We start from the raw sequence: 56,882 nt of genomic DNA, 5'->3' as shown, positions 1-56,882 counted from the left end.
GCGGGGGAAAAGACGATGTCGAACTCATCACCGGAGCCGTTGCGCATCGAGGCAACCTCCTCCGTCTCCGACCATGTCGCGCTGAACGAGTAGTACCGCTCACCGTCCGGGTTCAGCACTGCCTCCACCATGGCCATCGACCGGCAAAGCTCCCGGAGCGCCGGGACATCAGGGAGACATCGAGCAACATTGTGAACAGTCATGCGGCCATCCAATCGGACGCTACTGACAGCCTCCCCCTCGCCCACTGCTGGCCAGCAGTCACGCTCACTGGCCAACTGGACTGGTCTGACTGCGCTTTTGTGATGGCTGCGGCCGGATGAGGACGCTGTCTCTCAGGCAACGAACTCGATATCGGGGTATCGCGAGGACGGCTTGGACAAGAGGTGGTTGTCGTGGTGACGCAGATGAAGATCGAAGAAGGCGCCCAGGTAGGCGCGTTCGGCGGCAATGGCCCGGTCGGCGCTGATCGTGCCGATGAGGGTGGTCATGTTGGCGACCACCTCCGGCGGGATCGGAAGCGCCTTTTCCAACTGCTGTACCAGTGGGGACACGTCGGTGTAGGTCTGATGTCCGGAGGCGCGCAGGCGCAGGTCGAGGCGCCAGCCGCGCAGGTGTGACCAGAACTCTGCCCAGGAAGGGTCGTTGGCGCGTCCGTGGTCGGCATTGCTCATCAGCAGGAAGGGGCGGTCCAGGCCGGTGGTGGCGACGGCCCCGTTGAAGCTGCCGTCCAGGTTGACACCGGCGAGGATGCGGCGATCCTCCGCCATGGTCTCCCCAGCCGTGTCACCGCCGAGCGAGTGCCCGAACATGCCGACCTTGGACAGATCGAGAGAGCCTCGAAGGCCGCGGGGCAACCGTCGGCGCTCGGCGTCGGGATTTCGCCCGGCGTTCAGCATGGCAAGCTCATTCAGTACGAACCGCGTGTCGTCCTGGCGGACTTGCAACGCCATTGCGATGTCGTCATCAGTCGGCCGCGCCGGTTGCCGGCCCAACTCCAGCCGGCCGCCGGGGAACTCCACGATCTGACTGTCGTAGGTGTGGTCGATGGTGACGACCACGTAGCCTCGGCTGGTCAAGTCCTCGACCAGCGCAGTGCACAGCTCGCGCTCCGCGCGGTATCCCGGGGAGAAGAGTACGACCGGATGGCCATGGAGGCGTGCCTCGACCGAAGCGCCTTCGTAGGCGTGGGTCGCCGGGAAGTCGACGTCGTCCAGCGACGTCTGCAGTTGTTGGCTGACCTGCCGCCGATACAGTGCCTTCGCCGCCGGCGGGAGCCAGGGCGCGTGTTGGTGGCCGTGTGTATGCCGGGCCGGATACCAGAGGCTGATCATGAGTTCGCGTGGCGATCGGGGCGAAGTCCACGGGTCCCGACGTGAAGGGTCGATCAGATGCAGTGACGTCGTGCCGATGCGCCGCCGGCCGGTCGGCGCCGGGAGGGTCAGCTGCACCCGGCCCTTCCGATGCCCGGCGGTCGTCCGCGTGGCCTGCGCCGCCGGAGCGCCTCCGAGAGTGCGGCCGTCAGCCTCAGCCGTTCCCCCGGGGGCGAGTAGGAGTCCCGCCGTCACCGCCGCTGTCAGCACCGAGCGGCGTGTTGGGCGGCACGTCATTGCACTCATACGGGTCCCTCGCCGACAGCCGATGGTTGGAAGATCGCCAACCGAGACTGGCATTACGACAGCGGCAGCGACAGGCCGCGGACACGACCTCAGGGTATGGCCGGGGGTATCCCCTACCCGTTCTCCGGGTTGCCATGGCGTGCGGTGGACGCCGGAAGTCGGATGCGCGCCGCCGGGGCCAGGAACCGGCGGCGAGGCTTGCCGCGCCGCAAGGTGGTCCTCCGCCTCGGCCAGCCGCCATGGACGAAGTCTGCAGGGGGAGCCACCCGGCGGCATCGCCGTCGAGCCGGCCGGCCACGGGCTCGGACGTTCCCGGGGCGGACTGACCAGCAAGATTCATCTTGCCGTTGAGCAGGGCCAAAAACCTCTCTCCGTCGTGGTCACAGCCGGACAGCGCGGCGATCCCCGCAGTTCGAGCCGGCCCTGGAGGCGATCCGGGTGCCCCGGCTCGGGGTGCCGCGGCCCCGCACGCGCCCGGACCGGGTCCGGGCGGAGAAGGCGTACGACTCCCGCAAGAACCGCGCCTGCCTGCGCCGACGCGGCATCAAGGCGACGATCCCGGTCCCCGCGGACCAGGTCCGCAACCGCAAGAAACGCGGTTCCCGGGGTCGCCGGCCGCCGAAATTCGACCCGGTCGACTACCGCAAGCGCCCTGCGGTCGAGTGTGGGATCAATCGCCTCAAGCGCCACCGGGCCGTGACCACGAGATACGACAGGCTTGCTGTCCGCTACGAGGCGACCGTGCAGGTCGACGACATCATGTCCGACCTGCACGACGTCGGCCCCGTACCTCCACGAGCACGGCGACGTCACCGTCGATCTCACTCTCGATCCGGCACGAAGTCTGCTTATCAGCGGTACGGCCCAGGTCGGCGGCCACGCGGAACCAATCGATATTCAGGTGGGCCTGCCGCTGCTCTCGATGTAGTTGAAGGCAGCTGCCTCGTCGATTCGCTGGGCCACGTACGCGTGGCAGACCTGCCCGGCGAGGACATCACGGTCGACGTGCGGGGGGGGCGGCGAGGGCCGGGCGTCGCAGCTCGGCCGACTCCAGGGCTTCGTCCCCCACTGCACGGGGCGTCCGATATCGAAGCCGTAGCAGCGGACGGAGGCCGGTCATCTCGGGTCGCCTTGCTCGTCCTCGGCCGCGGGCAACTCGTACTGGTGGCCGAGGCCGCCGTTCTGGGGGCGCGAGGGCGAGGACGCTGTCCGGCTGCAGCTGTTCGTCACCGCCCCGTCGGCCGGGATGACACCTCGTAGCCCGCACCCGGCACCACGGCGCGTGATCATTCATGAACATGATTCACTTTCGCAACAAACCTGAAGCGTGTTGCAGAAGGCTGCGTTCCGGCAGGTCAGTGCCTGGTTCGGTGGTTCTGGTCACGTGGTCGGGGCGAGATTGCGCATGTGGGCGACAGCCTGGACCGCGTGATGGAGGCCGGCCCCACGAGCGGACGAGCTGCTGTGCCTGAACGCGGAGGACCTACTCACCTGGGTTCCTCACTCACAGCGCGCTGCCCTGCAGTGGAACGCCTCACCCCCGGATTCGCCCGACAACCGGCCCGTACTTGGGCAGGCATGAGCTGTCCGGGCTGGACGAAGCCCAGCGCCCAGCGCCGTCGAAGGCGCCCTTGACGGGCAGGAGCGGCCCGAATCCTCAATTGGGGCCCAAAGTCGCGAAGCAGTCCTTTCGGGGCTCTGCCTTTGCCGGCCAGTTGCTGGTGACAGTGGTGTGGGGACCGTGTCGGCCTCGGGCCCGGGCGGCGACCGCGCTCCGACTTCCCGACCGGTCACCGTGCTCGCCGACCGCGTGCCTTGCACAGTGAACCCGACGACGGCGGTGCCGGCACCACGTGTCCGTTCCGGTGTCCGTTCAGGCCCATACATGCCCGAGTCTGTTTACATCGCCGAACCATGGGCGTAACCTGACCGCGAAACCACACAGTCGGGCATGGAACGGATCCAAAACAACATGTATGCACCGGAGCGGCAGCAAGCAATCCTCCGCCTCGCCCGTGAGAGCGGCCGGGTCGATGTGCTGTCCCTGGCCGAGGAGTTCCAGGTCACCGCCGAGACCGTGCGGCGCGATCTGAAGACCCTGGACCGGGCCGGGCTGCTGCGGCGCGTCCATGGCGGTGCGATTCCGGCCGGGCGGCTCGACTTCGAGCCCGAGCTCGCCGAGCGCGATGCGGTGGCCATCGATGAGAAGGAGCGCATCGCGGCCGCCGCGCTCGGCGAGCTCCCCACCGACGGCAGCGTAATCATCGACGCGGGCAGCACAGCGGCCCGGCTGGCTGCGGCCATCCCGCTCGACGCCCACCTCACCGTGGTCACCCATGCGCTGCCGGTCGCCGCCCGGCTCGCCGACCACCCCGGCATCGCGTTGCATCTCGTCGGCGGCCGGGTCCGGCACCGTACCCGCGCCGCCGTCGATGCCTGGGCGTTGAACGCCTACAGCGAGATCAACGCCGATGTCGTCTTCCTCGCCACCAACGGCTTCTCGCCGAAGGGCGGTCTGACCACGCCGGACCTGGCCGAGGCCGCCGTCAAGCGCGCAATGATCTCTGCCGCCCGGCGGGTCGTGCTCCTGGCCGACTCCGCCAAGTTCGGCCAGGAACACTTCGCCCGCTTCGGCGATCTCGCGCAGGTCGATCTGCTCATCACGGACACCGGACTCGGCTCCGACGACGCCCTCGCCATCGAGGGCCAGGGCACGGAAGTAGTACGCGCATGATCCTCACCGTCACCCCCAATCCAAGCCTGGACCGTACGTACGAGCTGCCCGGGCTGACCCGCGGAGCCGTACTGCGGGCCACGGACGACCGAGTCGACCCCGGCGGCAAAGGCATCAACGTCTCGCGTGCGGTCGCGGCAGCCGGCCACTGTACGATCGCTGTCGCACCGCTCGGCGGGCCTGAGGGCGCACTGCTCGCCCGGCTGCTCGGCGAGCACGGCATCGAGGCGGCCGGAGTGCCGATCGCCGGCAGCACCCGTATCAACGTCACGCTCGTCGAACCCGACGGCACGCTCACCAAGGTCAACGCGGTGGGCCCGGAGATCACCGTGGCCGAGGCAGAGGCCCTGCTGGATGCCGTACAGACCCGGTCTGCGGCCACGGACTGGATCGCCTGCTGCGGCAGTCTGCCGCGCGGGCTGCCCCCGCAGTGGTACGCCGAGCTGGTGGCCCGGAGCCACCGCGCCGGGGCCCGGATCGCCCTCGACACCTCCGGCGCGGCGCTGACCGCGGCGCTGCGGGAGCGCCCCGATGTGATCAAGCCGAACGCGGAGGAGCTCGCCGAGGCCGTCGGTCGCCCGCTGGCGACGGTGGGCGATGCCGTGAAGGCGGCGGAGGAGCTGCGCGAGCGCGGTGCCCGGTCCGTTCTGGCCAGCCTCGGGGCCGACGGGCAGCTGCTGGTGGACGGTACGGGTACGCACTTCGGCAGCGCCCGGGTGGACGCAGTCCGCAGCAATGTCGGAGCGGGCGACGCCTCCCTCGCGGGATTCCTCGCCGCGGGTGGGAGAGGCCCGGCCGCGCTCGCCGCGGCGGTCGCCCACGGCGCGGCGGCCGTGCAGCTGCCGGGCAGCGTCATGCCGACCCCCGAGGAACTCGACCTGTCGGCGGTCACCACGACCACCGGCATCCCCCTGGACCGACCCCTGACGGAGCCGACTTCATGACTGCCGTGCATCCGCGGCCCAGCCCGCACCGCCCCGAGTCCCCCCGAGCCGCCCACAGGACGGTCCACGAGCAAGGAGCCCCGCGATGAATGAACTGATCACCGCGGAACTGGTCGATCTCGATCTGTCCGCCGAGACGAAGTACGACGCCGCCCGGTCGCTCGCCGAGCGGATGGTCGCCGAGGGCCGCGTCACCGACCTCGACGGCTTCCTCGCCGATGTCGCCGCCCGTGAGGCACAGATGCCGACCGGTCTGGACGGCGGCATCGGCATCCCGCACTGCCGCAGCGAGCATGTCACCGCGCCCACGCTCGCGTTCGGCCGCAGCGAGCGGGGCATCGACTTCGGTGCGGCGGACGGCCCCGCCGATCTGATCTTCCTGATAGCGGCGCCGGCCGGGGCCGACGACGACCACCTCACCATCCTTTCCGCCCTGGCACGACGGCTGATGGACCCGGACTTCACGGGCGCACTGCGCGCGGAGCGCGCCCCGGGCGCGGCCGCGGCCCTGATCCGCGGCGAGGAGGCCGTTCCGGCCGGCTCGGCTCCGGACGCCTCGCCCTCGGCCGGTGCGGCAGCGGACGGCCCTGCCGCGGACAGCCCTGCACCGGCCGACGAACCCTTCCGGATCGTCGCCGTCACGTCATGTCCGACCGGCATCGCACACACCTACATGGCCGCCGAGTCGCTGGCCGCCGCGGCCCGCGCCGAAGGCGTGGTGCTCGACGTCGAGACGCAGGGATCGGCCGGGTTCGAGAGGCTCGATCCAGGGCTCATCGCCGCCGCCGACGCGGTCATCTGGGCGCATGACGTCGAGGTGCGCGAGAAGGCACGGTTCGACGGCAAGCCCATCGTCGACACCGGGGTCAAGGCAGGGATCAACCGGCCTGCCGCGCTGATCGCCGAAGCCAGGCGGAAGGCGGAGCACGGCGAGACCAGCACCCTCGCGGGCGGCGCCGCTCAGCAGGACGGCGGAGCCGCGACCGGCGGTGACCACGCACACTTCGGGATCCGGTTGCGGACCTACCTGATGTCCGGCGTCAGTTACATGGTGCCGTTCGTCGCCGCAGGCGGCCTCCTCATCGCGCTGTCGTTCGCCATCGGCGGCTACGAAATCGCCAGTGCCAAGTCCGTCGCGGACCACTTCGTCTGGGGAGAGGCCGACAGCTGGGCCGCTCTGCTCAACCAGATCGGCACCGCCGCATTCGCCTTCCTGGTGCCGGTGCTGGCCGGGTACATCGCGTACGGCATGGCGGACCGGCCCGCGCTCGTCCCCGGGTTCGTCGGCGGCGCCATCGCACTCACCATCAACGCGGGCTTCCTCGGCGGCCTCGCGGCGGGTCTGCTGGCCGGTGCGGTGGTGATGGCGATCCAACGGGTGAAGGTCCATCCCACGCTGCGCGGCATCATGCCGGTGCTGGTGATTCCCCTGATCGCCTCGGTGGTCGTCGGATTCCTGATGTTCATCGTTGTCGGCAAGCCGATCGCCTCGCTCCAACGAGCCCTGACCGACGGCCTCAACGGGCTCTCCGGTTCGAACGCAATCATTCTCGGCATCGTCCTCGGCCTGATGATGTGCTTCGACATGGGCGGGCCGCTCAACAAGGTGGCGTACGCCTTCGCGGTCGGCGGCCTGGCCGACCCGACGCCCGGCAGCCTCAAGGTGATGGCTGCGGTGATGGCGGCCGGCATGGTGCCGCCGCTGGCCATGGCGCTCGCAACCACCGTGCGCGGCAGGCTGTTCAGCAAGACCGAGCGGGAGAACGGCAGGGCGGCCTGGGTCCTGGGCGCGTCCTTCATCAGCGAGGGTGCGATCCCGTTCGCGGCGGCCGACCCCCTCCGGGTGATCCCGTCGGTGATGGCCGGCGGCGCGGTGACCGGTGCGCTGTCGATGGCCTTCGGCTGCACATTGCGCGCCCCGCACGGTGGCATCTTCGTGGTGCCGCTCATCGGCGATCCGTTCCTCTACCTGCTGGCCATCGCCGCCGGTACGGCGGTCGCGACGGCCCTGGTTGTCCTCCTCAAGGGGATGCGCAGGACGACGGAGGCGCCGGCCCCGACGACCGAAGACCCCAAGATCTCCGTCGCCGCCTGACGGACTTCCCCGTAACCCCGCTCCCCCACCACCACACAGGAGAGTTCACCATGCATCAGCGCACCGTCGCCGTAGGTTCCCTCAGCGGTCTGCACGCCCGCCCGGCATCGTTGCTCGTCCAGGCAGCATCCCGGCAGCCGGTCAAGGTGACCATCGGCCGGGACGGTCAGAGCGCGGTCGACGCCCGGAGTCTGCTCTCCGTGCTCGCCCTCGCGGCCCAGCACGGCGATTCGGTGGTGCTGGCCGCGGAGGGCGACGGCGCGGAAGCCGCGGTCGAGGAGCTGGCCGCGCTCCTCGCCCGCGACCTCGATGCCACGCCGTAACATCAGCGGTCCCTGCCGTCCCCCGAGCGCGCAACGGCTCCGGGGACGGCGGGCGTTGTCGGGAAGTCAGGTCTGGACGCCGTGATGGTTGTTCCCGGCAGCTTCATCACCCGGGGCCTTTGCCCGCGGAGGCCACCGCTCGTGCGGCCCGGCGTCGTTCTTGTTGCTCACGCTCCGGATCCGGGCAGGTCGGCTCGGCGGGAGCGCGCATCGGCGGTTCGCCACGCCTTGCTCAGTACGAATACGGATGTCTTGTAGGCGACGTGGTCACCGCTGCGGCGGGCGTCGTCCGCATCGGCCAGGGCGTCGAGGAACACCGCGGTCTCGTGAACGCTGCCGTCGCTGAACAGTGGACGCTCGCCAACCGCCGGCCTGTCGGTCAGGTAGTGCCCTATGCCTCACTCACCGTGTCGTGCTCGGCCTCGACCACCTGCCGCTGGACGGCTTCGGGCGCGGTCGCCTCGGCGCGCCTGGCGTGACGGGTGCGGCGGCGCTGCCAGGACGTTTCCGACAGGGCGGCCCCGATCGCGTGGAGCGGGCAGATCCGGCGTGCATGACATCCGCTCCGTCGGTACTCATGAGGCCGAACGTCAGTTGCTTCATGCCGGGATCTCGGCATCGGCGAGACGAGGGTCACTGCACCCCCTGCGGCCGGAACTGGATGCTGATGCGTCCTCCCGCGGCCCGCGCGGTCTTGGGGATGGCGTGCTCCCAGGTCCGCTGGCAGGAGCCGCCCATCACGATCAGGTCGCCGTGTCCGAGCGGCCGCCGCACGACATCGCCGCCGCGGCGCGGGCGCAGCAGCAGGTCGCGGGGCGCTCCCACGGAGAGGATGGCGACCATCGTGTCCTCGCGGGCCCCCCGGCCGATGCGGTCGCCGTGCCAGGCCACGCTGTCGCGCCCGTCGCGGTAGTGGCACAGGCCTGCTGTGGTGAAGGGTTCGCCGAGCTCGGCGGCGTAGTGCGCGGAGAGTGCCTGCCGCGCCTCGTCGAGGACGGGGTGCGGCAGCGGTTCGCCGACGCGGTAGAAGGCGAGCAGGCGCGGGACGTCCACGACCCGCTCGTACATCTGGCGTCGCTCGGCCTTCCAGGGAACGTCCGTGGCCAGCTGTTCGAACAGAGCGTCGGCGCCACTCAGCCAGCCCGGCAGGAGGTCGATCCAGGCGCCGTCGCCGAGCCCTGTTCTGCGGAGCCCGTCCAGTGGGCGTAGACGCACGTCGTCGCTCTGATCGAACAGAGACCCCTGGAGCTGGTGCGATGCCATGCATGCAGCATACCTCGCATTCGAACATGTGCACTATTTAACAAGATGGCGTGCCTCTGCCTTCCGTGGGCGCCCAGGTGTCGCTGATGGGTGCTTCGAGACTGGGACGGGTGGAGGAGACGAGGCGCTTCGCCTGGTGGCCCTCGCGTGGGCAGCCGGCGGAGTGGGCGGCGGACCTGCCTGCGATGCGCCCGTGAGCCGGCCGCCGACGCCGGGGTGCGCAAGGTCGTCCTGGTGGAGGGTGACGGCGACCTGGCCGCGCTCGAAGCACTGGCCGATCGCCGAGGGCCCAGGCTCGACGCGAAGGGCGTCTCGGTCCTGCCGCTGGGTGGCGCGATGAGCATCAGGAGATTCCTCGCCCTGCGCGGCCCCGGCGGGCTCGATGTCACGGTCCCTGGCCACCAGCGGTCTCGATTTCGAGGGTGGTGGTTGCGGGGTGGTGCGGGGAAGCTGCATCGCCGGTCATGAAGGGACGGGCACCACAGCGGTAAGAAGGAGAACAGGCACCGGCGGCGCCCGAGTCGGGGCGTTCACCCGTGCCATTTGCGCTGTAGCGCCTGCCGCATGCGATCCATGCCGGGAAGGGCGCAGCGGGTGGTGGCTGCATGGCAGCCACCACCCGCTGCGTACGTGTCCCGCTTGATCCGGTCAGCCTCCGAGCGCATGCACCTCGCTCAGGATGGCGCGCATCTGCGGTCCCGACTTCTGGGCGTAGTCGCTGCCCGTGTACCCCCACCAGTCCCAGCAGCCCTGCGGGTTGCCGCGCAGGAGGCTGATGTCGGTCTGCGGGTAGAGGATCACCAGGTTGTTGGTGTCGGCGTACTCGTTGAGATGGGACTCACGGGCGAACCGGTCACCCACGAACTTGTTGTCGCTCAGGCAGCCGTGCAGTGCGACGACCAGCTTGCAGGCGGCCCCTGCCGCGCAGGAGTCCGGCGTGTAGAGGAAGCTGCTGCTGCCCATGCTGTACCACTGGGCCAGACCGCCCGGCACATAGCGGTTCTGGTCGTACCGGCTGACAGTGCCCGACTGCGAGGCGGCCGGTGCGTTCACCTGCCCCAGCCAATGGCCGAGCATCTCGCCCTGCGGGTCGTTGCCGCAGTTGATCAGAAACGGGTAGAACGTGGTGCCACAGCTCAGCGGGGCGTTCGGGGTGGGCCAGCCGTGCCCTGCCGGATCGGTGTCGTGGTACGCGGTCCGGGCCCCGAAGTCCCGGTAGAACTGCACCCCTTCGTCACTCACCGAGGTCCGGACGAGGGGGTCCTGGGTGCCGTGGTACGTGTAGACGGGCTTGCCCGCCAGGTTCGACACGGGGTCGATCCGTCCCTCGGCCGACCAGCGGCGGGCGATCTGCTCGATGCCCTCGGGATCGGTGGAGATCAGCCCCGTACCGCAGGCGATCAGACCGACGACGATGCCTCCCTTGCCGCAGTAGTACGGGCCTGCGGCGACGATTCCCGCGCCCTTGAAGGTGCCGGAGTAGGCGACCTGGAGCTGCGAGGCCATGAATCCGCCGGAGGAGATTCCGGTGACGTAGGTATCGGTGATGTTGAGCCGGGGAAGGCCCGGTTCGCCCGCGTGGGCGGGGGCGGTGAGCCCCAGGGCCGCGGCCAGGGCGGCGGCCAGGGTGACAGCGGCGGCCCGCAGGGAGCGGAACTTCATCGTGCGCTCTCCTTCACTGGGATCCGTTCAGGGAACGGGGGTCGGAAGTCGGGGGTACGGAGACGGACGGGGCCATCGTTGGCCGTACACCGCCCTGCGGGAAATGGAGGTGCGCCACGTCGTCGACGGCCGATGAGTGGAGATTCTCTCCGTCGCCCGGGGTGCACGGCGGCAACGGTGCGGTATCACTGGCCGGGTGACGACGACGCCAGCGACCACCGGTACTCTGCTCCGCCTGCTGCGCGAGGAGGCCGACGAGGCGGCGTTGCGTGCTGTAGCCGCAGAACCGCCGCTCGTCGACGAAGCACTGGAGATACGTTCCCGGCTCGCGGCCCACCGTCGCCGGGAGGCAGCGCTCGCCGCGCTCTACGAGACCGCCGGTGACCTCGCCTCGCTGCGCGACCTCGAGGACGTCCTGCAGGCCATCGTCAGCCGCGCCCGCACCCTCATCGGCACCGATGTCGCCTATCTGCTGCTCTCCGACCCGGAGAAGGGCGACACGTACGTACGCGTCACCGACGGCATCACGACGGACGGGTTCAAGACCGGCCGGCTCGCCGCCGGGACCGGCCTCGGCGGACTGGTCGCCGCGACGGCCGTGCCCTACCACACCGCCGACTACCCCAACGACGCCCGCTTCGAGCACACCCCGTACGTGGACGGCGTCATCGGCGCCGAGGGGCTCGTGGCCATCCAGGGCGTGCCGCTGAAGTTCGGCGATCAGGTGTACGGGGTGCTGTTCGCCGCCAACCGCCGGGTGCGGCCCTTCTCGCCCGACGAGGTCGACCTCCTCATCTCGCTCGCCAACCATGCCGCCCTCGCCATCGAGAACGCCACTCTCTTCGAAGAGGTCCGCAAGACCGCCGCCGTCCACGAGCGGCTCACCGCCGTGGCACTCGACGGCGGCGGGCCGACGGGGCTGGCCACGGCGCTCGCCGACGTGCTGCGCGGCAGCATCCTCGTCCTCGACGCCCAGGACCGGCCGCTCGCCTCGGCCGGCGACGCACCGCCCGAACCGGCAGACCTCGTACGTGAGATGGCGCAGGCCCGAGAGCGTCGCAGCTCCGCGTCACGCGGAACCGTCTGTGTCACCCCGATCGTCGCCGCCGACGAACACCTCGGCACGCTGCTGCTGGTACGCGGCGGACTCGACGCCTCCGACATCCACGCCCTGGAACGGGCCGCCCAGGCGGCCGCCCTCATGCTGCTCGGTGAACGTACGGTCGCGGAGGCCGAGCAGCGGTTGCGCGGCGAGATTCTCGAAGACCTGCTGGGCGCCCCGCACCGCGACCCCGAAGGGCTGCGCCGCCGGGCCGCGCTGGTCGGCCTCGACCTGGAGCGCGACCATGTGGTGCTGGTGGCCCGGGGCGGGGATCACGGCAGGCGGCGCCGCATCACGGAACTGGCGGGCGGCCACGCCACCCGGCTCGGCGGCATCGCGGGCGAGTACGGCGGCAGCACCGTCGTCGTCCTGCCCGCCACCGAAGACCCGGGGGCCGCCGCCCGTACCCTCGCCGAACTGCTGACCGCCGGGACCGGACACCCCGTCACGGTCGGCGCGGAGCCCGCGGCACCCGGCGCAGCGGCCGTCGTCGAGGCACACCGCGACGCAGCCCGCTGCCTTGACGTACTGGTCGCGCTCGACCGGGCCGGCGAGGGTGCCTGCCGCGACGACCTCGGCATCCACGGCATCCTGCTGGGCCCGGCGGGCCGCGACGAACTGGACCGCTTCGTCCGCCGCACGATCGGCCCGCTGGTGGAGCACGACGAGAAGCGCGGCAGCGACCTGGTGCGCACCGCGCTCATCTACTTCACCTGCGACGGCAGCCTGAGCCGGACCGCCACGGCCCTGTACGTCCATGTCAACACGCTCTACCAGCGCATCGACCGGATCTCCGCGCTGCTCGGCCCGCAGTGGCGCCACGGCGACCAGGCGCTGCAGGTCCACCTGGCCCTCACCATGCGACGTACGGCGGGGTAGGGCCCCAACGAGCTCGTACACGGTTGGCATGGGGACTGCCTCACCGACACGGTCTTCGGCATCCGACTGCGGCGGGGCCGGATGGACGCTGATGCCCCTTCGCCCAGTGGCGTCAGGAGTGGCCATCCCATGGCAGGCGCATCGGCAGACCCCGCAGAGGCTCATCGAACGGCCCGACGAGATGGTGTCCCGGATGCCAGAGCGCGACTCTCCGCGGCTCGACGGGTGGACGTCGGCTCACCGGCCGCCACGCACGCCCGGCTGATCCGGCGATGACGCCTGTCCCAGGCGGCGGGCCCGGCTCTCAGCCTTCGCGGACAGGACCGGGCCACGTTTCACCCGCCCAGGTTCCGTCCGGCCCAGGCCCATCCGGGCCCAGGTCCGCCCACCTCAGGTCCGTCCGTCCCCCGGCCCATCCGCCGCGGACCCGTCCGCCTCAGACTCATCCGTCGCAGGCCCGCCCGCTCTGGACGCCCCCGCCCGCAGCCCGTCCATCACGAGGTCCAGCAGTCGCCTCGCCCGCGGCTGCCAGTCGCTGTGCGGGTCGATCTGCCAGAGCCCGGCTATGGCGAGCACGAAGTCGTCGGGGGTCAGCCCCGGGCGGATGGTGCCGGCTTCCTCGTTCGCGTTCAGCAGGAGCGTGACCGCCTGAGTCACCGGGCCGTGACCCAGCTGGGCCAGGCTTCCGTAGTTGCTGGTGGCCTTGCGCAGCGCGTCGGCCAGGCCGGCCTTGGCCATGGCGTACTGGGCCAGGCGGTCCATCCACTCCCTCAGGGCCTGGTCAGGTGCGCGGGTTCGGAGCAGCTGGGCAGCGGTGTCGGCAACCTGCTGCATCTCGTGGCGGTAGACCTCCAGGACGAGGGCCTCGCGGTTGGGGAAGTTTCGGTAGAACGTTCCCTGTCCGACGCCCGCCTTCTTCGCGATCGCGCTCAGCGGGGCGTCCGCAGACCGCGTCAGCTCGGTCAGCGCGACTTCCAGGATGCGCTCGCGATTCCGTTGCGCGTCCGGGCGCAGAGTCGCGCTCTTCTCTTCCTGCACTCGTCCTTCTTCCGGAATCAAAGCCAAGCCCGGCCTTGCTAACCGGACAGCTGTCCGCTAGGTTCGATGACTACCGGACAGCTGTCCACTTAGGTCCACCATAGCGGCAGAACCGGCCAGTGTGGCCGACCCGTACCCATCGCCACCGGTCATTGACCCGCATCGCCCTCTCCCTCCCGGACTGTCTGCCGGGATCGTCTCGTTCGACGCGCATCAGCAATGCGAAAGAAGGCTGATCATGGCCCCATCGACGTCCAGCGCCATCACTCTGAACATCAATGGCGAGAAGTACACGCTGCCCGTCGACCATCGCACCACCCTGCTCGACGCCCTGCGCGAGCATCTCGATCTGACCGGTACCAAAAAGGGCTGTGACCAGGGCCAATGCGGCGCCTGCACGGTGCTGCTCGATGGGCGCCGGGCCGTTTCCTGCCTTCAGCTCGCGGTCGCGGCCGAGGGGCGCGCAATCACCACCATCGAAGGCGTGGCCGATGGTGAGCGGCTGCATCCGGTACAGCAGGCCTTTCTCGACCTCGACGGCTATCAATGCGGTTACTGCACACCGGGGCAGATCTGTTCGGCCCTAGCGGTGATCGAGGAGCACGCGGCGGGCTGGCCGAGCGCCGTGACCGGCGATGTCCGGCCCGAAGCGGGAGTGCCTGCGCTCACCGCCGAAGAGATCCGCGAGCGGATGAGCGGCAACCTGTGCCGCTGTGGCGCCTATGTGTCGATCGTGCAGGCGGTCGCGCGGGCGGCAGAGGCGGCAGAGGCCGAGGTCAAGGAGGCGTCGGCATGAGGGAATTCGGCTACGAACGCGTCTTCGACGTCTCCGGGGCGGTCGCCCTGCTCGGCTCCGACCCGGACGCCCGCTTCCTCGGCGGCGGCACCAACCTCGTCGACCTGATGAAGGCCGGCGTGGAAAGGCCCGCGCTGCTCATCGACGTACGCGAACTTCCTCTCGACCAGGTGGAGTTCACTCACGACGGCGGGCTGCACATTGGCGCGACCGTCACCAACAGCGATCTCGCGGCCCACCCCGAAGTACGGCGTCACTACCCGGCACTGGCGCAGGCCGTCCTGGCCGGCGCCTCGGGACAGCTGCGCAACATGGCCACGGTCGGCGGGAATCTGCTCCAGCGGACCCGCTGCGGCTACTTCACCGACCTCAGCAAACCGTGCAACAAGCGTGCCCCCGGCAGCGGTTGCCCCGCCCTCACGGGCGAGCACCACAACCACGCGATCCTCGGCGCCTCCGAGCACTGCGTCGCCACCCATCCCTCGGACATGGCGGTCGCGCTGGCCGCCTTCGACGCCGTCATCTCGTACGAAACGGCGGACGGGCCGGGCGAGTTGCCGATCGCCGAGTTCTATCTGCCCGTGGGCGACACCCCGCACATCGAGACCGCCCTTCCGCCCGGCGCGCTGATCACCGGCGTCACGCTGCCGCCGGCCCCGGTCGCCGCCCACTCGCGGTACCGGAAGGTGCGCGAGCGCGCCTCGTACGCGTTCGCGATCGGCTCGATCGCCGCCGCGCTCGACGTCCAGGACGATGTCGTACGCGAAGTGCGCCTCGCGTTCGGGGCGGTCGCGTCCCGGCCGTGGCGGGCCCGTGCGGCCGAGCGGGTGCTGATCGGAGGCCCGGCGAGCGCGGAGGCGTTCGCCGCAGCGGCGGATGCCGAACTGGCCGCCGCCGAGGCTCTTCCCGAGAACGGATACAAGGTGACGTTGATGCGTAACCTCGTCGTGGCCGAGCTGACCGAACTCACCGAGGAGGCTGCCCGATGACCACGACGACCAATATCGCCGCCGTGACGGGAGCCGTCGGCTCCGCCCACACCCGCGTGGAGGGCCGCGACAAGGTCACCGGGGCGGCCCGCTACGCCGGAGAGATCCCCTTCGCCGAACTCGCCCACGGCTGGCTGGTGTTGTCGACCGTGGCCCGTGGCCGTATCCGCTCCGTGGAGGACGCCCCCGTCCTGGCCATGCCCGGCGTCCTCACCGTGCTGCACCACGGGAACGCACCGCGCGTCGACACCGACTATGTGGGCATGCTGGGGCAGCCGAACCCGGTCCTCGGGATCTTCCAGCACGACCGTGTGCCCTTCGTGGGCTGGCCGGTGGCGTTGGTCGTGGCCGAGACGTCCGAGCAGGCCAGGGAGGCCGCCGAGGCGCTGGTGGTCCGATACGACGAGGAGCCGCACGACGTCGCGTTCTTCGCCGGCCGTTCCGGTGCGTACACGCCGGAGAACAACCCGATGGTCCAGGCCGAGACGGAAAAGGGGGATGTAGAGGCGCAACTCGGCGCTTCCACCGTCGTCGTGGACGAGGAGTACACCACACCGGAGGAGCACCACAATCCGATGGAGCCGCATGCGGCGACGGCTCGCTGGGACGGCGGCCGGCTCGACGTCGTCGACTCCAACCAGGGCACCACCTGGGTGGCGAGTGAACTCGCGATGCTCTTCTCCCTCGATCCGGCCTCCGTACGGGTGCGGTCCGAACACGTCGGCGGCGGCTTCGGATCGAAGGGGCTGAGCCCGCACCAGGTGGCCGCCGTGATGGCCACGACCGTCCTCAATCGCCCGGTCCGCGTCGTACTGACCCGCCGTCAAATGTTCTCCCTCATCGGATTCCGCAGCCCCACGGCGCAGCGGATCAGGCTCGGCGCCGACGCCGACGGCCGGCTGCGCGCGTTCGATCACCAGGCGCAGAGTCTTACCTCGACCGTGCATGAATTCATCGAGTCGAGCGCCGTGCTGGGACGCGTGATGTACGACGCCGACGCGCATCACACCCTTCACCGGCTGGTACAGCTCGACGTGCCGACCCCGACCTGGATGCGCGCACCGGGCGAGGCACCGGGATCCTTCGCCCTCGAATCAGCCCTCGATGAACTGGCCGAGAAGTGCGGCATGGACCCGATCGCGCTGCGCGCACGCAACGAACCCGAGACGGGTCCCGTGTCCGGGCTGCCGTTCAGCAGCCGCAATGTGCTCGCCTGCTTCGAGGAGGGCGCCCGCAGGTTCGGCTGGGCGGACCGGGATCCGCGTCCTGGCCTGCGCCGTGAGGGGCGGTGGCTGCTCGGGACCGGGACGGCGGCGGCCACCTACCCCTCGGGGGTCGGTCCGTCCACGGCGGCCGTGACCGCGGAGTCGGACGGAACCTTCACCGTGCGGATCAACGCGGCGGACATCGGGACCGGGGCACGGACCGCGATGACCCTGGTCGCCGCGGACGCGCTGGAGGCGGATCCGGACCGTATCCGCGTGCGCATCGGGGACAGCGACCTCGGCCCGGCGATGATCGCCGGCGGCTCGATGGGCACGCGTTCCTGGGCCTGGGCTGTGAGGCTCGCGGCGGACGAACTGCGGGAGCGCTTGGCCCTGGGAGGCGGCATTCCGCCGGAGGGGATCACCGCCCGGTCGAACACCGCCGAGGCCATCGGCGCCCTCGCGAAGAAGGAACGGCACTCCTTCGGCGCCCAGTTCGCCGAGGTCGCGGTGGATGTCACCACCGGTGAGGTGCGCGTACGACGGCTGCTCGGCATCTACGCCGCGGGCACCATCGTCAACCCGCTCACCGCGCGCAGCCAGTTCATCGGCGGAATGACCTGGGGGCTGTCGATGGCCCTCCACGAGGAGGCGATCAGGGACAGCGCCTCCGGCGGCCACGTCGGCGCCGACCTCGCCGGCTATCACATCGCCGCGCACGCCGACGTGCCCCTCATCGAGGCGGACTGGGTGGACGACCCTGCCCCGGACGACCCGGTCGGGATCAAGGGCATCGGCGAGATCGGCGTCGTGGGCGTCGCCGCTGCGATCGCCAACGCGCTGTGGCACGCGACCGGCGTACGCCACCGGGACCTGCCGATCCGTCCGGACCGTGTCCTGCGCGCGGCGGACGAAGCCCGGCGTCGGGCGGCGGAGGGAGCCCGGAGTGCTTGACATCGCCGGGGAGTTGAACCGCTGGTTCGAGGAGGGCCGGGACTTCGCCGTCGCCACCGTCGTGGCCACCCGCGGCAGCGCGCCGCGCGGTCCCGGCGCCGCCCTGGCCGTCGACAGTCACGGCACCGCCATCGGTTCCGTCTCCGGCGGTTGCGTGGAAGGGGCGGTGTACGACCTGTGCGTCCAGGCGCTCCAGGACGGCCGGACGGTGCGCGAACGGTTCGGCTACAGCGACGAGGACGCCTTCGCGGTGGGACTCACCTGCGGCGGCGTCATCGAAGTCCTGGTCACGCCGGTGCGCGCGGACGCGCCGGTATTCCAGGCAGGGGTGTCGGCCGCGGACCGAGGAGAGGCAGCGGCACTCGCCCGGGTGGCCCGGGGCCCGGGCGGACTTCTCGGCAGGGCGCTGCTCGTCCACCCCGACGGATCGTACGAGGGCAGCTTCGACGGACATCCGGAACTGGACCGGACGGCGGCGGCGGAGGCACGCGCGATGCTGGACACCGGCCGCACCGGCACCGTCGAGATCGCGGAGGACGGGTCGCGCTGCCCGGGCGGCGTGACGCTGTTCGTGGAGTCGAGGGTGCCGCCGCCCCGGATGATCGTCTTCGGCGCCGTGGACTTCGCGACGGCGCTCGTAGGGGCGGGCAAGTTCCTCGGCTACCACGTGACCGTATGCGACGCCCGGCCGGTCTTCGCCACTCGCGTCCGTTTCCCCCAGGCCGACGACCTCGTGGTCGACTGGCCGCACCGCTACCTCCGGCGCACCGCGACCGACGAACGAACCGTCCTGTGTGTGCTCACCCATGACGCCAAGTTCGACGTTCCCCTGCTGGAGACGGCCCTGCGGCTGCCGGTCGCGTTCGTCGGCGCGATGGGCTCGCGCCGCACCCACGAGGACCGCAACCGGCGCCTGCGCGAAGTCGGCATCACCAACCGCGAGTTGGCCCGTCTGCGCTCCCCGATCGGCCTCGACCTCGGTGCCCGCACCCCCGAGGAGACCGCCCTGTCCATCGCGGCGGAGATCGTCGCGGCGCGCCGGGGCGGGACGGGGGTTCCGCTGACCGGTTCGGGGACGCCCATTCACCATGACGTGGGCGGCGGGAGGGAGGAGGGCGAGGCGCACTCCCGAGCGGCGGCGTGACCGGGCTCGGCTGCGAGGCCATGAAGGCCGGGGCGTCACCGTACAAGGCAACTGGCCGGCACGTCGGCGCCCGCTTGGGGCGGCGTGCGGGGAGTCGCGCATGGGACCGTCGGTGAAGTGTTCGAGATCCCACATGTGTTCGGGCGCGGCGAGGTCGAGGGCTGCCCCGAGGGCGAATCCGTCGACGGCCGTGACGGCGTCGAGGAGGTGTTCGTCGGGTATCCGGCGTCGCGGAGGATGGTGGCGATTGCTCGGTAGCAGCGGGTGATGTCGGGGGCGGTCACGGTGTTACTGGTCAGCAGGGGGACGAGGCCGCGGTGGGCGTTGAGGTGGTCGGTGACGAGTCCCCTGAGGGCGTCCTGCCAGGGGGTGCCTGGGGCCGGGGCGAAGTCGTCGACGTCTGTGTGCTCGCCGAGCCATCCGGGCACCAGGTGGTACCGCATGAGGTCGATGATCTCGCTGCATCCCGCGACGTGGTTGAAAAAAGGGACGCGGTGCGCACTCCGAGTGCGCCGGCTGCGTGTCCGATGGTGAAGTCTCCGCGCTCGTCGACGACTTGCTGGGCTGCGGTGGCGATCTTGTTACGGGACAGGACCGGTGAGGTCGATCGGGGCACGGGAGCTCGCAGCGGGACGGAAGGACAACTCCGCCAGGGCCTGCCTCCGAACCTCCAGTCCCGCCGGCTACTCGACGGCGCCGCCTTGAGATGGGTTGTCGTAAGCGTCAGAACAAAGATAGAGTCATTACATGTCATGTGTACGGCAGGCAGTGGAGGACGACGTCACGGAGCTCGTACGCCTGCGGGCGTTGCTGTTCGAGACCCTCGGCGGCGAATTCTTCAACCCCTCAGCAGAAGACGGCGACTGGCGGCACACCCTTGCTGCGGTACTGAAGGAACAGTTGACAGCGGACGCCGTGCGGATCCTCGTCGTGGACGGCGACAACGGCCTTGCCGCCTGTGGCATCGGAACCATCGAGCAACGGCTGCCCGGCCCGCACCTGCACAACGGCCGGATCGGACACGTGATCGGCGTGGTCACCGATCCGGCGTATCGACGGCGCGGCCACAGCCGCACGATCATGCAGGGCCTGCTCGACTGGTTCCGGGAACGTGAGGTCGCCCGGGTGGACCTGTACGCCTCTTCCGGCGGCGAACCGCTCTACCGCGCACTTGGTTTCGTCGACCACCCCGACCCCTCGCTGTACTGGCGTCCGTGACAGGCGACCCGCCGCCTTCAAGAAACCGTTATTCCCCGGCGATCGCTCGCCGGAGTCTCGCGGGCCTCCAGAATCCTTCAAAAACCAGGGTCGTTCAGCAACCCCGAACCGCCGTTCTCTGACGTGCTCCGGGGTCATGACGCACGCGCTGGAGCCGGTCGACCGCCCGGGCGTCCTCGTCGCCGAGCCAATCGTCCGCACCGAGATCAGGATCGGGCACGCATGGGTGTCCACCAGCGGGCAGAAGCTGGAGCGGCAGATCGACGCGCTCACCGCATCCGGATACCGGAGGATCTTCGCGGACAAGAAGTCCGCCAAGAACGCGCTGCAGCCGGAGCTGAAGGCCTGCGACGCCTTTCTCGACCCGGGCGACATCCTCGTCACCCCCAGCCCGGACCGCTACAGGCGCTCCCTCCAGGACCTCATCAACGTGGTTGCCGAGTTCCGCGAACGCAGGCCTCGGCTTCACCTCGCTGCACGAGAACCTGGACACCACCACCCCCGGCGGCCGGCTCTCTTCCACGTCTTCGCCGCCCTGGCCGAGTTCGTCCGCAAGCTGATCGTCATCGGCGCCAACGAGGGCCCCCGGCCTCCGCCCGCGCCCGCGCCCGCGCCCGGGTCGCCGGGGGCCCCACCGTCGCCACCAAGGAAGCCATCCGCGCCGCCCACGAATTGCTCCCCAACTCCGAGCACTCGATCACGAGCATCACCACGCTCCTCGGAGTCACCCCGAGCATCCTCTACAACCACATCCCGGACCTCAAGAAACGTCGAGCCGGCGCCGTACCCCGCCGGCTCGAAGCAAGTGCGCAGCAGTGGAAGAACGAGATCTGGCCGCGGGCAAGAGCAACGCGGCAGCGTGCAACGGCTGGATCATCTTCGGGGACGAGGCCGACCAGTTCATGACGCCGCCGCGCCCCAGGACCTGGGGCCGCGTCGGCCGCACACCAATAGCGAGGGTGCGGGGGCGGGCTGTGTCTCGATGGCGGGCATGGCCTGCTACAAACCTGGAGAGCACTCCCGCCTGATCTGCACCATCCGCGAGTACACGGAACGCAAGGACCAGCCCAAGGGCTTCGGCCGGCGCGGCTTCCGTGACCTGCTGGTCCGTGCTCGCGTCCGGCTCGGGGATCCCATCGTGCTGGTCTGGGACAACGTCCGCTTGCACCCGGCCAAGCCGCTGCGTGAATTCATTGCCGCCGGCGCTGACTGGTTCACCGTCTTCCGACTGCCCACCTACGCATCCGGCCTCAACGACCGATGGCGTGTGGTCCCTGGTCAAGCGGGACTTGGGCAACCTCACCTCCGTTGGACCACTCCAGCCACACCGGGTAATCGAGTTGGCGCAATAACCTCATCAGATCCGGTTCGTTCTCACGCATCCGCCCATTCTGACGTGGTGAACGCACACCAGGCATCCAAGCTCAAGCTCAAGGACGGCCTGGAAGCGCTGCTCGAAGCCAAGCATCCCTATTGCGGCGAGCCACGGCCCATCGGCAGCGGCGACCCGACACTGCCGCCTCACACCCGCAACCTCGACGAGACACAGATAGGCATCAAGAGGAGTTCCACTACATGAACAGAATGCCGATTTCCTTAGGGACAGTTGGGGCAAATTCGGCATGAATGTCCTCGATAGGGTCACCTACTTGAACAGATTTCACTGTCCAGAACCTTGAGGCCTGTCAATGACCGGTGGTAGGTGTAGGCACCAGCAGCAACTCCACTCCCCCAACAACTGAGTTGCGAGGTCGTGCGTCGGGCCGCCTGGCCCGGCGCACGAGCCGCAGCGCGGATTCTTCATGCCTGGAGGCAGTTCCGTTGAGAGCGAACATGACCCGTCGTACCTTCACCCGTCTCGTCGCAGCGCCCGCGCTCGGCTCGCTCGCAGGCTTGTCGGCAACGCCGGCGCAGGCCGCCGAGCGCCGCACCGACAGCGCCCGCACACCTTCGATCCGCGCTATGCGACGTGCGGCGGTCTTCATGGACGAGCACGTGTCCCACCGGGGCGCGTATGTGTGGAGCTACCTGCCCGATCTCTCCAGCACCTGGGGCGAGATGCAGGCCAAGCGCACCATGTGCTGGGTCCAGCCGCCGGGCACCCCCAGCGTCGGGCACAGCCTGCTCGACGCGTATCACGCCACAGGGGACGAGGCCCACTATCGTGCGGCCGAGCGCACCGGGCTCGCACTGGTCGACGCCCAACTCCCGGTCGGGGGCTGGAACTACATCCACGACTTCGCCGGCGAGGCCTCCCTGCGCGACTGGTACGCCACAGTCGGCGCAAGCGGCTGGCGGCTCGAGGAGTTTCAGCACTACTACGGCAACGCCACCTTCGACGACGCGGGCACCTCCAGCGCAGCCCAGCTGATCCTGCGCCTTTACGTCGAGCGCCGGCACCCCAAGTTCAAAGCGGCCCTGAACCGAGTCATCGACTTCATGCTGAAGGCGCAGCTCCGCGGTGGTCCGGCGGACGGCGGCTGGCCCCAGCGCTTCCCGTCCTTCTCCGGCGCTGTCCGTGACATGCCCTGGCCCGACGACCGGCCCTCCTGGCTACCGGCCGATGTCAAGCACGGCATGGAGGACGGCGACTACACGCCGCACGTCACCTTCAACGACGACGTACTGGGCGAGAACATCAAGTTCCTCCTCATGTGCGCCTCGGCACTCGGTCGGCGCGATCTGAACCGACCGGTGCTTCGGGCGATGGCATGCCTGCATCGGCTGCAACAGCCTGGGCCGCAGGCGGGATGGGGGCTGCAACACCTCGCGCACACGGTCGGCGGTCGCCCTGCGGGTGCCCCGGCCAGTGCCCGCTCATACGAACCCCGCGCCCTGACCACCCACACCACGCAGACGAACATCCGTCAGCTGTTCCACTACTTCCGGCTCACCGGCGACCTGGCTTACCTGCGGCGCGTGCCCGAGGCCATCGCGTGGCTGGAGACCTGCCCGCTCAGTGGCGAGCAGAAGGAGGAGAATCCACTGCTGAAGACCGCCACACACCCGACCTTCGTAGAGCTGGGCACCAATCGCGCCCGTTTCACGCATCGCTTCGGATCCAACATCCGCAACGGCGCTTACTACTACGACTACGACCACCGCAATACCCTGAGTCACTACTCCAGCGGACGCTCCATCGACATCGAAGGGCTCAAGGAGACGTACGACGAGCTGATGGCCCTCAGCCGCGCAGAGGTCGCCGATCTGCGGGCCAGGTCACCGCTCACGCCGGGCGAACCGGGCGAGCTGCCCCGCTACTTCAGCATCCGCGACCTCGACCTGACGGACCTCTTTCGCGACGCACCGATTGTGCTGCCCACGGTGACCGCCGCCCAGGCGGATGCCCTGGTCGCGGACCTGGGTGACAGGAACCACTGGCTCACTCCCATCGGGACCACCACCAACCCCTACCGCGGGCAGGCCCCCACCAGCCCGTACGACGGCACGGCCTTTATGAGCAAGAACGTCGGTGACACGTACGACACCTCGCCCTACAACCCGGCGGACCCGCCGGCAGAAGCGCCCTACCAGCAGCACGAGAGCGCCCTGGGGATCACATCTGCTGCCTACACAGCCAACATGGCCAAGCTCATCGCCTACGTGTCCGTCTGACTGGCCACGTTGCGCTTCGATCACTCCGCATCCGGACCCACACTGCGCGCAAGGCCGTTGATTGGTGTTGCAACCAGGACTGATTGAAGTCGGGGCAGTCCTGGTAAGCCATCGCGAGCGCCCCCACCACGTCGCGGAGCGTGTCCTTCTCAGCGCTTCCGGCCGTGGGGGCCTCGACGTGGTCCGCGATCAGGCGACGGGATGTGATGCCGGCCGAGACGCTCGGTGAGTCCCGAGCGATCAGGTAGCTTGCGCTGTCACGCTGGGGGTGACCACCGTATCGTCGTAACAGCTTGTTACGTTTACGCAGCTCACGCAGCTCGGCCGACTCCGTCGTCGTCACGCCCGGGCGGACCTCGTCATCAGTGTCGGCGAGTTTGAGCCAGCGGTGCCGACAGGCCTCGGAGATCCCGAAGTCCTTCGTGACCTGCTGCAACGGGGCCTCGCCCTTGCGGGCGACGCGACCACGTCACGGCGGAACTCGGGCGGGAGCGCTTTCGGCATGGTGAACATCCTTCCAGCAAGGAAACCAATCCTCATAGGTCAGGAGTCAACCGAATCGGGGGCAGTCCCTTCCGCCATGGCGTGCCAGCTACCCTTGCAACATGACGATGCGCACGACCGTCGATGTGAGTGTTGACGCGATGATTGAGGACCTCAGGACACTCGTCGAAATCGAGTCTCCATCGCGCGATTTCGACGCATTGATGGCATCGGCCAAAGCTGTCGCCGCTGTCGTCGAGAGCCGCCTTGGCGGGCAGGCCATCCTCGTTGAGGGCGAAGCCGGGCCGCACGTCCACTGGTCAGCTGGTGGCGATCCCAAAGTACTGATCCTCGGTCACCATGACACGGTGTTTCCGCTCGGCACCCTTGAACGTCGCCCGTTCATGGTCGAAGACGGGCATGCAACCGGCCCTGGGGTCTTTGACATGCTTGGCGGTTTGGTACAGGCCATTCATGGCCTGGCGACGCTCGATGACCGGTCAGGCGTCGAGGTCCTGGTGACCTCCGACGAAGAGGTTGGCTCCCGCTCCTCTCGAGCTCTCATCGAAGAACGAGCCCTTGCTTGCGGCGCTGTACTTGTGCTCGAGGGCGCCGCTGATGGCGGAGCCCTGAAGACCGGCCGTAAAGGCTGCGGCACGTTCCAAGTCTCCATCACGGGCCGGGCGTCGCACGCAGGCCTTGAGCCCGCAGCCGGGGTCAACGCCCTGATCGAAGCATCACACCAGGTACTGGATATCGCAGCGCTTGGTCGACCCGAGATTGGCACGACTGTTACCCCGACCGTCGCGTCCGCAGGAACCCTGGACAACGTCGTTCCCGCAGAGGCGACCGTCATCGTCGACGTCCGGGTCGAGTCGGCCGGCGAGAAAGAGCGAATCGAAGCTTCGTTCGCAGCACTGGCTCCGCATCTCGATGAGGCGGAGATCGCGGTTCAGGGAGCTATCAGCCGACCCCCGATGCCCGAGTCGGCGTCGACCAAGCTCTTTGCGGTGGCAAAGCAGCTGCTTCCTGGCCTCGAAGGCAAGGCAGTCGGCGGCGGAAGCGACGGCAACTTCACGGCCGCACTGGGGGTGCCGACACTTGATGGCCTTGGAGCAGTCGGGGGCGGTGCCCACGCCGACCACGAGTACCTGGTGATCGAAGTCATGGCCGAGCGGGCGAATCTTGTTGCTGGACTGGTGAACGCGATTCAAAACACATAGGAGAACGGGAATGTGCAGAGCCTGCGCGACCTGCGAGCGATCACGCGAGGTCGCGATCTGCGAGATTCACGTTCGGTGATCGAACACCGCTGCCGATCACATCGCCGTGGCCAGAGACGCGCTTGCGACCGGGCCCGGGGTCAACCCGTCCCACCCGGGCCGGAAGGTGCTGGTCCGCGCCGATGGTGGTGGCTGGCCGGATGCCCGACGACAGGCGAGTCATCGTCCGCCGCGCACAACCGCATCCCGGCGCGCAGCTGCGGCTTGGAACCGGGGGACCAGCTCCATTCGGCCTGCGGGCCCCACCCTCGGCCGCCAGCTTCGCCAGCCACACCGGATCGATCCCGAGCAGCATCAGTTCCACGTCGTCCTGCCAGTGAGGTCGCGACGCCCACCCGGCTGGACTGACCAGTGCCTCCCCAGCGTCGAACCGTTCCCGGCGTGCCGTCCCGTCCGCGGACCGGCGCAGATTCGCCGGCTGCCCGGTATGGACCACCAGCACGTGCACGGGCGGTCCCACCGGCAGCGGAGCGACGTCCGACACCCCTGCGGCACGCTCCAGCGACCGCTCCGCCACGGCGTGACCGAGTTCGGACCCGCTGCCGTACAGGCGCCGCAGGTGAGCGGCTGCTCGACGCGTACAGGGTGCTGCGCTTCACGATGATCGGTCTGCCTGCATCCCGGTCGCCGCGGCCCTCGTGGCGACCGCATCCGCATATTGATCCAAAACGGTTCGGGTTCTGGGTCGTTGGTCGTGTGTGAGCGATCTGGTGGGGGACGCACGGCATCTGTCGCCTTCGGCGCAGGAGGCCCTGCGGTTGCGGGCGGTGGCGGCGTTGGTGGCGGGTCGGGACCTTGAGGACGTCGCTGCGGTGTTCGGGGTATCGCTGAAGGCCGTCGACAAGTGGTGGGCAAAGTGGCAGGTCGGTGGGCGGGAGGCGCTGGTCATGCAGCCTCGCGGCAAGCCGGTCGGGGCGCACCAGGTGCTCGGTGAGGCGGAGCAGGCGGCTGTGCGGCAGGCGGTTCTCGACCACCGGCCCTGTGATGTGGGCCTGGTCGGGCAGTTAAGGACGCGGCGGCTGGTGGGCGAGCTGATCGCGAAGTTGTACCGGATCCGCCTGACCGAGCCGGGGATGGGTAAGTACCTGAAACGGTGGGGTCTGTCCTTCCAGTAACCGGACAAACGGGCGGTTGAGCAGGACCCGGAGGCCGTGCGCCGCTGGCACGCCGAGACGTGGCCGAAGATCCGTGCGCAAGTGAGGCGGGACGGTGGCGAGATCCTCTTCGGCGACCAGGTCGGCGTCCGCTCCGACCAGGTAACCGGTCGCACCTGGGGTGAGAAGGGCAAGACCCCCATCGTGCGGCGGAGCGGGAACCGGTTTTCTGTGAACGCCATGTCGGCGATCAGTACCAAGGGCCGGATGTACTTCATGGTCTTCACCGAAAGCTTCACGGCCGAGGTGATGTGCCGCTTCCTGGACCGGCTCGCCGGCCACTTCGACCGCAAGGTCCATCTCGTGGTCGACGGGCACTCCGCCCACCGCTCCAAGAAGGTCCGCGACTGGCTCGCCGCCCACCCCGACGACGTCGAGCTGCATTTCCTGCCGTCGTACTCGCCCGAGCTCAACCCCGACGAACTGGTCAACGCCGACCTCAAACACAGCCTGGCCAAGCAGCACCGGGCCCGGAACCAGGCCGAACTCGCCGCCGAGACACGCAGGTTCTTCCGTAAACGCCAACGGCAACCGCACGTCGTCCGTGGCTGCTTCGGCGGCCCACACGTCCGCTACGTCCTGGGCGAGGACCTCATGAGTTTCTGATCAATAGGACAGTCGACACCTACACGGTGATCCGGAAAGCGCGCCATCCATGCCGCACCGGAGGTCCCGAAACTGACGGCGACGTTGTGGTGCGAAGAAGGTTTGTGGACGGAGGTCAAGCCCGCGCGCGGGCGGGTACCTCCCGGGCGAGGGCGATCGCGACGGCGCCGAGAAGGCTCCCAGTGGTCCAGCGTTGCCACTTGGCCCATGCCGGGCGGCTCTTGAGCAGGCTGGCGATTGATCCAGCCGCGAGCACGATCAGCGCGTTCACGGTGAGGCCTACCGCGATCTGCACAGCGCCGAGAGTGAACCCTTGGGCCGTGGTGTGGCCGCGTGCGGGATCGATGAACTGCGGGATGAGCGCGAGGTACAGGATGGCGACCTTCGGGTTGAGCAGGTTGGTGATCAGCCCCATCCGCAGCAGCCTCCAGTGCGAGTCGCGCTGGAGGCTGCGTGGCTCGAACAACCCGCGGCCTCCCTGCCTCAGCGCCTGCCAGGCCAGGAATGCGAGGTAGGCCGCGCCGACAGCTTTAAAACCGATGTACAGCCACGGGACGGCAACGAAGACCACCGCCAACCCCACGTTGGCCAAAGTCATGTACACGAGGAAGCCCGCCGCAGTCCCGACCAGCGAGACAAGCCCAGCCACGCGGCCCTGGCTGACGCTCCGAGACACCAGGTACACCATGTTCGGGCCCGGCGTCAGTGCCATTCCTAGTTCGACCAGGGCCATTCCGCCGGCTGCCGCCGATGAGATCATCACACACGCCACCATGTCAGACGCGGCGCAACAGACGGCACCCGGCATCCGGTCGGCGGTGCTCCAGGTGGTGGGGGGCGCGCACCCACGGCGGCTGAGGTGGCCCGCACATCCGCTACGTCCTGAACGAGAACCCCATGAGTTTCTGATCAATAGACGATCCATGGTCATAACGGACGCGTTGGATGATGCGGGCGAGGGCGTTCGCGGCACGATTGCACGGCGAGCGAGCAGCATGTGTTTCTCCGTCAGACCGGGAGAATCGCGCCCTCCCGGTCTGACGCTTCCACCGCCGGACACTGCCGAGCACTCCCGCCCGGGTGGTCGCCCTCACCGGGTGACCCGCGCACACGGAGCTGACGCCGTCAGGCGCGCGCCGGCCCGGGCCCAGTCAGCGGCTCCCGAGCCTCTGTGCAACAGGCAGGATCAGCGCGGGTCGGTCCTCAGGGTCCGCATCCCACGCCACGCAGCGGAAGTGAGCGGCCCGAAGGCCGGTGCACCTGGATCCAGTCGTCGCTCACGTGGCGTCCCCGGTCGGCCGGTGCCACACAAGGTGCGGGGTGCGCGCGTCCTCGCCGGTCCCTTCTGTCGGGGGAAGCAGGGTTAATCGGTCCCCCTCAACTTTCCATCGGCGCTCCTGCTTGGTACCGACCCACGGACGTAACGACGCCACGTGCAGGTGGTGGACGACCAGATCGCCCATGACCTCGTACGCGCCCGCGTACCCCAGGTATGGGGAGGTCCTGAACAGGGTCGCCGTATCGACCGGCTCGGCCGCCCCCGACTCTGGTGCCGGGCCGGACTCCAGGTCCGGGTTCAGCATGCTCACGGACATGTGGCCGTCCGCGGTGTAGGTGATCAGTCCTGTCGGGCGTTGTCCCAGGGGGTGTTCGAGCGTGCGACCGGAGTCGTCCACGATGGCTACGGTGCTGAGCAGCCAGGCGCCTACGAGCGGATGCTCGGACTCATCCGGCCGGGGGGCGGGCCGACGGTGCGATTCGGTGTGGGACGGGGTGTACACGTGTTTCCTTTCCTGGGCTTCTGGGCTTCTGGGCTTCTGGGCTTCTGGGCTTCTGGGCTTCTGGGCTTCTGGGCAAAGCTGCGTAGGGACGGCTTCGTCCTCGTCCCTACCCGTGCAACAGACCGCAGAAGCCAGGCGCGGACCCCCGGCACCGGCTGATCCCCAAGGTGTCCGGAAACCCCCTGTCCGCCCCGGGTGTGCGGTGGTGTCCAACCCGGTGCACAGCATGTACGGAAGAGGTCTGGCCGACACGCCGGTTCGGGGATCAGCCAGTACTGATCGAGCTGACGGTGCGGCAGCTGTACTGCGAGAACTCTCGTTGTTCGCGGCGTACGTTCGCCGAGCAGGCCGAGGGCCTGACCGTTCGTCATAGCCGCCGCACGCCTGCCGCTCGGTGGGTTCTGGAGGTGGCTGTCGCCGTCGCGTTCACGGGCGGGGCGGGAAACCGTTTTGCCGCTGTCCTGCATGCACGCGTGAGCCGGACGACACTGTGCGGGCGGCTATGGCCCCGCTCGATCTTGCCTGGACGGTTCCGCGGGTGCTGGGGGTCGATGACTTCGCCGCCCGTCGTGGGCAGCACTACGGCACTGTCCTCATCGACCGCGAGACCGGCCAGCCTCTCGACTTACTGCCCGGCCGAGACGCTGCGACGCCGGCCGGCCGGCAGCGTGAACATCCCTGCTCCGAGATCATCTGCCATGACCGGGGCGGTTCTTACACCGGCGGCACCGGTGCCCCGAACGCGAACATGCGGTCCGGCCGTTGGGTAAACACGTACTCAATCCGGTCGAGCTTGGCATCGAAGTCCGGGCCGGTGGACGCCTTCCAGGTCTTGGTCCGCTGGAAAGTGATTCCGCGGCAGGCCAGCAGCCCGCGCAGGGCCTCACGTCCTGCGACGACATCACCGGCGCTGGAGGATGGATTCCGCCACATACCGGGCGCGCCCGCTCACCGGCCTGGTCGCAGGCAGGGGCAAGCCCGCTGTGCCGCGGCAGCCGGACAACAGGGCAGCCCTGCCGGCCTGCCCACCCGGAACACGTCATCGAACCCGGACCCAGGCGGCGCACCCTGCCCATTGGGGCCATCCACGACGCCCACCGGCTGCGCGCCGGGGCCCGCCAACGGCTGTACGAGCCGTCACCGCAGGTCAGGACAGGTGGGGTCGTGGATGACAGGCATTCAGGACGATGGTGAGCGGCTGCGGCCCAGGCCATGTCAACAAAGACACGCTGCCATCAGGGGTGAGTGAGCATCAGAAAGTCGCCTGGACGGACTAATGAGACATCAATTCGCCCATATATAAGGGCAATTGACGTCTCATTGGATTATCTGAAAATCGCAAATGAGTATCTCGTGTACCCCGATCGGCGCCCCAGCACCAACCCTCCAACGTGTCCGATATGACAGCTATCGGGACCGTAAGTACGTTCAATCACGGGCCGGCTGCTCAGCCGACCTCTCTGAGACAGGAGAAGTGACATGGTTACCCGTTCCACCGTCGTTACCGCCGCCATCGCGGCCGCCGCGGCCCTGGCCGCCACCGGCATCACCTACGCCTCGGCCGCCACCGCACCGGCCCAGGCAGCCCCTGTCGTCCAGCAGGCCACCACCCCCGTTTCGGCCCTCGACGGCGGCGACGCCGGCAAGGGCGACGAGGGCAAGGGCAATGAAGGCAGGGGCAATGAAGGCAGGGGCAATGACGACCGGGGCTACGACAGGGGCCACGGCTACCGGGACCACTACGAGGGCCGGATCCAGATCAACGAGCGCACCTACACCGCCGACCCCGGCGGCTGCATCACCGTGGTCAGCGGACTAGGCTCCACTAGCCTCAACATCCGCAACGACAGCCGCCGGACCATCGAGGTCTTCCGCGGGGCGACCTGCGACAACGGCGCCCCGCTGGCGACCGTCGGTCCCTGGAGCTCCAGCGACGGCGTATTCCCCGGCCGTGTCCGGGGCGGCGTCTTCGTCCACCACGGAGTCGTGGGCAGCTTCCGAGTGATCGAGCGCCGCCACGACGGCGGCTACGGCGGCGGCGATGAAGGCGGCTACGGCGGCGGCGATGAGGGCGGCTACGGCAGCGGCCGGTGATCGAGCACCACTACACAGGCCGGTGATCGGGTCACCGCCTGATACAGAACCCCGGCCCGCCGGAATCGGGCCGGGGTTCCGGTCTGCGTATCCCCGGCCGGGACACCCCGGCACGGGATGCCCACACCCGACCAACGCCCGACAAACCCACACACCTGCCACGCCATAGTAAAGCCGGGCAGCGAACCACTGCCAGCCCAGCCAGAACACCCGCACCCCACACGCCTCCGCAGTGTGCGCTCGAGCGCGGTGGGGGGCGCCCTGGACTACATGACCCCGACGCCACCGACCGACCTGCCTGCCCATGGCTGTCGCCACCACCTTCCTCATCTCCGTGCGACTCCCCGGTGTGACGGCATCAGTCGGTAACCTCTCGCACGTGATCGACGAAGCCGGCTCTGGCGCCGCCTCGCCTCTCTCCTGCCTCCCGTAGATGCTCAGCAGGTCATGGACGCCTGGAACATGGGTGAGCAGGAGGGCGGCCTCAACCAGCTCGTTTCCTTGCTTCTCCGACAACAAGTCGTCATCGGTGAGACCACCGGAGTGGAACTCGCCGTGCTGGCGGAAGCTTGGGGGCTGTGGCCCTCGCCGCTGGGTCCGGGAATTGCCCAGTGCCAGGGCGATGGGCGCGATTCACCCCTGCGTCTGGTGGAGCACGACGGCGATGCCCCCCTGACCGGAGCCTCGGTCAGCCTTGCCCCTGAGTTCCTCCTGGTCCAGTGGATCGCGTGCACCGAATCCGGTCGCGTGCTGGCGCGCGCCCATACCCGTGAGCCCTGGGGCGACCTGTCCTGTCTCCCTGAGCATTACGTGATCCTGGACCCTGGCCGCAGCACCGCCGTCCGTCTGTTCCCGCCCGGCGCCGGCTGGGACGCGCTCAGCACACTTCGCCGACGGTCAGACCCCGCTCCAGAAGTCCGTTGAGCCATCGGGTGTGCGGTCACCGAGGATGTTGGAAACGCGATCAGCGCGATGACAGGGAAGACGATGACGTCGACCCACGCCCAGGTCCTCTCACCGACCGCCCACGGCCACCGGAACACCACCGTCGCCCCCTTGCCCGGCCTTCCTTACCATGCCTCGCCGCCTTTGGCCCAGCGTGGGCGCCCTCGCCCCCGAAAGGCCTGTCGCGCTGAAGTGATGAACCTTCTGTCGCGACAGGCCCTTCGAGAAGAGCTGGCAGGAGAACCGATCCTGCCCGCCTGCGTACCGTCAGGCCGTGTGCAGTGTCAGCCCGTACCGGTTCAGGATCTCGTTGATCGGCTGGTGCCAGGTTTCGCCACCGCTACTGCAGTTGCCCCAGCCGCCGGACGTGACGCCCTGGGCCTGGTCCCCGCTGATGAACGATCCGCCCGAGTCACCCGGCTCGGCGCAGACGCTCGTCTTGGTCATCTGGTAGACGGCACCCTGGCTGTAGTTCACGGTCTCGTTCGTGGCGAGCACATTGCCGCAGTGCCAGTGGGACGTGGAGCCGGAGCGGCAGATCGAGGCACCGATGGGTGCCTCTGCGGAGCCCCGGACCAGCTGGTCGGAGACGGTGCCCCAGCCGAGGACCACGGGGACGGTCCACCAGCCGTTGCCCACGCTGACCCAGGCGTAATCGTCACCGGGGAAGGATGATCCCTGGAAGTTACCGATGGCCGAGCCGTCCCATCCGCTGACCGCCGCGCCTGCCTGACCGCAATGTCCGGCCGTGACGAAGCCGCCGTACACGGAGAAGCCGATGGAGCACCGGACATTGCCCGTGTAGTACGGGTCGCCGCCCACGGTCCCGGCAGAGAAGGTCTTGGGCGCCTCGGGCGTCTGCTTCACCAGGACGGGTCCGGCCTTGCGGGCTTGTTCGACGAACTCTCGGACATCGTTGTCATCTGCTGCCGATGCGACGACATTCACGACGACCCGGCTGGCCTTCGGGTCAACATGCCAGCTACTGATGCCGTCCGGCGCGGACAGCCTGTCGAGCTGCGTCTTGGTCGCGTCGAGCTGCCGTGCGCTGTGACTCACCAGCCGGACGCTCGCACCGGCCGCTCCTACGGCGTCGGCCCTCTTGCCGTCGGTGACGGCTACGGTGAGTTTGCCCGTGGCCGGGTCGAACCAGGAGCCTGCGTACGACGATCCGGCGGCCCGTTGCGCTGTGCCCTGTACGGCTGCTGCCGTCCTCTCCGCAGCCAGACGCGTCCTGGCCTGACTTTCCGTCAGGCCGAGATCTCTCCGCATGGCAGAGATCAGTCCGGCGGACGCCGGCGCTTCGCCGGTATCGGCACGGGAAGCAGTGGGCTGTGAGTTCACGGCGGAGTCAGAGGCGGAGGCCGAGGCGAGACCTACGGTCGCCCAGGCTCCGACGACCAGGGTGGCGGCGAGGCTCGCGCGTAAGGCTGTCATGCGTCTCAAGGGAATGGCCCTTCTGTTGTTCCGACATCGTGGGGAGGAACAGCAGGCGTCCGAGAGGTCTCACCTGAGAGCGCTCTCAGAGTGTGCCGCAACGGACTGTAGCCCAGAGCGTCTATCAGGTCCATGCCAATGGATACGTCTGGACCTATCCTCTTGTCAGGCGCTCGCGCGCGTCCGGCGCGGAAACTGTCGCCACGCATCACGCGGAAAGCAGCACACTTCCCCTCAGGAGCCTCACCATGACACCCCCCGCCGACAACTCCTCTTCCTGGCACGGGCTTTGGCACGGCTCTCCGCGAGTCCCGCATGTGCCCCTTGACGAGGAGACCCGGCGCAGCTCTCACCTTCCCGGGACGCTGCTGCCCGCCCCGGCCGGTATGAGCCACCCGGTGATCTTCGAGCCCGCCCTGAAACAGTTCGCCAACGCCTACCGGGCAGGGGAGCCGGAATTCGACGATGAGGACGAGGAGATGGGCCGGGCCTGGCACCGGGCTCGGCGTACCGTGCTGGATACGGTGCTCGCGGCTGTCGCGGACGGCCCGTGGGGCAGGCATCTTGTGCTGCGTGGCAGCGTGTTGATGGCCACGTGGTTCGGGGAAGCGGCTCGCGATCCGGGCGACCTGGACTTCCTCGTCGTGCCTCAGGACTGGGCCATGGACGGCGCCCGGACCTCGGGTCTGTTCGACACGATCGCCCGGGACGCGGCGGCCGCCGCCCGTGGCTCCGTCCGGATCGACGCGGCCGGCATGGTGACGGAGGACATCTGGACGTATGACCGGGTTCCGGGCCGCCGCATGCTGCTGCCCTGGACGGCGCCCGGGGTGCCCAGCGGCACCGTACAACTCGATGTGGTTTTCAACGAGACCCTGCCCACCCCGGCAGCAGCCACTGAACTGCAGCCGCTGGGGGACGGCCCGGGGTGCCGCGTACTCGCCGCAACTCCCGAACTGTCACTGGCTTGGAAGCTGCTGTGGCTGGTCACTGACGCGTACCCGCAGGGGAAGGACCTGTACGACGCGGTCCTGTTGGCGGAGGCCACTCCACCACGGTACGAACTGGTGCGGGACGCCTTCGTCCTCGGGGGCACCGAAGGGCTGCGGCCCGCCGGTACCTGGTGGCTCGACGAGTTGGGCGTGGAGACCGGTTGGGGACACTTCATCGCCGAACACCCGTGGGTCACAGAGAGTGCGGCGAGCTATCGCGAACGTCTGGCTCGGGCACTGGCACCGCTGTTGAAGAGGGCGGAGCCACCGGATGAGGACTCCTGCACCCGGTGGGCCCGCTGGCTGCAACCGCTGGTGGAATCCACGCGTACGACGCCGGCCGAGCACCGTGCAGCCGCCCTCGGGTACCTCGCCGAAGGGGGAGGCGACGGGCTGGCGGCGGCCGTCGTGATCGTACGAGAGCTCGCCGGCTCTCGGAGTCTCGGGCTTGAGGACGCCCTCGCCACTGTTCTGTCCTATGAGGACAGCTGGCACTACTGGCGGGAGAATCCGGACGCGTGCGTCCGGGCTCTCGACGTGCTGCGCTGATCAGCGAATCCCCCAGACCTTTCGCCGGGCCCGCGCCCGGCACGGCTGCTTGGTTCAGCCGGCCTGGCCGATAGCGCTGCGCAGCATGGCGACCGTCGTCGCTGCCGCCACGCGCTCCGCGCCGTCCTCCGTCGCACGCACGCGCTCCTCCAGGAGCACTGCGGCGGCCTGGAGGACTCCCACCCGGACCGGAACGCTCCGCATGGCCGTCAGTACGGCCGCCGCCTGTTCGGCCGGGGTTGCGGTCGCGGCCTGCGGAATGAGGGTGGAGATTCCGCGCCCGAGCGCACGGTCACGAGGCGGCTGAGCCGCGGCTGTGTTCACCCGGGAAAGTCTGCCGTACAGGACTCGGGGAATTGCTCAGCGACCTGACCGCGGCTCTTCGGGCCCTTCGTGGGCATGGGCGTGGACACGTCTCAACAGGTCTGCCAGCTGCGCCTGTTCGGTGCCGGTCAGGGGGGCGAGCAGTTCCTGCTGCACAGTCAGGGCCTCGGCCTGCAGGTCCGCGAGCATCGTGCGGCCCGCCGGGGTGGGCGTGACGGTCACCCGACGGCGGTCGGCGGTGTCGCGAGCCCGGTCCACGAGTCCGGCCACCGCCAGATCGTCCACGATCTTGACCATGTCGCTCCGGTCGATCCCGAGCCGTGACGCCAGCTCCCGCTGCACATGAGGGCCGAAATCGACAAGCGCCGACAGCACGGCCATGTGCCAGATCCGCAGACCGCGCTCGGCCAGTCGCGCTGCCAGCCGGCTCCGCGCAGCCTTGCCGGTCTTGGACAGCAGATAGGTCGTCAGTCCCAGGAGGCTGGGCGGCGTCTCGCTCATCGACGATATCTTAGGCATCCACCAATGATGGGTATTCACCTACTAATTGGAGCACGCCATGGATGCCTTGCACCCGCGCCTGCTGGTCAGCAGGTTCACCGATTGCTTCCGCTTCTACGATGCGGTGCTGCGAGCTCTGATCGGGGCCACCCGGGCCAGTGGCAGCGAGTCCGGCCCGTACGCGCACTGGGACGTCGACGGTCAAGGGGTGCTGGTGCTCTTCGACCGTGGCGCGATGGCGGCCGTCGCCAAGACCGCCGGCCTGCCCGTCGAAGCATCGCCCGCCCAGGACCGTTCGATGTTCGTCTGCCGGGTCGCCGATGTCGATGCCGGGCTGGCGCTCTGCCTGGAACACGGCGCCTCACCGGTCGCCGGTGCGTGCGACCGGCCGGACTGGGGCCCCACGCTCCGCACCGCCCACGTGCGCGATCCCGAGGGCTACCTCATCGAGCTGCAGTCGTACTGAGCGGCCCGGGCGGCACCCTCCGCACCCGGCCGAGGACTCGGGGATGACACGGACCAGGACTCGGGAAGCCACGGGCAAGGGCGCGGACAAGCACCGCCGCGCTCCGTACGTGTGCGGCTCAGCGTATGCCGAAGACGAGACGACCTGACACCTTGCCCTTCAGCACTTCGTCGATCGACGCGTTGATGTCCTCAAGACCCCGGCTCTCGCGCACGACACGTGTGCGGCCGAGCCTGTGCAGTTGGAACACCTCGGGAGGTTCCTCACGGGTAGCGACGATCTTCGTGCCGTTCAGCACCGTGTCGAAAACGGGCAGTTTTAGCTTGCCCTCGGCGGGGAGCGCCACCAGCACGAGCGTGCCGTCCCGGCGCGGCGCACCATAGGCGGCGCTGAACGATGCGTTGCTCGCGGCCGGCGAGAGAGTCGCGTCAACTCCGCCGAGCCGGTGGGTCTCCTCGGCTACATCCTGGACCCGGGCGTCGATGGCGTGGTCGGCGCCCAGTTCGCGGACGAGGGCCAGCCTCTCGTCGGCGACGTCGACGGCGATCGTCTCAGCGCCGAGGATCCGCGCGTACTGCAGGCCGAGGCGGCCCGGGCCACCGATGCCGGGGACAAGTGCGCGCGTGCCTGGGCGCACGCCGGACAGCTTCACGGCCTTGTACGTGGTGACGCCGCACAGGTCAGCGGTGCCGCGTCCAGCGGGCTGGGCTTGACCGGCCAGTCGCCCTGCGCAGCGTGAATGTCCGTCCGGATTTCGCTCCTCCGCGCACAGTGCTCAGTGCCCGATGCCCGGTGCCCGGTGTTCTGTGCCCGTGCCTCGTGCCTCGTGCCTCGTGCCCGATCGTCGATGCCCGATCGCCGACCGCACAGCCCGCGCGTGCGACTACCCACGAGCCCAGTCACGCATGGCGGTCCGCGAGGAGAAAGCGGCGACGTCCTTGTCGAGCGGCCGGTCGGTGTGCTGATGAATGCGCCAGGACGCCTTGATCCTGGGCTTCCCTGCGGTCACGTAGTCGGCTATCCACAGGCCGTCCCCCGCATACGACGTGGTGTCGTGGTGCAGCCAGAAGTAGCGGTTGCAGTACAGCAGAACCTTGTTATGGGGCCTCAGACGCTTGACCTCACGGATGAAGCGGTCCTTTTCGGAATTGCTCGCCCGTGTGCCCTCGCCATTCTCTTCCCAGTCCACGGCGAGCAGATCACCCGCCTTCTCCGGAGCCTTGCTCACGAAGTACTCCGCCTGCGCCGTGATGTTGCCCGGCCAGAGAAAGTGGTAGAAGCCGACCACACATTCCGCGTCCCTGGCACGCTTGACCTGCGAGGTCAGATGCGGATTGATGTACGAACGGCCCTCGGTGGCCTTGATGAAGACGAAGTCCAGTCCGTCCGTGTCGAAGGACGACTGATACGAGCTGACATCGACGCCATGCAGCATGGGCACCACCTCCAGGTGGGCTCGGTGATTCCGTGACTCTTCCAGTACGTGCCCGCAGTCGTCCGGTCCCATCCTTCCGGTGAAGGGGAGAATCGTTTTGCCATCACCCGGAATATGGACCCGCAGTGGGTAGTTGGTGAAGCGGCGAGACCACATCACGTACCGCAGCCACCATCGGAAGGTCGGATCCATGAAGATCGGCATCATCGGAGCGGGCAACATCGGCGGTAACCTCACTCGGCGCCTCACGGCGCTGGGCCATGACGTTTCCGTCGCCAACTCGCGCGGTCCGCAGACGCTCACCGCGCTCGCCGAGGAGACCGGAGCCACCCCGGTCACCGCCGCGGAAGCTGCTCGGGGAGCACAGGTCGTAGTCGTCACCGTCCCTGTCAAGGCTGTCCCCGCTCTGCCCTCCGGGTTTCTCGACGGGGCCGCGGAGGGGGCCGTGGTCATCGACACAGGCAACTACTACCCGCAGCAGCGCGACGGCCGCATCGCCGCGATCGAGGACGGTCTGGCGGAGAGCCGGTGGACCGAGGAACAGATCGGCCACCCGGTGATCAAGGCGTTCAACGGGACGTACGCGCAGGACATCCTCGCCAACGGCCTCCCGAAGGGCAGCCCCGGCCGTCAGGCACTGCCGGTGGCCGGTGACGACGCGGCGGCCAAGCAGTTCGTACGCGACCTCATCGACGAGCTGGGGTTCGACACCGTGGACGCGGGTGGCCTCGACGAGTCCTGGCGACAGCAGCCCGGCACACCCGTCTACGGTCACCAGGGTGACGCCGAAGCCGTTGCCAAGGCGCTCGCCGAAGCCTCCCCGGAGCGAACGGCGGAGTGGCGCGCCTGACGACACGGGGCGTCGGCAATCGACGGGTTCACCCCGGTGCGTGCGCCCAACAGCTCGGCCCCGCCGCCCACGACCCTTATTCGCCGAAGTCTGTGCTGCGGCTGACCGTCTCCCACTCAAGGGTCTCGGCGCGGGCGGCGTCGAGGTGGGCGTGGATCGCATCGGTCGCATCGTTGCCGAGCGGCAGCCTGAGCGGCGTCTTCTCGGCGGCGAGGGCGGTGAGGATGGCCGTGGCGGCCTTGTCGGGGTCGCCCTCCTGCTTGCCGTCCGAGCTGGGAAGGTTGGCCCGTACGGGGCCGACGGTCGCCTCGTAGGCAGGGATCGCGGCGGTCTGCCGGAGTGCCCCTCCCCCGGCGAACCCGGTCCGGAACGATCCGGGTTCGACGATCAGTACCTTGATTCCGTGCGGGGCCACCTCTGCCGCAAGCGCCTCGGACAGCCCTTCGAGGGCGAACTTGGTCGCCGAGTAGGCGCCGACTCCGGGGAACGAGAACCGCCCGCCCTGGCTGCTCATCTGCACAATGGCGCCGGACTGCTGACGGCGCATGTGGGGCAGTACCGTGCGGACCAGTGCTGCGGGGCCGAAGAAGTGCAGGTCCATCAGATCCCGCAGTTCTCGGTCGGTGGTCTCCTCGACCGCCCCCACCAGGCCGAGTCCCGCGTTGTTCACGATCACATCGATCCGCCCGTACCAGAGCACCGTGTCGGCGACGACTGCGGCGATGCGTGCCGTGTCGGTGATGTCCAGCTGGGCTGCGACCGCCCGGTCGGGGTACGCGGCGACCAGATCGTCGAGGCCCTCGGGCCTGCGGGCCGTGGCCACGACGGTGTCCCCGGCGGCCAGAGCGGCGGCAGCGATCGAACGGCCGAATCCGGAAGACGCTCCGGTGATCAGCCAGACGCGGCCCTTCACCTGGTCGCGGTCAGCGGCGCCGGTCTCTGCGTTCATCCGTAACTCCACTTGTTCAAAGGGGTTGTTGAGCTGACTCAGTTATGTCAGCCGACATCCGGGGTGGTCCAAGACAGAGTCCCTCTCGCTCCATAAAGACGTTTTATGATCGCTGGATGGAGCTGCGTCAGCTGACCTACCTCACCGTGATCGCCGAAGAGGAGAACCTCGGACGGGCCGCGCAACGGCTGTACGTCAGCCAACCGGCCCTGTCCTACGCCCTGAAGAGCCTCGAGTCCGAGTTGGGAGTGCGGCTCTTCGACCGGCACGCCGGTGGTGTGTCAGCGACCGCTGCCGGGCGCGAGGTGATTGCCGAGGCCCTGCTCACCGTCCGTCAGTCCGAGCGGGTGACCGCCGCAGCGCAGCGGCATCGGCGCGGGGAGACGGGCGTGCTGCGGGTGGGTTTCGAGGCGAGCGGTGCGGGTGAACTCACCACCCGGGCGCGGGCCGAGTTCGCACGGCGCCACCCCGGCGTACGAGTGGCGCCCAAGCGGTACGACTGGGGCCAGGAGGCCGCGGCTCTGCGTGAAGGGCTGGTCGACGTGGCTTTTGTATGGCTGCCCAACGACCTGACCGGGCTGTGCACCGAGGTGGTGCACACGGAGCCACGGGTCGTGGGACTCCCGTCCGGGCACGCGCTCGCGGGCCGCGACGGGATTTCCGTACTCGACGTGGGTGACGAGCCGCTGATGTGGACCGAGCGGGCGCCGCGCGAATGGGTGGACTGGTGGGCGGTCAACCCCCGCCCGGACGGATCGAGTCCGAAGTGGGGGCCGACCAACGACAACGTCGAGGAGATGCTGGAGCAGGTGGCGGAAGGTTCCGCCGTCTGCTTCGCACCGCTGAGCATGGCCCGGTACTACGCCCGGCCCGATCTCTCGTGGGTGCCGCTGACCGATGTCGAGCCGCTGCGAACCGTGCTCGCCTGGGTCGACGGCACGGACAACGTCCTGGTGGAGGGGTTCACCCGGGTCGTACGTGAACTGGCCTCCGCCGCCGAGGTGGTGCCCGACGATCGGCTCGGTGCTACTGAGCGTCGTCCGGACGGGCCGGCAGGCTGTCCATGAACGAGCTGACGGAGAAGACGGCACGTCCGGGGCCGGGCGGGCCGTAGCCGGGGGGCGAGCTGAGTCCGTACTCCTCCATGGTCGCGCGGTAGGCGTCCAGCAGGCGGATGTGGTACTCGAGCGGCGCTCCGTCCGGGTTGGTCTTTCCGAGCGGGGTCGTGGGCTCCGGGCACCAGGTGGTGAAGCGCGGGGTGATGCCGCGCGACATGAAGAACCGCAGGCCCTCGGTGGTTGAGTCGATGGCCTCGTTCACCGTGGTGAAGCCGAAGGGTTCGGCCATCTCCACGCCCGCCACGAAGTTGGGAATGACATTGCGGGGGCCGAAGACCTCGGCGGAGTCCAGGATGCGGCGGTGCCACTCGTCGCGGCCCACGTAGCGTTCCTTGCCGGGGCAGTAGAGCTCGAACAGCCTGCGGTCCCATACCTCGTAGTTGGGGTGGTAGATCTGGACGCCGTAGTCGTGGAAGCGTTGTACATCGGCCTTGGGCAGGGCCTGGGCGACGACCTTGCCGATCCAGCGACCGGGGAAGCGCTCCTCGATGGCCTTGGCGTACTGCCCGTAGAAATCGGCCTCGTCGCGGCCGCCGATGTGGGAGGTGATGGCACCGCCGGTGAGGGTGTAGGCGGTGGACGTCTTCGCGGTGTCGTACTTGTCGATGATGGCCAGCGCCTCCAGGACCTCCTCGACCGGCTTCACACCGGTGTACGGGCGTCCCGCCGCTTTGTGCTGGCGCCAGTTGTGGTTGATGTCGCAGTACTGGCACTCCTCCTTCGCCCCGAAGTACTGGCAGACCCGGAATACCGTCAGATAGACGAGGTAGCCCCACTGGATGGTGGGCGCGACCTCCATCACGGACTTGCCGTTGCCCAGGGTGTGCCGGTAGTAGTCCGGCATCGGCGGCAGACCTACGTCGGAGATCCGGCTGCCGTCGAGGTACAGCCCGAGCACGCCGTCGTCGTCGGCCGCGACACGGTAGGGGGACGCCGGGTTGACCCGTACCGACACCACGGTCCTGCGCAGTTCGTACGGACCTCCGGTGAGCACGATCTCCTCCGGCGGGCGGCGGAGTGCGGCCGCGCCGAGCTCGGGGAGGGTTCCGTGGTCGAACGAGAAGATGAAGTACGACTTCGGCTTGACATCACCGCCCTCGTTGTCGCTGAGCGCGGACTCGTCGAACGCCACGCCGCCGCGCAGCAGGTCTTCCTTGATGACGGCTTCCCGGGGCACGTGCGGGAACTGCTCCATGAGCCGCTCGATCAGGCGGGTGCGACTCCCGTCGGCGCGACTCTGCTCGGTGTGGCTGCGGTCGGTACTGCTGGGCATGTGCGGGACTCCTCGGTCCGGTCGTCGAAGGCGTTCCGGGTACGCCACACTGTGCAACGAACCACGGGCGTCGGCGGTGCCCCGCCGCACCGGCCGATTCGTTCCGCTGCCGCGCGGGTGGTGTCCGGGCCGTCAGAATCGCGGTCCGGGCCGGGAATCACCGGTCCCAGTGCGTGGGGCGGCTGAGCGAGGACGGGAGTTTCGTCGCCGCGTCGCCCCTGGCCGCATTCAGCTGAGCCTGGGTGAGGAAGAGACTTCCGGTGAGGTCGGCGCCGGCCAGGTCGGCGTCCCGGAAATCGGCCCCGATCACATCGGCCCGACGCAGATCGGCACCCTTGAGGTCAGCTGCGATGAGGTAGGCACCCCGCAGATCGGCGCCCTGCAGATCGGCGCCCTTGAGCCTGGCTCCGATGAGGTCGGCGCCGCGGTGGTCGCGCTTCTTCTTGCGGGGCACCGTGGCTCGTACGAGTTCGCTGGTACGGAGCAGGAGGGCGGCCACGTCGTCGCGGTGCGCGGCCACATCCAGGTCCGTGAACGCGTCCGCCGGGAGATGGGTGAGGCGTTCCGTCTCGTCGAGGGTGCGGCGGATCTCGCCGTGCAGGGAGCGCGCCGGTTCCAGGGACAGCGCTTCCGTGAGGTACCAGAGGAGCTCATGGAGCTGTCTCATGACCGGGAACACCTGGAACATCGGCTGGGCGGTCTGCGGAGCCCGGCGCCAGTCCTGCCCGCCGAAGGTCTCGCGGGAGACCTTCTGGCCCGCTCCGAAGCAGTCGTACACGGTGCAGCCGGGAAAGCCCTGGGTCCGTAGGTCGGTGTGAATGCCGCAGCGGAAGTCGTCCTGCAGATTACGGCAGGGCTTACCGGCATCCTTGTTGATCGCGAAGTCCGCGGACCGGGTCAGGGTCAGTGCGACGCAGCAGAGCCCGAAACAGTTCGCACAGTCGGCGCGCAGCGAAGCACGATCGGTGCGGTCGGTGCCGGGGCCTTGGACATTGTCGGGCACAGTGCGTGGATCCTCTGGGGTACGGAGCTGTCGGACGGTCGACCCTATCGGGATCCGTCACCCGAACGCGCCGATTTCATGATCGCCCCCATACGCCCCGGCCACCGTAGCGTCCGTTTCGCCCTGCCCCTTTGGCGAAAAGAGCACCTCTTCATGCATGTACGTGCATTGTCTGCCGCATCGCCCTACTCCGCGTCCCGCCGGGGCCGGCTCATCCTCAGACTGGTCGTCACCCTTCTCCTACCGCTGCTCACCGTGGCGGGCAGCGCCCTCTTCACCCCTGGGACGGCACTGGCCGCCCCTGCCGTCGGACCGTCGGCCGGCATCGCGCATTCGACCGCGTCCGGTCCGGATGCGCCGTGCACCAGCAGCGATCCGGTCGTCTGCTCGATCCGCGAGATGAATCCGCAGGAGCGGGCGGAAGCGCGCGAGGTCCGGATCCGCTACCACCAGCTGCTCGACTCCATGGAGCGGGTCGAGGACCGGATGCGCGCCGAAGGCCGCTCCGACGAGGAGATCGCCCGCGTACTGGTCGAGATGCGCAACGAGGCCAAGGACATCACTCGCGCGGGTATGTCGCCGGAGGCTGTGCAGGCTCTGGAGGCACGCAATATGGCGAAGTACGGCAACCCGCTGGGCCCGACGGCCGACCAGCAGTTCGCCAAGTACGGCAGCTGGGCGGCGGTCATCGACGCGGCGACCCGTAGCAATGCCGCGATCGACCGGGAACTCGGTCTGGAGCCGCGTCACTGATGTCCACGACAGTGCTGCAGGACTACGACCGCCACGGCACGGTGTGGGCGCTGGACCCTGCCTCCGGGCTCCTCACCCCGGCCGCCGGCCGCTGCCACGGCTTCGTCCATGTACTGCCGCACCGCACCGGCACGGCCGCCGCCGCCCTGTACGCCGATGATTCGGTTCTCTGGCTGCAGTACGGCGGACACCGTTGGAATTGCGAAAGGGTGACCGTCCGGCACGAGCAGCGGCCGGACGGCACCCGCACCATCACCGTCGACAGTCCGCCGGATCCTCCGTGGCAGGCGCACCTGCCCCCGCCGGACACCGGCCCGTACGATCCGGCCTACGACTGGACGGACACCCTGTCGGACAATTTCTTCCTCTGGGTCGACGAGCGGCTGGCCGACGCACGTCGGCGGGCCGTCCTGCGCGATCACTTCCTGCGGGGCTTCGACCCTCTGTGACGCCGACGGCGGAACGTACACAAACACCGGATCAGGGGGCTCCGAGGCGGTCAGGAACCCATGCGCGCAATGATGGTGGGTATTACATCTTTATAGGAGGTGGCCACGGACGTGGCGAACGCACCAGTCGACAGCATCCCTGCCCAGCGGGTACTCACGGATCCGGCCGGGCTGGCCCGGTATCAGCACGACGAGGCCGAGTGGGCCCCCTACGGAACACCCCTGGCCGTGGTCCGTCCGCAGACCACCGAAGAGGTACGGGACGTGGTCCGGCACTGTCTGGCCCACCACATCCCGCTGGTGCCGCGCGGCGCGGGCACCGGCCTCTCGGGCGGGGCGAACGCCGTCGACGGGGCCATCATCCTGTCCTTCGAGGACATGAACCGCATCGTTCACATCGACGCCGCGGAGCGGCTGGCCGTTGTCCAGCCGGGAGTGGTCAACGACGATCTGCGGGCGGCCGGAGCGGAGCACGGGCTCTGGTACCCGCCGGATCCGGCGAGCTCGCCCTGGTCGACGATCGGCGGGAACGTCGCGACCAACGCCGGCGGCATGTGCTGCGTCAAGTACGGCGTGACACGCGACTACGTTCTCGGTCTCGAAGTGGTCAATGGGCTCGGCGAGGTCGTGTCGCTCGGCCGGCGCACTGCGAAGGGCGTCGCGGGATACGACCTGGCCGGGCTGATGGTCGGGTCCGAGGGAACCCTTGGCGTGATCACGGAGATCACGGTGCGGCTGCGCCCGGCGCGGCCGCAGGAGCGCACCGTGGCGGGGTACTTCTCGTCGGTGGTCGCGGCGGGAGAGGCGGTGAGCGCCGTGACCGCGTCGGGTGTGATCCCCTCGGCGCTCGAACTGGTCGACCGTCACTGTCTCGCCGCCGTCGACGCGTGGAAGAAGATGGGTCTGTCCGCCGACGCGGACGTGGTGCTGCTCGGCCGGGTCGACACACCTGGCGCCGAGGGCGATGCCGAGGCCGAACTCGTGCGGGACTGCTTCGAGCGGGCGGGCGCGACCTGGGCCGTGGTCTCCACGGACCAGCAGGAAGCCGATGCGCTGTTCGAGGCGCGGCGGCTGGCCTACCCGGCGCTGGAACGGCTCGGTCCGGTCCTGACCGAGGATGTCTGTGTGCCGCGGACCGCGGTTCCCGAGATGCTGGCCCGGATCGAGAAGACAGCGGCCCGGCACGACATTCTGGTGGCCAACATCGCCCATGCCGGGGACGGCAACCTGCACCCGTTGATCATCACCCCGCCCGGTGACGAAGCCGCGCGAGCCCGCGCCCAGTTGGCCTTCGAGGACATTCTCGACGATGCGATCGCGCTCGGTGGCACCGTGACGGGCGAGCATGGGGTGGGGCTGCTGAAGATGCGTGGCATGAACAAGGAGCTGGGTTCCGCGGTGCTGGGCATGCATCACGCGGTGAAGGCGGCGCTGGACCCGCACGGCATCCTCAATCCGGGCAAGGTGCTCGGCGGGGCCGGGTCGTCACCGTCAGGTGAAGGGGACGCTCCGCGGGCGTAGCCAGGGTGCGTTGGGCGCGGTGGGGTCGGCCACCCGGTCGCGACGGTCGATGCCCCGCGCCCGGGCCGTTGTCAGTGGAGCGACGCACACTGGCAGCAGTACGGCACGGGCGAAGGGGACGCTGATGGGCACCGAGAACGAGACCGGGTTCGAACCGGCCACCGGGGACGGCCCGAGGAACCCGGCACCGGACGGGAAGCGTGACGCCTCGGTACGGACGGCGTTCGAGGGGATGCTGCAGATCCGGCGGCTGACGAACACCGGGCACGCGAGCCCGGAGGCCGTACCCGCGCAGTGGGAGACCCACCGGCCGATACGGGCCGTCGCCCTGGCCCTGGAGGCATCGGGCCTGGCCGCCTCGGCCGTTGACGACTCCGGCCTGCGTTCGGCGACCGGGTACCGCTTGGAGCAGGGTGAGGCGCCGGGCAGCGTACGGGTCGAGTGGCTCGGTCCGCCCGGAAGTGGGGCCGCCCATGCGGAGGAGGGCGAGCTGGCCCGGTGCGCGGCTGTGCTGCGGAAGTTGGGCTGGACGGTGCTGCTGTACCGCGGACCGCGGCGAAGAAGATTTCTGGAGGTCGAACCACCGGCCGGGGTCCGACGGCCGAACGGCGGCTAGTGGGCGGCCTCGCGCCGCTGCGGGAGTGCGTTGTCAGACCCATGGGGGATGCTGGTGGGTCCGACACCTCTGACCGGGAGATGCTGAGATGCGCAATGACGAACTCGCCGCGGCCCAGGCGTATGTCCGACTGCTGGAGGCCGCTCGGGCCGCGCTCGCGGAGCCTGACGAGGGCCCCTTGTATGTGCCATTGCTTGCCTCGCCGATCGCGGAGGCCGATGGCGCGCTGGAGCGTGCGGGGCTCTGCGGCAACGAGTCCCGGTTCTTCGATCTCGTGCGCTCGCTCCAGCCGAGCATGTCCGGCAGCGGTCGCTGAACGGACCCGCTGAAAGGCACCGCGGTCGCGGTGTTCTCCATCGCCGGGCGGACCGGGCCGGGTAGGCCGGCCCCGTCCGGCGGTCGGCGGTCGGCAGGCCGTGTCGTCGTCGCGCCGTCGCCCCTCACCTCGTCGCTCCGATGCGCCACCATGCTCTGAACGAGTCGGCGGACCGAGCGCTCTCAGGACACCCCGAGCGCACTCGATGCCTGTCGGCCCGCACTCAATCGCTCGTCCCCGTGGTCAGCTCCCTCTGCGCGTGGGTCCTCCCCTACGGGGTGAATTGATTCAAGCCCGGAACAGAACACAACCAGCTGCTTGACGGGAAGCTTGCGGCAAACCTAGCGTACGGTCTTGCTGAAACGATTCATACCGTCCGAACGACCACCGGTCGCTGGATGACTCCGCTTGTGAGGTGTTCATGTCTGATGTGTCGGCCGTCAAGGCAGCTCTGAAGTCCCAGGTGATCGAGACACCGTCGTGGGGGTACGGGAACTCCGGGACTCGATTCAAGGTGTTCGCGCAGCCAGGAGTGCCGCGCGACCCGTTCGAGAAGCTGGAGGACGCTGCGCAGGTGAACGCGTTCACGGGTGTGGCACCGAAGGTGTCGTTGCACATTCCGTGGGACAAGGTCGAGGACTACTCCGCGCTGACCCGGCACACCGAGGATCTCGGGCTGCGGATCGGTGCGATCAACTCCAACGTCTTCCAGGACGACGACTTCAAGCTGGGTTCGGTCACCCATCCCGACCCGAAGGTGCGCCGCAAGGCCACGGACCATCTGCTGGAGTGCGTCGACATCATGGACGAGACCGGCTCTCCCGATCTCAAGCTCTGGTTCTCCGACGGGACGAACTACCCCGGGCAGGACGACATCGTGGCCCGTCAGGACCGGCTCGCCGAGGCGCTGGCCGAGGTGCACGAGCGGCTGGGTGACGACCAGCGGATGCTGCTGGAGTACAAGCTGTTCGAGCCGGCGTTCTACACAACCGATGTGCCGGACTGGGGTACGGCGTACGCACACTGTCTGAATCTCGGTCCGAAGGCTCAGGTGGTCGTGGACACCGGGCACCACGCGCCGGGCACCAACATCGAGTTCATCGTGGCGTTCCTGTTGCGTGTGGGGAAGCTCGGCGCGTTCGACTTCAACTCCCGGTTCTACGCGGACGACGATCTGATGGTCGGGGCCGCCGACCCGTTCCAGTTGTTCCGGATCATGCACGAGGTGGTCAAGAACGGCGGAATGAAGCCTGAGACGAACGTCAACTTCATGCTCGACCAGTGCCACAACATCGAGGCGAAGATCCCTGCCGTGATCCGGTCGGTCGCCAATGTGCAGGAAGCGACAGCCAAGGCGTTGCTGATCGACATGGACGCGCTGAGCGCCGCGCAGCAGTCCGGCGATGTGCTGGCCGCGAACGGTGTCCTGATGGACGCGTACAACACCGATGTCCGTCCGCTGCTTGCCGAGGTTCGTGAGGAGCTCGGGCTGGCCAGGGATCCGTTCGCCGCATATCTGGCCTCGGGCAATCAGGAGCGGATCGCCGCCGCCCGGGTCGGTGGCGAGCAGGCCGGCTGGGGCGCCTGAGCCGCCATCCTCTCCCCCGTACACCCGTCCGACCCCGGTTCAGCCCGGCCCCGACCCAGAAGGAATCTCATGACGTCCGCGACGCACGCCGAAGTCGCCGCGCTCCTGGAGCGCGCTCACCGGATCGGCTCCGACGCCCGCAACACCAATTACGCTGGTGGCAACACATCGGTCAAGGCCACCGACACCGACCCGGTCACCGGCGGCGAGACCGAGCTGCTGTGGGTAAAGGGGTCCGGTGGTGATCTCGGCACGCTGACCGAGGCCGGTCTCGCTGTGCTGCGTCTGGACCGGGTGCGCGCGCTCAAAAACGTGTATCCGGGGGTGGAGCGCGAGGACGAGATGGTGTCGGCGTTCGACTACTGCCTTCATGGCAAGGGTGGCGCCGCTCCGTCCATCGACACGGCGATGCACGCACTGGTCGAGGCCGCACACGTCGATCATCTGCACCCGGACTCGGGGATCGCGCTGGCGTGCTCCGCCGACGGTGAGAAGCTCACTGCGGAGTGTTTCGGCGACAAGGTGGCCTGGGTGGGCTGGCGCAGGCCCGGGTTCCAGCTCGGTCTGGACATTGCCGCGGTCAAGGAGGCCAACCCGCAGGCCGTCGGTGTAATCCTCGGCGGCCATGGCATCACGGCGTGGGGCGAGACGTCCGAGGAGTGCGAGCACAACGCGCTCTGGATGATCCGCACTGCCGAGGCTTTCCTTCAGGAGCAGGGTAAGGCGGAGCCGTTCGGCCCCGTGTGGGCGGGCCGCGAGGCCCTAGTCGAGGAGCAGCGCCGGGAGCGCGCCGCCGTGCTCGCCCCGCTGATCCGCTCCCTGGCCTCCACCGACCGTCCGCAGGTGGGCCACTTCACCGACACAGAGCCCGTGCTGGACTTCCTCGCCCGTGCCGGACACCCACGGCTCGCCTCGCTCGGCACCTCGTGCCCGGACCATTTCCTTCGTACGAAGGTCACCCCGCTGGTCCTCGACCTGCCCGCGGACGCGCCGCCGGCCGAGGCGGCGGCACGGCTGAAGGAGCTGCACGGGGAGTACCGGGAGGCCTATCGCGCGTACTACGAGCGTCACGCCACCCCCGACTCACCTGCGATGCGCGGCGCGGACCCGGCGATCGTGCTGGTGCCCGGGGTCGGCATGTTCTCCTTCGGCAAGGACAAGCAGACTGCCCGGGTCGCCGGGGAGTTCTACCTCAATGCCATCAATGTGATGCGCGGCGCCGAGGCCGTCTCCTCGTACGCGCCGATCGAGGAGTCCGAGAAATTCCGGATCGAGTACTGGGAGCTGGAGGAGGCCAAGCTGCGCCGGATGCCGAAGCCCAAGCCGCTGGCCACCCGGGTGGCGCTGGTCACGGGAGCGGGGTCCGGTATCGGCAAGGCCATCGCGCACCGGCTGGTCGCGGAGGGGGCGTGTGTCGTTGTCGCGGACCTCAATGCGGAGAACGCCGCCTCGGTGGCGCAGGAGCTCGGCGGGCCGGACAAGGCTGTCGCGGTGACGGTCGACGTGACCAGTGAGGAGCAGATCGCCGGAGCGTTCAAGGCGGCGGTGCTCGCGTTCGGCGGTGTCGATCTCGTCGTGAACAATGCCGGAATCTCGATCTCGAAGCCGCTGCTCGAAACCACGGCGCAGGACTGGGATCTTCAGCACGACATCATGGCGCGCGGCTCGTTCCTGGTCTCGCGTGAGGCCGCCCGGGTGATGCGGGCGCAGAACCTCGGCGGTGACATCGTCTACATCGCGTCGAAGAACGCGGTGTTCGCGGGCCCGAACAACATCGCCTACTCGGCGACCAAGGCTGATCAGGCTCACCAGGTACGGCTGCTGGCGGCCGAGCTGGGCGAGCAGGGGATCCGGGTCAACGGCATCAACCCCGACGGGGTGGTGCGCGGTTCGGGGATCTTCGCGGCCGGCTGGGGTGCCCAGCGCGCGGCGACGTACGGCATCGAGGAGGAGAAGCTCGGCGAGTTCTACGCCCAGCGGACCCTCCTCAAGCGCGAGGTGCTCCCGGAGCATGTCGCAAACGCCGTCTTCGCGCTGACCGGCGGGGACCTCACGCACACGACCGGTCTTCACATTCCTGTCGACGCCGGTGTGGCTGCGGCGTTCCTGCGATAAGCCCCGTTCCTGCGATGCCGCGCGTTCCTGCGATGAAACGGATGAGATTTCCATGTCTGTGACGTCACGAAGCGACGCGGTGTTCGCGGCCGTGGACCTCGGTGCCACCAGCGGCCGGGTGATCACCGGCCGGGCCGGTTCCGGGCAGCTCGTGCTGACCGAGGCGCACCGCTTCCCCAATACGCCGGTCCGGCTGCCGGACGGGCTGCGGTGGGACGTACTCGCTCTGTACCAGGGGATGCTGGACGGTCTGCGGACGGCTGCGCACGGCGGTCCGATCGCCTCGGTCGGCATCGATACCTGGGCGGTCGACTACGGCCTTCTCGATGCCGACGGGGCGCTGCTCGGGCTGCCGTTCCACTACCGCGACAGCCGTAACGGCACTGCGGCCGAGCAGGTGCTGGCCGAATGCGGGGCGCGGGAGCTGTATGCCGTCAGCGGGTTGCAGCATCTGCCGTTCAATACGGTGTTCCAGCTTGCCGCACACCGTGCGAGTGCCCAGTGGGGTGCGGCACGGACGATGCTGTTGATCCCCGATCTACTGGTGCACTGGCTGACCGGCACGGTGGGCGCGGAGATCACCAACGCGTCGACGACCGGACTGCTCGATGCATCTGCCGGGACCTGGTCCGATGCACTGATCGGCCGGCTGGGTCTGGAGCGTTCCTGGTTTCCGCCGTTGCGCGAGCCGGGTGATCCGGCGGGGACACTGTTGCCGCATGTTGCTGAGTACACCGGTCTGCCGGCCGGGACGCCGGTGACGACCGTCGCCTCGCACGACACGGCGTCGGCGGTCGCCTCGGTGCCCGCGACCGAGCCCGGATTCGCCTATGTGTCCTGTGGTACCTGGTCGTTGGCAGGTCTGGAGCTGGCGGCTCCGGTGCTGACGGAGGAGTCCCGGGCGGCGAACTTCACCAATGAGCGCGGGGTGGACGGCACCATCCGCTGTCTCCGCAACATCATGGGCATGTGGCTGCTGGAGGAGTGCCGCCGTGCCTGGGGCCGGCAGGGTACGGCTCCGGGTTTGGCCGAACTGCTCGCAGAGGCGGCCCGTGCCCGGCCGTTCGCCGCGGTGATCGATCCCGACGACGAGACGTTCCTCGCCCCGGGCGACATGCCGTCGCGCATCGACGCCCACCTCGTACGGACCGGACAGAAACCGCCCGACACTCCCGGCGGGTATGTGCGATGTGTGCTGGAGAGTCTGGCTCTGGCGCATCGCAGGACGCTGCGACAGGCCGCCGGTCTGGCAGGGCAGGAGCTGACCAGGATCCATCTCGTCGGCGGGGGTTCACGCAACGAACTGTTGTGCCAGTGGACGGCGGATGCCACCGGGCTCCCCGTCACGGCCGGTCCCGCCGAGGCAACCGCGCTCGGCAACATCCTGCTCCAGGCACGCGCCCATGGTCTGGTGGGCGACCTCATGGACATGCGACGACTCGTGGCGCAGACGCAGGACTTGCGCCACTACACCCCTCAGGGAAATCAGCGGGCCTGGGACCGGGCTGCCGCAAGGCTGGAGCCGGCCTGAGTCCTGGACACCTCGACCGGGAGCCCGGGCCCCTCCGCGGAAGCCCGGGTCCTCGAATGGATGACGAAGGAAGGAAACTCATGACTGATGTCTCTCCCGCCGTACTCGACGGCGTGCTCGCCCGCACCACGCGTCGCCGTACCCGTGTCGGCCTGGTCTCCGGTGGACTCGGTGCGTACTGGCCGCAGTTTCCCGGTCTCCTCGACCAGTTGCAGGAATCGGCGCGCTTCGTGACCGCGCGGTTCGAGGAGATGGGCTGCGAGGTCGTCGACGCCGGCTTCATCTCCGACCCGCAGGAGGCCGCCAAGGCGGCGGAGCAGCTGCGCAGCGCCGACTGCGACATCGTCGTGACGTTCCTGACGACATATCTCACGGCCTCGATGGTGCTGCCGATCGCTCAGCGCACCCACACTCCGGTGCTGGTCATCGACCTCCAGCCGACCGAGGCGATGGACCACCCGAACACCGACACGGGCGAGTGGCTGGCGTACTGCGGACAGTGCCCGCTGCCCGAGGTCGCCAATGTGTTCCGGCGCAGCGGTATCCCCTTCCGCTCCGTCTCCGGCCATCTGCACGACGAGAATGCCTGGACCCGGATCCGCCGCTGGATCTCAGCCGCGCAGGTGCGTGGCGCGATGCGCCATGGCCGGCACGGGCTGATGGGCCACCTCTACCCAGGGATGCTCGACGTCTCCACCGACATGACGCTGGTCTCCACCCAGTTCGGCGGACATGTAGAAATCCTCGAGTTCGACGACCTGCGGGTCCGGGTCGCCGCCGTGACGGACGAGGAGACCGCCGAACGCGTTGCGCTCGCGCGTACGGTCTTCACCCTCGACGACTCCGTCGACGAGGACGATCTCGCCTGGGCCGCCCGGGTATCGGTCGGACTGGACCGGCTCGTCGAGGACTTCGAACTCGACAGCCTCGCCTACTACCACCGTGGACTTGAGGGCGAGATCCACGAGCGGCTCGGCGCAGGCATGATCCTCGGCGCATCGCTGCTGACCGCCCGAGGCATCCCGATGGCCGGGGAGTACGAGCTGCGCACCAGCCTCGCCATGCTGATCGCCGACACCATCGGCGCCGGCGGCTCCTTCACCGAGCTCCAGGCCCTCAACTTCCGCGACCGGGTGGTCGAGATGGGCCACGACGGCCCCGCCCACCTCGCGATCAGCGCCAAGGATCCGCTGCTGCGCGGACTGGGCGTGTACCACGGCAAACGCGGGTGGGGCGTCAGCGTCGAGTTCGACGTCAAGCACGGTCCGGTCACCACGTTCGGTATCGGACAGGAGGCGGACGGCACCTTTACGTTCATCGCCTCCGAGGGCGAAGTCGTCCCGGGGCCTCTGCTGGAGATCGGCAACACCACCTCCCGCGTCGACTTCGGCTTCGACCCCGGCGAGTGGACCGACGCCTGGTCCGCGACCGGCATCGGCCACCACTGGACTCTCTGCACCGGCCACCGTGCCAAGGACCTCAAGGCCGCGGCCGACCTTCTCGGCGTCCCGTTCCGTACCGTCACCGGCCCGAGCGACCTCTGAATCGGTCCGGAGCCCCGGTCCGTCCCGGTTCCGTCCCCGTCCACCTCGGTCCGTCTTCGTCCGCTCAGTCCGTCGTCCTGGAGCCGGCGTCCAGGCCGAGTTCGCGGTCGCCCAGCGGGGCGAAGAAGAGCGCTACGTCGGCCTCGGTGACCTCGGCCAGATCCGCCGGGCTCCACCGCGGATGGCGGTCCTTGTCGATGATCTGGGCACGCACGCCTTCCACCAGGTCGGGCCGGGTGAGGGCGGTGCACGAAGTCCGGTACTCCTGGTCGAGCACCGCCTCCAGGCTGTCGAGCCCGCGGGCCCTGCGCAGAGCGGAGAGGGTCACCTTGAGTGCGGTGGGCGACTTGGCCAGTATCGTCTCGGCGGCCTGCTTGGCGGCGGGGACACCGCTGTTGTCGAGGCGGTCGAGGATCTCCTCGACGGAGTCGGCCCGGTAGCACGAATCGATCCACTCGCGGTGCGCCGCCAGTTCACCGCTCGGCGCGGGTGAGGCGTACCGCTGCACCGTCTCCTCGATCTCGGCAGCCGTACCGCAGGCGGCGAGGGCGGTGGTGAGCTCGGCAAGGCGCTGCGACGGTACGAAGTGGTCGGCGAGCCGGCACAGCAACGCGTCACCCGCGCCGACCGCATCCGCGGTGAGCGCCAGGTGGGTGCCGAGCTCGCCGGGCGCGGCAGCGAGCAGGTACGTCCCGCCCACATCGGGGACGAAGCCGATGCCGGTCTCGGGCATGGCGATGCGCGAGCGTTCGGTGACGATACGGACGTCGCCGTGGGCCGAGACACCGACGCCGCCGCCCATCACGATGCCGTCCATGATCGCGACGTACGGCTTGGGGAATCGGGCGATACGGGCGTTGAGCCGGTACTCGTCACGCCAGAAGTCCATCGATGTGCCGCCGCCTGCGCGGGCGTCCTCGTGGATCGAGCGGATGTCGCCGCCTGCGCAGAGGCCACGCTCCCCCGCCCCGGTGATCAGGGCCGCGGTGACGGCGTCGTCGAGCTCGGCTTCGGCGAGTGCTTCGTCGATGCGCAGCACCATGGCGTGATTCAGCGCGTTGAGGGCGCGCGGGCGGTTGAGCGTGATGTGCCGGATGCGTCCCTCGGTGTGCAGCAGGACGGGATCGTCGTGGTTCATGAATGCGCTCCGGTCAGCCCCTGTGCCGTATCGCCCGCCGATCGCGGACGATCTTCCGCTGCCATTCTGCGGGGCGGATCCCGGGCTCTGGCAGCAGGGGTGCCGAGGCCGCGCGGACCGGATCTCAGACCGGTTTTTGCCGGGTGTCCGCTGTGGCAGTCTGCCGGAACCGGTTCGACAATTGAGACACCCCGTACGGGCCGCACCGCCCGGCTGCCCCGCCGGAAAACCTCCGGAGCAGGAATGACCGATCACGACCGGCAACCGAGCACACCCGTCCCGCCCCGCCTGCTGACCGAGAAGACGCACAACGGCGAGACCGCGACGGCGCAGCGGCTTGCCATGAATCGGACGGGCAGTTTCGAGTGGGACATGGATGCCCGCACGCTGGACATCGACGAAGCGGGCCTGCTGGTCTTCGGGCTGGACCCACTGACCTTCGACTCACGGCCTGCATCCCTGTTGGAACGGCTCGAACCTTCGGAGCGGAACCGGCTCAATGTGGCGATCGACGAGGCGATCAAGGGTGGGCGCAGCTCGTACAGCGTTCACTTCCGGGTACCGCTCGACGACGGCAGGGACCAGTGGACCCATATCCAGGCGCGGATACTGCGCGGCGATGACGGCCGGGCGCACCGGGTCGTCGGGGTGGTGAGGGACGCAACGGCGGAGGTCACCCATTCGGCCTTCGTGCTGGACCTGGAAAAACGGCGAAAGCGCCAGACCAGCATTGTTGAACGAACGACGAGTGCGTTGTCGCGTGCGGTGACCGTGGATGATGTGACCGCCGCGCTCACCGGACCCGGCGGTCTTGACCGGCTCGGCGCGGACGGCCTCGCACTCGGTCTGGTCGAGAGCACCACCCTGAACGTCATCGCCCTGAGCGGCGACCCGCTGGAGGCGATCGACGAGCTCGGAACCGCAGGGCTGGACCGGAGGTACCCCCTGGCCGACACGATTCTCAGCGGCAGCCCCCGGTTCCTGACCTCGGTATCGGGACTCATCCACCGCTATCCCGTACTGACTCCCTACGCAGAGCGGCTGGAATTCCGCGCGGCCGCCTATCTGCCGCTCGTCGCCCAGGCGCGTTCCCTCGGCACCCTGGCGCTCTTCTACCGCGAATACACGGCTTTCAACGCTGATGAGCGCATTCTGTGTCTGGGGCTGGCTGCCATCGTGGCCCAGTCCCTGCAGCGGGCGACCCTCTTCGACGAGGAGCGCGAATTCGCCACCGGCCTCCAGTCGGCCATGCTGCCGCGGCGGATCCAGGAGATCGAGGGCGGCGAGATAGCCGTGCGCTATCACGCGGCCTGGAGCGGGCGCCAGGTCGGCGGTGACTGGTACGACGTGATCGCGCTGCCGATGAACCGCTTCGGCATCGTCGTGGGTGACGTGCAGGGCCATGACACTCATGCCGCCGCCATCATGGGCCAGCTGCGCATCGCCCTGCGCGCGTATGCCGGCGAGGGACACCCTCCGTCGACGGTGCTGGCACGGGCCTCGCGCTTCCTCGCCGAGCTGGACACGGATCGCTTCGCGACGTGTACGTACGCCCAGGTCGATCTCGCCTCGGGGACCGTGCGTGTGGTGCGCGCCGGGCACTTCGGACCACTGATCCGGCACATGGACGGCCGGGTCGGCAGCCCGCAGGTGCGGGGCGGTCTGCCGCTGGGCATTTCGACCGACTTCGAGGACGAGGAGTTTCCGGAGACCCGTCTAGACCTGGTGCCGGGCGAAACCCTTGTCCTGTACACCGATGGACTGGTGGAAGAGCCGGGGGTCGATGTCGACACGGGTATTCAGGCTCTGATCAACGAGGTCGGCGCGGGGCCCGCGGGCGCTGAGGCGCTGGCCGATCATCTGTCGGACCGGCTGTGGGAGCGTTGGGGTTCGGGGGACGATGTCGCCCTGCTGGTGCTGCGGCGCAGTCCGGACCCTGGGTCGCCTCGGGCTCCGCGGTTGCACCAGTACATCCACCAGGCGGACCCGGAGGGGCTGTCCGACGCCCGTACCATCGTGCGCCAGGCCCTGACCGACTGGGACATGGCCGAATTCGCCGACGACGCCGAGCTGGTGACCGGGGAGCTGCTGGTGAATGTGCTTCTGCACACGGAAGGTGGCGCGGTACTCACTCTGGAGGTGTTGCCGGAGCCCGTCCGGCGGGTCCGGCTGACGGTTCAAGACCGTTCGAGCGTCTGGCCGAGACGTCGCAGCCCGGGCGAGACCGCGACATCGGGGCGAGGCCTGCTGCTCCTGGATGCCGTCGCCGACCGTTGGGGCATCGAGCCTCACGGCGAGGGGAAGGCCGTCTGGTGCGAGATCGGGCCGTCGGCGCCGCCCACCTCCACTCCCCCGCCACCACCCGCGGAACAGGAACGGGAGCAGGTGTGACGAAAGCACAGAGGGGTGTGTGGCCCCCGGGGGGGGCGGCACACCCCACCACCCGGGGGGGCAGGCCCCAAACAGCGCCCGGGCCACCCCGCAAACT

Annotated in this window: 51 protein-coding genes and 1 pseudogene (1 of these 52 running past the window's edge); 32 read left to right on the top strand and 20 right to left on the bottom strand. The window is 69.0% G+C overall.

Going from position 1 to position 56,882, the window contains the following annotated elements:
• The 3 genes from ACGFU7_RS34595 to ACGFU7_RS34585 form a co-directional block, all read right to left on the bottom strand.
• Positions 1-203 carry the beginning of a hypothetical protein gene (locus ACGFU7_RS34595; protein ID WP_393701238.1) on the bottom strand. The gene continues 478 nt to the left of window position 1, outside the view, so the window shows 203 of its 681 coding nt (coding positions 1-203); the start codon lies at positions 201-203; the stop codon falls past the left edge of the window.
• Positions 204-335: 132 nt separating this feature from the next.
• Positions 336-1,451, bottom strand: a complete 1,116-nt coding sequence (locus ACGFU7_RS34590) for an alpha/beta hydrolase family protein (RefSeq protein WP_393701224.1) — start codon at positions 1,449-1,451, stop codon at positions 336-338.
• Between the two features lie 1,065 nt (positions 1,452-2,516).
• The gene (locus ACGFU7_RS34585) at positions 2,517-2,693 is read right to left on the bottom strand and encodes a hypothetical protein (protein WP_393701223.1); all 177 of its coding nucleotides are present in this window, start codon (positions 2,691-2,693) and stop codon (positions 2,517-2,519) included.
• 898 nt (positions 2,694-3,591) lie between these two features.
• On the opposite strand from ACGFU7_RS34585, the gene ACGFU7_RS34580 reads away from it, so the two are divergent.
• The 4 genes from ACGFU7_RS34580 to ACGFU7_RS34565 all read left to right on the top strand — a co-directional run bounded on the left by ACGFU7_RS34580 (position 3,592) and on the right by ACGFU7_RS34565 (position 7,715).
• Positions 3,592-4,353, top strand: a complete 762-nt coding sequence (locus ACGFU7_RS34580) for a DeoR/GlpR family DNA-binding transcription regulator (protein ID WP_393701236.1) — start codon at positions 3,592-3,594, stop codon at positions 4,351-4,353.
• Positions 4,350-5,297 carry a 1-phosphofructokinase gene (pfkB, locus tag ACGFU7_RS34575; protein ID WP_393701222.1) on the top strand — a complete coding sequence of 316 codons (948 nt, stop codon included), beginning with the start codon at positions 4,350-4,352 and terminating at the stop codon, positions 5,295-5,297. Before ACGFU7_RS34580 ends, pfkB begins: the two co-directional genes overlap by 4 nt.
• Before the next feature lie 85 nt (positions 5,298-5,382).
• On the top strand, positions 5,383-7,392 hold the full coding sequence (locus tag ACGFU7_RS34570; RefSeq protein ID WP_393701220.1) for a fructose-specific PTS transporter subunit EIIC: 2,010 nt from the start codon (positions 5,383-5,385) through the stop codon (positions 7,390-7,392).
• A 50-nt stretch (positions 7,393-7,442) separates the two neighbouring features.
• A complete protein-coding gene (locus tag ACGFU7_RS34565) occupies positions 7,443-7,715 on the top strand; it encodes an HPr family phosphocarrier protein (RefSeq protein WP_393701219.1) in 273 nt (90 codons plus the stop codon).
• 167 nt (positions 7,716-7,882) lie between these two features.
• On the opposite strand, the gene ACGFU7_RS34560 is transcribed toward ACGFU7_RS34565, so the two are convergent.
• Both ACGFU7_RS34560 and ACGFU7_RS34555 read right to left on the bottom strand, forming a co-directional pair.
• Entirely contained in the window at positions 7,883-8,032 is a 150-nt protein-coding gene (locus tag ACGFU7_RS34560; RefSeq protein WP_393701217.1) for a hypothetical protein, read from the bottom strand.
• A 316-nt stretch (positions 8,033-8,348) separates the two neighbouring features.
• Positions 8,349-8,978 (bottom strand): alpha-ketoglutarate-dependent dioxygenase AlkB, encoded by a 630-nt coding sequence (locus ACGFU7_RS34555; RefSeq protein WP_393701216.1) that lies wholly within the window; start codon positions 8,976-8,978, stop codon positions 8,349-8,351.
• 147 nt (positions 8,979-9,125) lie between these two features.
• Here ACGFU7_RS34555 and ACGFU7_RS34550 point away from each other — a divergent pair, with 147 nt between their 5' ends.
• Positions 9,126-9,446, top strand: coding sequence for a TOPRIM nucleotidyl transferase/hydrolase domain-containing protein (locus ACGFU7_RS34550; protein WP_393701214.1), 321 nt, complete (start codon positions 9,126-9,128; stop codon positions 9,444-9,446).
• A 180-nt stretch (positions 9,447-9,626) separates the two neighbouring features.
• On the opposite strand, the gene ACGFU7_RS34545 is transcribed toward ACGFU7_RS34550, so the two are convergent.
• Positions 9,627-10,640: a hypothetical protein gene (locus ACGFU7_RS34545; RefSeq protein ID WP_393701212.1), complete on the bottom strand. Its 1,014-nt coding sequence runs from the start codon at positions 10,638-10,640 to the stop codon at positions 9,627-9,629.
• A gap of 196 nt (positions 10,641-10,836) precedes the next feature.
• On the opposite strand from ACGFU7_RS34545, the gene ACGFU7_RS34540 reads away from it, so the two are divergent.
• A complete protein-coding gene (locus ACGFU7_RS34540) occupies positions 10,837-12,621 on the top strand; it encodes a helix-turn-helix domain-containing protein (RefSeq protein ID WP_393701210.1) in 1,785 nt (594 codons plus the stop codon).
• Between the two features lie 390 nt (positions 12,622-13,011).
• On the opposite strand, the gene ACGFU7_RS34535 is transcribed toward ACGFU7_RS34540, so the two are convergent.
• Positions 13,012-13,659, bottom strand: a complete 648-nt coding sequence (locus ACGFU7_RS34535) for a TetR/AcrR family transcriptional regulator (RefSeq protein ID WP_393701209.1) — start codon at positions 13,657-13,659, stop codon at positions 13,012-13,014.
• A gap of 238 nt (positions 13,660-13,897) precedes the next feature.
• On the opposite strand from ACGFU7_RS34535, the gene ACGFU7_RS34530 reads away from it, so the two are divergent.
• The 4 genes from ACGFU7_RS34530 to ACGFU7_RS34515 are packed head-to-tail and all read left to right on the top strand — an operon-like array spanning position 13,898 to position 18,747.
• Positions 13,898-14,455 (top strand): 2Fe-2S iron-sulfur cluster-binding protein, encoded by a 558-nt coding sequence (locus ACGFU7_RS34530; RefSeq protein ID WP_393701207.1) that lies wholly within the window; start codon positions 13,898-13,900, stop codon positions 14,453-14,455.
• Positions 14,452-15,444 carry an FAD binding domain-containing protein gene (locus ACGFU7_RS34525; protein ID WP_393701206.1) on the top strand — a complete coding sequence of 331 codons (993 nt, stop codon included), beginning with the start codon at positions 14,452-14,454 and terminating at the stop codon, positions 15,442-15,444. The genes ACGFU7_RS34530 and ACGFU7_RS34525 overlap by 4 nt, the downstream gene beginning before the upstream one ends.
• Positions 15,441-17,603, top strand: a complete 2,163-nt coding sequence (locus ACGFU7_RS34520; RefSeq protein ID WP_393701204.1) for a xanthine dehydrogenase family protein molybdopterin-binding subunit — start codon at positions 15,441-15,443, stop codon at positions 17,601-17,603. Before ACGFU7_RS34525 ends, ACGFU7_RS34520 begins: the two co-directional genes overlap by 4 nt.
• On the top strand, positions 17,596-18,747 hold the full coding sequence (locus tag ACGFU7_RS34515; protein WP_393701202.1) for an XdhC family protein: 1,152 nt from the start codon (positions 17,596-17,598) through the stop codon (positions 18,745-18,747). Before ACGFU7_RS34520 ends, ACGFU7_RS34515 begins: the two co-directional genes overlap by 8 nt.
• 35 nt (positions 18,748-18,782) lie before the next feature.
• Here ACGFU7_RS34515 and ACGFU7_RS34510 read toward each other — a convergent pair whose 3' ends face one another.
• The gene (locus tag ACGFU7_RS34510; protein WP_393701200.1) at positions 18,783-19,190 is read right to left on the bottom strand and encodes a hypothetical protein; all 408 of its coding nucleotides are present in this window, start codon (positions 19,188-19,190) and stop codon (positions 18,783-18,785) included.
• Between the two features lie 304 nt (positions 19,191-19,494).
• Between ACGFU7_RS34510 and ACGFU7_RS34505 the strand changes: the two genes are divergently transcribed.
• The 6 genes from ACGFU7_RS34505 (at position 19,495) to ACGFU7_RS34480 (ending at position 27,106) form a co-directional block, all read left to right on the top strand.
• Complete coding sequence (locus ACGFU7_RS34505) at positions 19,495-19,965, top strand: GNAT family N-acetyltransferase (RefSeq protein WP_393701198.1); 471 nt, start codon at positions 19,495-19,497, stop codon at positions 19,963-19,965.
• A 136-nt stretch (positions 19,966-20,101) separates the two neighbouring features.
• On the top strand, positions 20,102-21,544 hold the full coding sequence (locus tag ACGFU7_RS34500) for a recombinase family protein (RefSeq protein ID WP_393701197.1): 1,443 nt from the start codon (positions 20,102-20,104) through the stop codon (positions 21,542-21,544).
• Between the two features lie 254 nt (positions 21,545-21,798).
• Positions 21,799-23,580: a pectate lyase gene (locus ACGFU7_RS34495; RefSeq protein ID WP_393701196.1), complete on the top strand. Its 1,782-nt coding sequence runs from the start codon at positions 21,799-21,801 to the stop codon at positions 23,578-23,580.
• Between the two features lie 605 nt (positions 23,581-24,185).
• Positions 24,186-25,286 carry a M20 family metallopeptidase gene (locus tag ACGFU7_RS34490; protein ID WP_393701195.1) on the top strand — a complete coding sequence of 367 codons (1,101 nt, stop codon included), beginning with the start codon at positions 24,186-24,188 and terminating at the stop codon, positions 25,284-25,286.
• 758 nt (positions 25,287-26,044) lie between these two features.
• Complete coding sequence (locus tag ACGFU7_RS34485; protein ID WP_393701194.1) at positions 26,045-26,461, top strand: transposase; 417 nt, start codon at positions 26,045-26,047, stop codon at positions 26,459-26,461.
• A gap of 36 nt (positions 26,462-26,497) precedes the next feature.
• A complete protein-coding gene (locus ACGFU7_RS34480) occupies positions 26,498-27,106 on the top strand; it encodes an IS630 family transposase (RefSeq protein ID WP_393701193.1) in 609 nt (202 codons plus the stop codon).
• A 115-nt stretch (positions 27,107-27,221) separates the two neighbouring features.
• Here ACGFU7_RS34480 and ACGFU7_RS34475 read toward each other — a convergent pair whose 3' ends face one another.
• From ACGFU7_RS34475 to ACGFU7_RS34465, 3 genes and pseudogenes are all read right to left on the bottom strand, one after another.
• Positions 27,222-27,866: a LysE family translocator gene (locus tag ACGFU7_RS34475; RefSeq protein ID WP_393701234.1), complete on the bottom strand. Its 645-nt coding sequence runs from the start codon at positions 27,864-27,866 to the stop codon at positions 27,222-27,224.
• Between the two features lie 517 nt (positions 27,867-28,383).
• On the bottom strand, positions 28,384-28,887 hold the full coding sequence (locus tag ACGFU7_RS34470) for a lipocalin-like domain-containing protein (protein WP_393701192.1): 504 nt from the start codon (positions 28,885-28,887) through the stop codon (positions 28,384-28,386).
• A gap of 738 nt (positions 28,888-29,625) precedes the next feature.
• Positions 29,626-29,778, bottom strand: a pseudogene (locus tag ACGFU7_RS34465) (IS630 family transposase); the annotation flags it as partial.
• Positions 29,779-30,366: 588 nt separating this feature from the next.
• On the opposite strand from ACGFU7_RS34465, the gene ACGFU7_RS34460 reads away from it, so the two are divergent.
• A complete protein-coding gene (locus tag ACGFU7_RS34460) occupies positions 30,367-30,981 on the top strand; it encodes a hypothetical protein (protein ID WP_393701190.1) in 615 nt (204 codons plus the stop codon).
• A gap of 447 nt (positions 30,982-31,428) precedes the next feature.
• Positions 31,429-31,905 (top strand): hypothetical protein, encoded by a 477-nt coding sequence (locus tag ACGFU7_RS34455; RefSeq protein ID WP_393701188.1) that lies wholly within the window; start codon positions 31,429-31,431, stop codon positions 31,903-31,905.
• Positions 31,906-32,193: 288 nt separating this feature from the next.
• On the opposite strand, the gene ACGFU7_RS34450 is transcribed toward ACGFU7_RS34455, so the two are convergent.
• Positions 32,194-33,363: a S1 family peptidase gene (locus ACGFU7_RS34450; protein WP_393701186.1), complete on the bottom strand. Its 1,170-nt coding sequence runs from the start codon at positions 33,361-33,363 to the stop codon at positions 32,194-32,196.
• 248 nt (positions 33,364-33,611) lie between these two features.
• On the opposite strand from ACGFU7_RS34450, the gene ACGFU7_RS34445 reads away from it, so the two are divergent.
• Positions 33,612-34,904: a nucleotidyl transferase AbiEii/AbiGii toxin family protein gene (locus ACGFU7_RS34445; protein ID WP_393701184.1), complete on the top strand. Its 1,293-nt coding sequence runs from the start codon at positions 33,612-33,614 to the stop codon at positions 34,902-34,904.
• A 54-nt stretch (positions 34,905-34,958) separates the two neighbouring features.
• Here ACGFU7_RS34445 and ACGFU7_RS34440 read toward each other — a convergent pair whose 3' ends face one another.
• Both ACGFU7_RS34440 and ACGFU7_RS34435 read right to left on the bottom strand, forming a co-directional pair.
• Positions 34,959-35,228: a hypothetical protein gene (locus ACGFU7_RS34440; RefSeq protein WP_393701182.1), complete on the bottom strand. Its 270-nt coding sequence runs from the start codon at positions 35,226-35,228 to the stop codon at positions 34,959-34,961.
• Positions 35,229-35,264: 36 nt separating this feature from the next.
• Positions 35,265-35,729 (bottom strand): MarR family winged helix-turn-helix transcriptional regulator, encoded by a 465-nt coding sequence (locus ACGFU7_RS34435; RefSeq protein WP_393701180.1) that lies wholly within the window; start codon positions 35,727-35,729, stop codon positions 35,265-35,267.
• Between the two features lie 58 nt (positions 35,730-35,787).
• Here ACGFU7_RS34435 and ACGFU7_RS34430 point away from each other — a divergent pair, with 58 nt between their 5' ends.
• On the top strand, positions 35,788-36,195 hold the full coding sequence (locus tag ACGFU7_RS34430) for a VOC family protein (RefSeq protein ID WP_393701178.1): 408 nt from the start codon (positions 35,788-35,790) through the stop codon (positions 36,193-36,195).
• Between the two features lie 118 nt (positions 36,196-36,313).
• Here the strand turns inward: ACGFU7_RS34430 and ACGFU7_RS34425 are convergent, their stop codons facing one another.
• Positions 36,314-36,847: a zinc-binding dehydrogenase gene (locus ACGFU7_RS34425; protein WP_393701177.1), complete on the bottom strand. Its 534-nt coding sequence runs from the start codon at positions 36,845-36,847 to the stop codon at positions 36,314-36,316.
• Between the two features lie 231 nt (positions 36,848-37,078).
• Positions 37,079-37,630, bottom strand: a complete 552-nt coding sequence (locus ACGFU7_RS34420; RefSeq protein WP_393701175.1) for a glycoside hydrolase family 25 protein — start codon at positions 37,628-37,630, stop codon at positions 37,079-37,081.
• A 154-nt stretch (positions 37,631-37,784) separates the two neighbouring features.
• On the opposite strand from ACGFU7_RS34420, the gene ACGFU7_RS34415 reads away from it, so the two are divergent.
• Positions 37,785-38,480 (top strand): NADPH-dependent F420 reductase, encoded by a 696-nt coding sequence (locus ACGFU7_RS34415; RefSeq protein WP_393701233.1) that lies wholly within the window; start codon positions 37,785-37,787, stop codon positions 38,478-38,480.
• 76 nt (positions 38,481-38,556) lie between these two features.
• On the opposite strand, the gene ACGFU7_RS34410 is transcribed toward ACGFU7_RS34415, so the two are convergent.
• Positions 38,557-39,429, bottom strand: a complete 873-nt coding sequence (locus ACGFU7_RS34410) for an oxidoreductase (protein ID WP_393701174.1) — start codon at positions 39,427-39,429, stop codon at positions 38,557-38,559.
• Between the two features lie 116 nt (positions 39,430-39,545).
• Between ACGFU7_RS34410 and ACGFU7_RS34405 the strand changes: the two genes are divergently transcribed.
• Entirely contained in the window at positions 39,546-40,496 is a 951-nt protein-coding gene (locus ACGFU7_RS34405) for a LysR family transcriptional regulator (protein WP_393701172.1), read from the top strand.
• Here ACGFU7_RS34405 and ACGFU7_RS34400 read toward each other — a convergent pair.
• Entirely contained in the window at positions 40,456-41,820 is a 1,365-nt protein-coding gene (locus ACGFU7_RS34400) for a radical SAM protein (RefSeq protein ID WP_393701170.1), read from the bottom strand. The genes ACGFU7_RS34405 and ACGFU7_RS34400 overlap by 41 nt on opposite strands.
• 157 nt (positions 41,821-41,977) lie before the next feature.
• Complete coding sequence (locus ACGFU7_RS34395; RefSeq protein ID WP_393701168.1) at positions 41,978-42,823, bottom strand: pentapeptide repeat-containing protein; 846 nt, start codon at positions 42,821-42,823, stop codon at positions 41,978-41,980.
• Between the two features lie 153 nt (positions 42,824-42,976).
• Here ACGFU7_RS34395 and ACGFU7_RS34390 point away from each other — a divergent pair, with 153 nt between their 5' ends.
• The 9 genes from ACGFU7_RS34390 (at position 42,977) to ACGFU7_RS34350 (ending at position 53,256) form a co-directional block, all read left to right on the top strand.
• Entirely contained in the window at positions 42,977-43,576 is a 600-nt protein-coding gene (locus ACGFU7_RS34390; RefSeq protein WP_393701167.1) for a hypothetical protein, read from the top strand.
• Entirely contained in the window at positions 43,576-44,025 is a 450-nt protein-coding gene (locus ACGFU7_RS34385) for a hypothetical protein (protein WP_393701165.1), read from the top strand. Before ACGFU7_RS34390 ends, ACGFU7_RS34385 begins: the two co-directional genes overlap by 1 nt.
• Before the next feature lie 111 nt (positions 44,026-44,136).
• Positions 44,137-45,546: an FAD-binding oxidoreductase gene (locus tag ACGFU7_RS34380; RefSeq protein ID WP_393701164.1), complete on the top strand. Its 1,410-nt coding sequence runs from the start codon at positions 44,137-44,139 to the stop codon at positions 45,544-45,546.
• 124 nt (positions 45,547-45,670) lie between these two features.
• Complete coding sequence (locus ACGFU7_RS34375; protein WP_393701162.1) at positions 45,671-46,162, top strand: hypothetical protein; 492 nt, start codon at positions 45,671-45,673, stop codon at positions 46,160-46,162.
• A gap of 88 nt (positions 46,163-46,250) precedes the next feature.
• Positions 46,251-46,478 carry a hypothetical protein gene (locus ACGFU7_RS34370; RefSeq protein ID WP_393701161.1) on the top strand — a complete coding sequence of 76 codons (228 nt, stop codon included), beginning with the start codon at positions 46,251-46,253 and terminating at the stop codon, positions 46,476-46,478.
• 421 nt (positions 46,479-46,899) lie between these two features.
• The gene (gene rhaI / locus ACGFU7_RS34365; protein WP_393701159.1) at positions 46,900-48,066 is read left to right on the top strand and encodes an L-rhamnose isomerase; all 1,167 of its coding nucleotides are present in this window, start codon (positions 46,900-46,902) and stop codon (positions 48,064-48,066) included.
• Positions 48,067-48,135: 69 nt separating this feature from the next.
• On the top strand, positions 48,136-50,181 hold the full coding sequence (locus ACGFU7_RS34360) for a bifunctional aldolase/short-chain dehydrogenase (protein ID WP_393701158.1): 2,046 nt from the start codon (positions 48,136-48,138) through the stop codon (positions 50,179-50,181).
• Positions 50,182-50,233: 52 nt separating this feature from the next.
• On the top strand, positions 50,234-51,712 hold the full coding sequence (locus tag ACGFU7_RS34355) for a rhamnulokinase family protein (RefSeq protein WP_393701157.1): 1,479 nt from the start codon (positions 50,234-50,236) through the stop codon (positions 51,710-51,712).
• Between the two features lie 80 nt (positions 51,713-51,792).
• Positions 51,793-53,256, top strand: a complete 1,464-nt coding sequence (locus ACGFU7_RS34350) for an arabinose isomerase (RefSeq protein ID WP_393701155.1) — start codon at positions 51,793-51,795, stop codon at positions 53,254-53,256.
• Positions 53,257-53,320: 64 nt separating this feature from the next.
• Here the strand turns inward: ACGFU7_RS34350 and ACGFU7_RS34345 are convergent, their stop codons facing one another.
• Complete coding sequence (locus ACGFU7_RS34345) at positions 53,321-54,394, bottom strand: enoyl-CoA hydratase/isomerase family protein (protein ID WP_393701153.1); 1,074 nt, start codon at positions 54,392-54,394, stop codon at positions 53,321-53,323.
• A gap of 243 nt (positions 54,395-54,637) precedes the next feature.
• Here ACGFU7_RS34345 and ACGFU7_RS34340 point away from each other — a divergent pair, with 243 nt between their 5' ends.
• Positions 54,638-56,785 (top strand): SpoIIE family protein phosphatase, encoded by a 2,148-nt coding sequence (locus ACGFU7_RS34340; RefSeq protein WP_393701151.1) that lies wholly within the window; start codon positions 54,638-54,640, stop codon positions 56,783-56,785.
• Positions 56,786-56,882: the final 97 nt, after the last annotated feature.

The sequence above is a fragment of the Streptomyces sp. NPDC048473 genome, assembly GCF_043200155.1.
In the GTDB taxonomy this organism is placed as follows: domain Bacteria; phylum Actinomycetota; class Actinomycetes; order Streptomycetales; family Streptomycetaceae; genus Streptomyces.
Note: the sequence above shows the minus strand (reverse complement) of the source record. Positions and strands in the feature narration are given on the sequence as shown.

Coding starts and splice junctions, on each gene's coding strand:
- ACGFU7_RS34430 (WP_393701178.1), top strand. CDS start 35,788: ATGGATGCCTTGCACCCGCGCCTGCTGGTCAGCAGGTTCACCGATTGC.
- ACGFU7_RS34355 (WP_393701157.1), top strand. CDS start 50,234: ATGTCTGTGACGTCACGAAGCGACGCGGTGTTCGCGGCCGTGGACCTC.
- ACGFU7_RS34570 (WP_393701220.1), top strand. CDS start 5,383: ATGAATGAACTGATCACCGCGGAACTGGTCGATCTCGATCTGTCCGCC.
- ACGFU7_RS34565 (WP_393701219.1), top strand. CDS start 7,443: ATGCATCAGCGCACCGTCGCCGTAGGTTCCCTCAGCGGTCTGCACGCC.
- ACGFU7_RS34580 (WP_393701236.1), top strand. CDS start 3,592: ATGTATGCACCGGAGCGGCAGCAAGCAATCCTCCGCCTCGCCCGTGAG.
- ACGFU7_RS34460 (WP_393701190.1), top strand. CDS start 30,367: ATGGTTACCCGTTCCACCGTCGTTACCGCCGCCATCGCGGCCGCCGCG.
- ACGFU7_RS34345 (WP_393701153.1), bottom strand. CDS start 54,394: ATGAACCACGACGATCCCGTCCTGCTGCACACCGAGGGACGCATCCGG.
- ACGFU7_RS34545 (WP_393701212.1), bottom strand. CDS start 10,640: ATGAAGTTCCGCTCCCTGCGGGCCGCCGCTGTCACCCTGGCCGCCGCC.
- ACGFU7_RS34490 (WP_393701195.1), top strand. CDS start 24,186: ATGACGATGCGCACGACCGTCGATGTGAGTGTTGACGCGATGATTGAG.
- ACGFU7_RS34410 (WP_393701174.1), bottom strand. CDS start 39,429: ATGAACGCAGAGACCGGCGCCGCTGACCGCGACCAGGTGAAGGGCCGC.
- ACGFU7_RS34435 (WP_393701180.1), bottom strand. CDS start 35,729: ATGAGCGAGACGCCGCCCAGCCTCCTGGGACTGACGACCTATCTGCTG.
- pfkB (WP_393701222.1), top strand. CDS start 4,350: ATGATCCTCACCGTCACCCCCAATCCAAGCCTGGACCGTACGTACGAG.
- ACGFU7_RS34455 (WP_393701188.1), top strand. CDS start 31,429: ATGGACGCCTGGAACATGGGTGAGCAGGAGGGCGGCCTCAACCAGCTC.
- ACGFU7_RS34405 (WP_393701172.1), top strand. CDS start 39,546: ATGGAGCTGCGTCAGCTGACCTACCTCACCGTGATCGCCGAAGAGGAG.
- ACGFU7_RS34360 (WP_393701158.1), top strand. CDS start 48,136: ATGACGTCCGCGACGCACGCCGAAGTCGCCGCGCTCCTGGAGCGCGCT.
- ACGFU7_RS34510 (WP_393701200.1), bottom strand. CDS start 19,190: ATGCGGTACCACCTGGTGCCCGGATGGCTCGGCGAGCACACAGACGTC.
- ACGFU7_RS34400 (WP_393701170.1), bottom strand. CDS start 41,820: ATGCCCAGCAGTACCGACCGCAGCCACACCGAGCAGAGTCGCGCCGAC.
- ACGFU7_RS34520 (WP_393701204.1), top strand. CDS start 15,441: ATGACCACGACGACCAATATCGCCGCCGTGACGGGAGCCGTCGGCTCC.
- ACGFU7_RS34445 (WP_393701184.1), top strand. CDS start 33,612: ATGACACCCCCCGCCGACAACTCCTCTTCCTGGCACGGGCTTTGGCAC.
- ACGFU7_RS34370 (WP_393701161.1), top strand. CDS start 46,251: ATGCGCAATGACGAACTCGCCGCGGCCCAGGCGTATGTCCGACTGCTG.
- ACGFU7_RS34505 (WP_393701198.1), top strand. CDS start 19,495: ATGTCATGTGTACGGCAGGCAGTGGAGGACGACGTCACGGAGCTCGTA.
- ACGFU7_RS34530 (WP_393701207.1), top strand. CDS start 13,898: ATGGCCCCATCGACGTCCAGCGCCATCACTCTGAACATCAATGGCGAG.
- ACGFU7_RS34350 (WP_393701155.1), top strand. CDS start 51,793: ATGACTGATGTCTCTCCCGCCGTACTCGACGGCGTGCTCGCCCGCACC.
- ACGFU7_RS34340 (WP_393701151.1), top strand. CDS start 54,638: ATGACCGATCACGACCGGCAACCGAGCACACCCGTCCCGCCCCGCCTG.
- ACGFU7_RS34420 (WP_393701175.1), bottom strand. CDS start 37,630: ATGCTGCATGGCGTCGATGTCAGCTCGTATCAGTCGTCCTTCGACACG.
- ACGFU7_RS34555 (WP_393701216.1), bottom strand. CDS start 8,978: ATGGCATCGCACCAGCTCCAGGGGTCTCTGTTCGATCAGAGCGACGAC.
- ACGFU7_RS34495 (WP_393701196.1), top strand. CDS start 21,799: ATGACCCGTCGTACCTTCACCCGTCTCGTCGCAGCGCCCGCGCTCGGC.
- ACGFU7_RS34390 (WP_393701167.1), top strand. CDS start 42,977: ATGCATGTACGTGCATTGTCTGCCGCATCGCCCTACTCCGCGTCCCGC.
- ACGFU7_RS34525 (WP_393701206.1), top strand. CDS start 14,452: ATGAGGGAATTCGGCTACGAACGCGTCTTCGACGTCTCCGGGGCGGTC.
- rhaI (WP_393701159.1), top strand. CDS start 46,900: ATGTCTGATGTGTCGGCCGTCAAGGCAGCTCTGAAGTCCCAGGTGATC.
- ACGFU7_RS34385 (WP_393701165.1), top strand. CDS start 43,576: ATGTCCACGACAGTGCTGCAGGACTACGACCGCCACGGCACGGTGTGG.
- ACGFU7_RS34475 (WP_393701234.1), bottom strand. CDS start 27,866: ATGATCTCATCGGCGGCAGCCGGCGGAATGGCCCTGGTCGAACTAGGA.
- ACGFU7_RS34500 (WP_393701197.1), top strand. CDS start 20,102: ATGACGCACGCGCTGGAGCCGGTCGACCGCCCGGGCGTCCTCGTCGCC.
- ACGFU7_RS34450 (WP_393701186.1), bottom strand. CDS start 33,363: ATGACAGCCTTACGCGCGAGCCTCGCCGCCACCCTGGTCGTCGGAGCC.
- ACGFU7_RS34375 (WP_393701162.1), top strand. CDS start 45,671: ATGGGCACCGAGAACGAGACCGGGTTCGAACCGGCCACCGGGGACGGC.